We start from the raw sequence: 57,671 nt of genomic DNA, 5'->3' as shown, positions 1-57,671 counted from the left end.
TAGAAATAGGAAAGTTATAATTAAACAACCCAAATAATGTAAAGATGTTCGTTGGGTCAGGAGCTGAAAGATCCTTAATCCATAAAAAAAAGGAGCATGCCTCATCTCTATAGTAACAAATAATACTTTATATAGAGCAAAAAATACCGGTATTTGTATTAGCATGGGAAAAATGCTCGACATTGGGTTTACATTGTTTCTCTTGAACAACGCAATTGTCTCTTTATGCTGCTTTAAGCTGTCATTTTTATACAACTCTTTTATACGAGTTAATTCAGGCTGCAGGCTTTTCACCTTGAACATCGAAATATATGATCTATTAGATAAGGGAAGCATCAAAAGTTTGATTACTAAAGTCAACAATAATATTGCTAAGCCAAAATTTTTTAAAACGAAGTTAAAATATTCAAGCAGTAAAAACACTGGCTTGGTTATAAAATAAAGAACACCAAAATCTACAGCTTTATCAAATAAAGGTATATTGAGAGTATCCTTATAAGAATCCAGTAAATTCAACTTTTTTGCTCCAGCAAAAAAATAATTCACATTAGAAACACTTGCGCCAGGAAGTATGCTCTTGTAAGGTTTGACAAAATCTACTTGGAATTTATCAGTATTATTAACGTTCGTGTGTTTAATGCTTACATTTATTTTATCGGATTTCTCAGGTATGATGGCTGTAAGCCAGTATTTATCAGCAAAACCAAACCAATTTTTTTCACTCGTGCTTGCTTTTATTAAATGTTTTTTGGAAATATCCTTATATGTCCACTCCTCTAGTTTATTATCAAATGCACCCAGTACTCCCTCATGTGATATCCAATAAGATTCGTTAATATTATCACGTTTACGGTTAATTTTGCCATAAGGAACTAAAACTACTTTATCTTTTGTGTTATTTTCAACAATTTGCTCAACCTTAAACATGTAGTTATTGTCAAGGCTAATTTTCATTTTAAACACAATGCCATTTTCATTATCCCAAAATAAATGGACCTCTTTTTGATTGAGTTTATCTGCTTGCCAGACTGTTTTAGAATCTGGAACTTTAATCTTTTCATTCGGATCGAGCCACCCAAATTCTGCGAAATATATATCTTTTGATTCTGCGGGTGACAGTAACACCACTTGTGGAGAAGAAGAACTCGGTTCTAAGTGGTAATTAGTTAAAATTAAGTCATCAAACCTTGCACCTTTCAGAGAAATTGATCCTTTAATCATGTTATTGGTTAAACTAACCCTCTGTTCTCGAGTAGAATTAATAATTTCAGAACGATTTTGGTGTATTATAGGAGCAAGGTCGTTAAAAGATTCGATATGTTCAATCAATGGCTGATTTTGGTTTGCACTAAAAAAATTATCATAAATAATACGCCAAGATACCATGATCAACATGGAAAGGATAGCTGCTAAAATTAAACTTTTTGCTTCTGACATGAAATTAAATCAAACATATCTTCTTAAAGTGTATACTAAATATTGTACTAAAACAATGAAATTTACTTATTTTTAATAATAACTTTTAACGCTGACCTTTAAAATTTATTTTAATAGCTTCGAATTTTAATAATATGAACGCGGTAAAAAATCTAGTTATTTGGTTACTAATAATAGCCGCCACTTCAATGCTTATTGATTCACAAAGGGACAAACTAAGCGACAGATTTCTCAGTACTTTTTTACCATATAAAGGGAGAATTCAAAATAGTGGTCAGAATAGTGGAAGTATCGAATTTACGAAATCATACGATGGACACTTTTATATTCAGGCTCAGGTCAATGATCACAATATAACGTTTTTGCTTGATACCGGAGCAACCGATATTGTTCTATCACAAAAGGACGCATTACATGTTGGTATTAATTTACAAAACGTTCAGGATTTTAAAATATATGAAACTGCGAAAGGTCAAATAAAAGCTGGTGTTGTTCACATCCCTCAGGTTAAAATAGGGAATTTTTTAGTTAATGATGTACAGGCGAGCGTTAACACTCATTCTATGTCTCATTCACTACTTGGAATGAGCTTTTTAAGATATTTTCATTTCACTATAAGAGATAATAAGTTGATATTATACCGCGACTAAATATTCCTATGATCTAGAACTCTGTAGGTCAATATAGGAGCAGAAATAAATATTGCAGAACAAGTGCCAATCAAAATACCAAAAAAAATGATCAAGCTGAAGTCTTTCACTGCATCTGTGCAGATTAATGCCAAAGGAAGAGCAGCAAGAAGGGTTGTACCTGAGGTTAATATAGTGCGAAATAATGTAGAGTTGATACTTGCATCTACTATCTCACTCATCCGCCCACTTTTACCACTTTTGCAATACTCTCGAATCCGATCGTATATAATTACTGAGTTATTGATTGAATAACCAATGACAGTGAGAAGAGCTGCAACTGATGAAATATTAAACTCAATGCCAGTTAGGCTAATAAAACCAACAGTTAAAATCACGTCATGAATTAGTGCTGTTATTCCACTGAATCCACATTGCCAATTAAATCTAAACCAAACGTAAAAAAATATTCCAACAATCGCGATCAACATGGATAACATTCCTTCAAATATTTGTGTTGAGCTTATTTGTGGGCCAACATAGTCTATTTTACGATAGCTTATTGAGCTCCCCAGCTTTTCTTCTAGTATGCTTTTTATCTTTTTGATTTTATCTTCATCTCCTTCATCTTTAAAACGCATGACTAAATTATCACCCGCTTTTGAACTCTGCACTGTAAAACCATTTTCTTTTAATGCATCGAGAATAGAGTGATTCTTATCTGAAGATTTTATCTCTATCAAAATTCCGCCTGCAAAGTCTATGCCTAAGTTCACTCCACGTAACACAACAATGAGCATTGAAAAGATGATAAAAATAATGCTAATTAATGCAGTCAAATCCCTATATTTACTAAACTTGATATTGAGGTTATCTGGAATGAGTCTAAGTGCCATGCTATTTACTAAAAATAATCACTTGAATTTTATATGCTTTTTAAAAAATTCACTAGTTTATTCTGTGGTTGAACTTCTCTGTCATCCGAGTAGCTGACACTGGTTCGTTCTATAATGGTGTCATCCCAGTGCTCGACACTGGGATCCAGAAAAATTGATTGTGCACTGAATTGGTGAGTGTAAAATTCTACGTCATACCGCCGCGGTATCTCAGCCGCTAACAAGAGATCCCGCTAACAAGTAGCGGGATGACGATTGTCGGTGAACCTAAGTTACTTTAGCTATAAACATTAAGAAATTTACCAAACGAAAAAAAAGGCAAAAGAAGCCCCATGGTTAACTAGTTATTTATATGTACTTCAAAATATTGGCGTTTTTTTTATTCTAAACGCTTAATAACCGCGATTCAGCCGCTTTTAAATGCGACTAACCTAAATTATAAACATTAAGAAATTTACTAAGTGAAAAAAAAGGCAAAGAAACCCTAGGGTAGCTAGTATTCAAATTCTCCCTTGTCTATTTGACGTCTTTTGCTGTCTTAAATGCTTTATAAGCGCGTTTCGGCTTGTATAGGTAGAAACCTAAAAGTTTTATAAAGACATGAGGTGCACATAGTGCGAAAAATTAAGCATGATTTACGCCAAATACATTAAGTTTTTTTGTCATTAATCCACTGCAGAGATTGCGAAGATAAATAATTAGCTTCAGTTTTATGATAAGGGGGCTGGTGAAATGTGTCAAGCAGCTTTTTCGTTATAGTATAAAGGAGTCCTATGAAAATCTTCTCAATAAAGGAAAAGCGGCAAGGAGCGAACCAAAAGCGATGAGAAAGGATCCAAGCCAGATTATAGACATTCCAGGTTTATAGTGCACTTTAGCTGCAATTTTGCTCTTACTCTTATCAATCTCTCCAATTACAACATAAATATCAGAAAGCAAATTGTGGTAGATACTGCTTTCAACATTTTTCTGACCTTCCGCAAGGTAAAATCTATATTCAGGAGTTACTTCACCCAATATCTTGTTATTCAGCAAATTCCTGATATCCATTGTACCTCTCACTGCATGGAAATTTTTTTCTTTTATTAGCTCAATATTTTGCAAAGTAACTTTAAATTTATTGACTGTTATGCTATCCCCTATTTTTAAGTAATTTTCTTTTTTCTCCTGCCAACCAACTGAATAAGCTATACCAAGCACTAGAATTGCCACTCCAGCATGAGCAAGCATCATTGCATAGTAGGATTTAGAAACTCTTCTTGCTAATAAAATTGATTCGCTCTTAAATAAACGAATTCTTTTACTGTATGCTTCTAAAACAAAGATTAATAATGCTATGGAGATAGTAATTGATAGCACAATTATTAGCTCCATGTGAAAGATAAACGGCAAAATAGCTGCAGCACTGCAGAATGAAAATCTATATTCGTGGAATATTGGCAATAGACTATTTCCCTGCCAACGGCAGTATTGCCCGATTATGGTGAGCACTAGAATAGTGAGTGCAATAGGATTAAGTAAAGAATTGTAATATGGTGCTCCAACTGAAATTAATTCACCGGTTAAATACTCAAGCACTGTAGGGTATAAAGTGCCAACGAACACGATGAAAAAGGCAGTGATGAATAATAAATTGTTCATCAGCATCATCGTAAGGCGTGAAAAGAATCTTCTACCCTCTGTCACTTGAGTAGCAGATTTCTTTTCAGATTCCAATGTCGAGTACTGGAAAGATGTGTGATTCTTTCTCGTAAACACTACAAATATTACTAAGCTACTGACTGTAATTACACCAAGTAGAGCTAATATATATAGTCCATACCTTGAGTCATCTGCAAACGTGTGCACTGAGGTGAGTATTCCTGAGCGGACTAGAAATGTTCCAGTTACACTCAATATAAAAGTTGTAAGCGTAAGTAAAATAGCGAAATTCCTTAAAGTATTGAAATTTCGTACAACGAGCAACAAATGTGTCAGCGCCACTGCAATTAGCCACGGCATCAAAGAAACGTTTTCCACTGGATCCCAAAACCAAAATCCACCCCACCCAAGTTCGCGATATGCCCACCAGCTACCCAAGCTGATGCCCAAAGTGAGCAGCGACCAAGAAATAAGTACCCAAGGCCTGACAATTTTAGCCCAAACATTTCCTTCAGTATTTGCAATTAATCCAGCTATAGAGAGCGAAAAAGGAACGCTAAATCCAAGGTACCCCAAATATAATATTGGTGGGTGAATAGCAAGACCTATATCTTGCAATATCGGATTAAAACCCAATCCATCTGTTTCAATGCCTGGCATTTTAGTGAAGGGGTTTGATTCAAGTAAAGTGAACAGTAAAAAACAAAAGCAAATCAGCCCATGAGTGATTAGAGAGATTTTTTTTAATTTACTGTCGTTATCAGTAAAAATACCCATCAGAAATAGGTAAAAGGTAAGCACTAAGGTCCAAAGCAACATAGACCCTTCTTTATTTCCCCAAACACCACAAATCTTATAGATCAAAGGTTTTGTTGTGTGTGAGTGGTAATATACGTTTTCGAGTGAGAAATCATTTGTAATGTGGCAGTAGATCAAAATAGCCATTGATGTTGATACACAAAAAAATATGGCAGTGGTAATAAACCGACAAGAACTAAGCGGTAAAAACAAATATGTCAAAGACAATAAGCAGGCTAGCAGTAGCAATATATTCCCAAGTTCAGGCATAAAAAATTATAGTTTTTATATAAACAATATTACTGATGACAAGTTAGAAGTTAAAGTGTTAATTGATGCTTGCTATTGATGCTAGCCTGTAGTTAGCTGTGCTAGTATTAATTAAAAATTAAATATTAAGTCTTTATACTTTTATAGATAGCGTTAATATTGAGGTAACATTGTGGGTACAACTAAGATTAGTATATTTCCATTTAATATAAAAGGTAAAGTGGCAAAACAACATGCCGAACCAATAATCGAAAAAAATCTCTATACTATTTTAGGATTCAAAAGTAGAGAAGATTTTGAAAATAAGACAAGTAAGCTTGTTAATAAAAAAGTTTGGCAATCATTTGTTGACTGCTTTGCAAAAGAAATAGATTGTGCAGCAACTGAAAAAGTTGTAAAAAACATCGTTTGTAACATTGCAAAGAGTGATCAAGGTGATGCTTTTACCAAAACTGAACATCTGATATTAAATGAAAAGCAAGATAATAAAAAGAGAGAAAAAGCGATTAGAAAAACTATTAGTATTTTGAGAAAAATCAATCCAGAAAAAGCCTTCAATGAACTTTCAGTAATAAAAAAACAAGCTGAAGATTTTTTACAAACCGATTTTTATAAAGCTCAGAGTAAACCACTTCAAGGATTTGCTCCCTCTGGTGGACAGCTCTTTGCGGAAACTCTGAAATATATAGAAACACTAAAAAGATTATCCGAAGTAAAAAAAGAAGGGCTAGTTAGAGATTTCTTGTTAAATCATGTTAGTTTATTGAATAAAAAGTATCCTAAATCACAAGGTAAAAGGGAAGATGCTATAACAATACTATCAAGTGATGAGTTGAAGAATTTTTACAATAAAGGTGTAGAAGAAGGAATATTACAACCAATGGCATCTTACAAAGGATGCAGAAACCTGTATGACAAAATGAACCAGATAAAAAATGAATCCAAAAGTATAATTAAAAGAGAAGAACGGGAAGAAAATTTGAAGAAAATAGATAAGTCGATAGTCAGCACAATTAATGACATAAAAAAACATAGAGAAGCAATCCTTAACTGTAAAGATTTTCAAAGTTCTTACATAAAAGAGAAAAAAGAACATCCATTTAGAGGCAACGCATGTCAAAAAATGATTGATATATATCAAGAGAGAATTGCTGGATATCAGGAGAAAATTTGTCAAAACTTAAGCCAAATAAAAGCGATATTAAAAAGTGCGCCGCAAGAAATGGATGATGTGGAAGAATTAGAGGAAATAATCGATGGTATGCATGAAGCGAAGCAGTGTGATGAAAATTTTGACTCAGCTTTGATTTGTTTATCGAACATACGGAATGAGCTAGATATTCAACTGGAAAATCCTTCAACAGAGCTAAGATTTTTTCATATTAACGTTAAAACTGAAGTAACTCGGTTATAAGAGTCAAATTTTTGGGACAATTTTAATTCAAGACAGCTCTCGCAACTTTAGTCTGCGTTTTTATTTGGTTGTGTTTTGTTAAAAAAACTTTAGATTTATTTTATAATCGATACTCAAATATAATGACTCAAACTTGGAATTTGTTGCAAACAGGGCAAAAGGAAGGCTATAAAATTGCGTATACTAATGCTCGTATTATCGACCCGGAAACTAAACTTGATATAAAAGGTTCATTATTGACTGAAGGGGATAAAATTATTGACTTTGGTGAATCATTATTTTCAACAAGTGGGGTCGATGAAACAATAGACTGTAAAGAGCTTGTTCTAATGCCAGGCCTTATTGACATTCACGTACATTTTCGTGAACCAGGCCAAGAACATAAAGAAACTATATATACAGGCAGCAAATCTGCAGCTGCGGGAGGCGTTACAACTGTAGTTTGTCAGCCGAACACTGTTCCAGCAATTGATAGCGTTGTTTTGGCTAAATGTTTGAAATATAGAGCACTTGAAACTTCACATGTAAACGTTGAATTTTACGCTAAAATCACCACTTCGGAAGAAAAGTTGACTGAAATGGCACTTTTAAAGGAAGCAGGTGCGGTTGGGTTCACTGATGATGGCATGCCAGTTATGAACCCAATGATTATGAGACAGGCGCTGCTTTATTCGAGTATGCTGGGTGTTCCTATTGCTCAACATGCAGAAGATTTAAATTTATCAGCAGGTGGTGCAATCAACGAAGGTAAAATTTCTGAAGAATTGGGAGTAAAGGGAATCTTGAGTGCGTCAGAATCGGTTATAGTAAGTCGCGATATACTGCTCATGAAAGATATGGAAAATGTGCACTACCATATTTTACATGTCTCTTCAAAAGATTCACTTGATGCTATTAAACGTGCAAAAGATTTGGGATTAAATGTTACGTGCGAAGTAACCCCTCATCACTTCACTTTGACTGAAAATATAGTAAAACAACATGGAGCAATTGCAAAAATGAACCCGCCGCTTCGCACTGAAGAAGATCGTTTAGCTATGATTGAAGGTTTAAAGATAGGTGTGATTGATTGCATTGCAACCGATCACGCTCCGCATGATCGTAATTCTAAAGATCTTCCACTTGAAAATGCTGCATTTGGTATTGTTGGCCTTGAAACAATGCTGCCCCTTTCACTTGAACTTTACCACAGTGGGCAAATGAGTCTACTTGATGTGCTTGCAAAATTGACATATAAGCCTGCAGATATAATACACGTATCACGTGGTCGTATACAAAAAAACCTTGCTGCAGATTTAATTTTAGTTGACCTCAATCATGAATGGGAAATTAAAACTGACAACTTTGCTAGTAAATCAAAGAATTCCCCTTTCGATGGGCGCAAAGTAAAAGGGCACGTGGTACGTACTGTTGTGTCTGGCAAAACTATATACTCACAGAAAAGTTAGTTATCATACCTTATCTATTCCAATTTATTATCGCCAGAATGGGCTAAGTGCACCTAAATTTAAATTAAGAAATCTTAGTCGATTCCACTAGACTTCTTGCATAACCATATAACAAACTTTTATTGGGAATAGAAACGAAAAAATTACTTTACAAACTCCACCAGCCCCCTTATCATGAAAGTGAAGCTATTTTATTTAACTTCGCAGTCTCTGCAGCAGATTAAAATGACAAGAAAGCTTGTATTTGGCGTACTATTGTTTAATTTTTTGCACTATGTGCACCGTATGTCTTTATAAAATTTCTAGGTTTTTACCTACATAAGCTGAAACGCGCTTATAAAGCGTTCAAGACATCACCCAACGTCAAATTTTAAAATAGAGAGTGTAATAACTAGCTACCACGGGTTTTCTATGCCTTTTTTTTCTGCCTAGTAAATTTCTTAAATATTAAAGCTAAGGTGTATTAAATAAGACTTGATCTGACACTTTAAAAAAGCAGGTTATAAAATAATAAAAGAAAGGAGTGTTAGAAATGAGTACAATACAAACAAAAATACTAAACCAAAGCTAGGGTTATTAGAACTAGCAAAACAACTAGGAAATGTATCTCAAGCATGTAAAGTGATGGGATACTCAAGAGATACATTTTATCGATTTAAGGAGTTATATGAAAATGGAGGAGAGGGAGCATTACATGAAATAAGTAAGAAAAAACCGCTATTAGCGAACAGAGTTTCCGATAATATAGAAAGAACAGTGATTGGTATAGCAACAGAATTTCCAGCATATGGGCAAGAAAGAGCTGCAAATGAACTGAGAAAAAGAGGTATAATAATTTCTCAGGGAGGAGTAAGGTCTGTATGGCTAAGAAATGACCTTGAAACTCTCAAAAAGAGACTTAAAGCACTAGAGACAAAAGTAGCTCAAGACGGAATCATTTTAACTGAAGAACAACTTGCAGCTTTAGAAAAAATGAAAGAACAAAAGGAAGCTCATGGTGAAATTGAGACGCAACATCCAGGTTATTTGGGTTCTCAAGATACCTATTATGTGGGCAATATCAAAGGTATAGGGCGAATTTATCAGCAGACTTTTGTTGACACTTATTCCAGGGTTGCAATGGTTAAACTTTACACGGACAGAACAGCTATTACAGCTGAAGATCTTCTCAATGATAGGGTTATTCCATTTTTTGATGAGCAGAAAATTCCATTATTACGCATTCTAACTGATAGGGGTACGGAATATTGTGGCAAGCCAGAAAATCACGCTTATCAGCTATATTTGGGAATCGAAAATATCGACCATTCTAGAACCAAAGCCAACTCTCCACAAACTAATGGCATATGTGAAAGATTTCATAGAACTATGCAAGATGAGTGTTACAATATTATCTTTAGAAAGAAAATCTACAATTCTTTGGAAGATCTACAGATTGATGTTGATTGTTGGTTGCATTCTTATAATGATACAAGACCTCACTCTGGTAAGTACTGCTATGGAAAAACACCTATGCAGACTTTTCTTGATAGCAAACATATTGCTTTTCAGAAAAATATTAGTAGCATTAAACAAGAGACTGATATTAGTTTTAACTACCTCAATTCTTCTGTCAGTTAATTCTTGTCTGTCAGATTAAGTCTTATCTTTTACACCTCAGGTTATATTTTTTCTGAAAATTGCGATAAACATTCGACATAATCTTAAATATCTTTATCTCTCGGATCTTGTTTTCTACTCTCATTCTAAATGATGCTAATCTTCTATTATGCTCTGGAGTTAATGGCTTTTTACGATACTTTTTATATGGAATTATAACATTGCTTTGCAATTTTTGCCAACCTTGATATCCAGAATCGGCATGTTTTATGCTATCAAGTGGTAAATATTTTTCTTGTTTCCTTATGCGGAAATTACTAATTCTACCACGGTATGACTTTGACACTGATAAAATTCTTCCTCCTTCTTCGATAATAATCTCAGTTTTCATAGTGTTGGTTCTTTTTTTCCTGAATATGATTTCTTCCGTTTTTTACTATCTTCTGGTCTCTGTATTTGCTGTTCTGTAACATCAGCCAAAATCTTCAGTATTTTTTCTGGCGTCATACTTCTATCTTTTGTTATAGTCACTTTTTTGGCGAGTAATGGCTCTATTCTCTTAAGTAACCTACATACATTTGCGTTGTGTACATTGAATAGGCATCCTAAAAATCTATGTGTTATGTAAGTGCGATAGTACAAAATTACGCAAAACAACTTATCTTCCAGAGTTGGTAGTTTTGATCTTCTACCATGACACTTTTTCTGTTTTTCGCATCCAGACCTCACTTTTTCCACTACTTTTTCGAACTCCTCTATAGTTAAACCTGTTATATTACGAAAGTTTCTTGGGTATTTTTTCATATTATAGTAACTAAAGCTCATTTTTTTTCCTTACTTGATCTGCTTATTCTTCTTCTACCTCTCTCACATCATTTTTTCAATCACCTTTTTCAGCAGGTCTATAGAAAAACGTTTTCGGTGAGATTGCAGAAAGGCTGGATTCCAGTGTCTGGGCACTGCCGTCATAAAGGAACCAGTGTCAACTACTCGGATGATACCTTTTTCTACTTAGTTTGGGTTATGCAAGAAGTCTACTGTCTCCGAATAAACGCATCCTCTTATCTTTTCCTAATTTGTAAAGTTATTTTGTCTATCAATCTGATTCCCAAATAGCAAAATTGTTGTATAATGTTACTTTGAAGTTTTATTTTCAATGCACAAGTTTGCAATACTCTTTTCTATACTGCTTGCAATAGGTGCTTACTATTTAAACAGTGAGATTATATTTGAAATAGCAAAGCTGTTTAGTGACATATTTATCAGCTTGCTCAAATTAATAAGTTTACCTCTGGTTTTTCTATCAATAGTTTCCACAATTTCCGGGCTCAAAGACTCAATCGAAATTAAAACCTTAGTTAAGAAAACACTATTTTATACGCTGCTTACAACTATTATAGCTGCGTTTGTTGCATTATTGTTTTACCTGCTAATAGACCCAGTGAAAAAAAATTTCATATGTAACACGATAGGAAGTTTGGATAATAACAATTACAGTTACTTTTCATACTTAAAATCACTCATTCCTTCGAATTTTGTGCAAGTTTTTCTTGAAAATAACGTTATTGGTAGCATATTGATCGCTTTTTTGATGGGTGGAGCTATTGTTTCACTTTCAAAAGAAAAGCAGGACATATTACATCAAATATTCTCTGCACTTTTCGATACGTTACTTAAAATTGCTCAGGGGTTACTAAAGCTTGTTCCACTTACTGTGTGGTCTTTTATTACATGTTTTTTGCACGAATTAAAAGGTGGTAGCGAGTTCTACAGTCTTTTATGGTATTTTGTTTGTATAATGTCTGCAAATTTTGTGCAGGCATTTCTGATTTTACCGCTACTTATGTGGTATAAAGGCATATCACCAATTCAAACGCTGAAAGGGGTTATGCCGGCACTCACACTTGCGTTTTTTTCTAAATCATCCAGTGCAACGCTGCCTACAACCATAGACTGTGTGCAAAACAAGCTAAAGGTGCCAAAGAAATTGTCGTCCTTTATTTTACCAATATGCACAACAATTAACATGAATGCATGTGCTGCATTTATACTAATCACTGTAATGTTTGTTGCAGAGATGAATGGATGCGCATTTTCCTTAAGCGAAATGTTGATATGGATTTTTTTAGCAACTAGTGCAGCAATTGGTAACGCTGGAGTGCCGATGGGGTGCTATTTTATGGCAACCAGTTATCTCATGTCGATGAATGTTCCCCTGCATATTATGGGACTGATTTTGCCTATTTATACAATCATCGATATGTTTGAAACTGCAATAAACGTGTGGTCTGATATTTGTATCACTCAGATAATTAATAAAGAATGTAATAGTGAAACTTAAAAAATGATATTAGACGAAAATAACCTAATAATAAAGGAATTTAAAGAAGCAGAAGCAATTTTGCATGGGCATTTTGTTTTATCATCTAGGCTGCATAGTGACACATACATACAGTGTGCGAAGATTTTTGAAAATCCAAGCAGAGCCATGAAAGTTTGCGCATTATTAGCAGATAAAATAAAAAAAGAATTAAATAGCTCCATAGATTTAATATTATCTCCTGCAATTGGCGGAATAGTTGTAGGTTATGAGATTGGCAGGCAGCTTGGAATAAAGACAATGTTTTGCGAGCGCGTTAATGGCAAGTTTGAATTACGCCGTGGGTTTGAAATTAAAAAAGGTGAAAAAATATTACTTATTGAGGATGTGATAACCACAGGTAAATCTTCGCTTGAAGCAGTGGAATGTGCAGAAGGGGAGGGAGGTAAAGTCATTGCTGAAGCTTCTCTAATAAAGAGGAATAGTGAAACGAAACTGCCTTTTCCTGTCATATCTTTGATTGAACTGAACATCAAAAACTACAGCGAGGAAGAACTTCCAAGTGAATTAAAACAACTACCCATAACAAAACCTGGGAGTAGAGAATATTTAACAAAGTAATCCTATAATATCTTGGAAACACAGCATTTATACACGGCTTTAGTTATTTACTCCAAGTGTATTTTATGTATACTTATTACTAAATTAATTTTGAAATGATAGAAAATGAACGAATTTAAATCGATCCGAAATATAGCAATAATCGCACACGTCGACCACGGGAAAACTACTTTACTCGATAACATGTTAAAACAAAGTGGCACGTTTCGTGAGAATCAAGAAGTTCAAGAACGAGTAATGGATAGTGGTGACCAAGAGCGTGAACGCGGAATTACAATACTTGCAAAATGCACATCAATAATGTGGGGCGATGAAAAGATCAATATTATTGATACGCCAGGGCACGCGGACTTTGGTGGAGAAGTAGAAAGGGTATTGTGCATGGCAGATGGTGTGTTGCTGCTGGTTGACGCTGCAGAAGGGCCAATGCCACAAACAAAATTTGTGCTCTCAAAAGCACTAAAAGCAAATTTGAAGCCAATTGTGATAATCAATAAGGTCGACCGACCAGACAGCAGAATTGATGAAGTATTAAATGAAATATATGAGTTATTTTTTAACCTTGATGCAACCAACGAGCAGCTAGATTTTCCAGTATTGTATGCTTCAGGTAGAAATGGCTGGTGTGCTAAGGAGCTTTCTGATGAAAGAAAAGATTTAAGCCCATTATTTTCAACGGTTATAGATTATATAAAACCTTCTGTTTATGATCAAAATGCCCCTTTTGCTATGTTGGTCACTCTACTTGAGTCTGATAAGTTTCTTGGCAGAATATTGACAGGAAAGGTTTATCAGGGCGTTGCAAAAGTCAATTCAGATCTTAAGGTACTTGATCTGGACGGTAAAGTAATTGAACGAGGGAGATTAACTAAGTTGCTCTCATTTTCTGGCTTGAAACGTATTCCAGTAGAACAAGCTGTGGCGGGAGACATAATTGCAATTGCAGGACTTGAGAAAGCTTCAGTTTCTGACACTATAGCAGCATCAGAGGTTACAACTGCAGTCAGCTCAACTCCAGTTGATCCACCAACAATGGCAATTACTATAAGTGTTAATGACTCACCTTTTGCTGGGCAAGAGGGAACAAAGCTTACCTCAACTGTTATAAAAGATCGTTTATATGCAGAAGCAGAAACAAATGTTGCAATTACCGTAACTTTGGCATCAAGTGGTGAAGCGTTTGAAGTAGGTGGACGTGGTGAGCTACAGCTTGGAGTGTTAATTGAAAATATGAGGAGAGAAGGTTTTGAACTTTCAGTATCACGCCCTCGCGTGCTATTTAAGGAAGAAGATGGCAAAAAACTTGAACCTATAGAGGAAGTAGTAATTGATGTAGATGATGAATATAGTGGAATCATCATGGAAAAACTCAGCTTCCGAAAAGGTGAAGTGACTGACATGAGACCTTCTGGTAATGGTAGGACAAGATTAACGTTTTTAGTGCCATCAAGAGGATTAATTGGTTATCAAGGAGAGTTTTTAACTGATTCTCGGGGCACAGGCATAATTAACCGTTTATTTCATAGTTATGCTCCACATAAAGGTCCAATTTCTGGAAGGCGCAATGGAGTTTTAATTTCTACAGATAAGGGTGAGGCTGTGGCGTATGCAATTTTCAATTTGCAAGACAGGGGAATTATGTTTATCAAGCCACAGGATAAGGTATATTGTGGCGTGGTTGTCGGCCAGCATAGCCGTGACAATGATTTGGAGGTAAACGTGCTAAAAGGTAAGCAATTAACAAACGTAAGAGCTTCAGGTAGTGATGAAGCCATAAAACTCACTCCTCCAAAGATAATGACACTGGAGGATATGATAGCGTATATAGATGATGATGAATTGGTGGAAGTAACTCCAAAATCTATACGTTTACGCAAGAAATTCCTTGATCCAAATGAACGTAAGCGTGCAGGAAGGGCAAAGAATAAGGAGTAGAGGTTTCTTTTTGCAGGTAATTTTCGTAGCAGCGTACTATCTCGCTTGTCAAGCGTTTAAAACATAAAAAACGCCAATATTTTAAAGCGGATAATAACCACGGGGCTTCTTTTGCCTTTTTTTTCATTTGGTAAATTTCTTAATGTTTGTAGCTAAAGTAACTTAGGTTCACCGACAACCGTCATCCCACTACGTGTTAGCGGGATCTATGCTAAGGAGATACTGCGGCGGTATGACGTAGATACCGTCTTGTCAGTCAAAAAAAAATTATAAAAATTGAACCTTAAGCTGTATTGTAAAATCACAAAATACTGCCAACAGTTTAGTGGTATAAAGATTATTATAGTTAATGTATATGTTGATAAGTAAATTCCTGCTGTCTTATATATAAAACTAATTTACTTATCAACATATCCACTAACCAACTACATTCAATAAATTCGTGTAAGATGCCATTTTATATGAGATGGCTTAGAAGCATTTTTTGATTTTAAACTCCAGTCAACCTCTTAGCCCTATAGTTTTTCTGGATCAAAAGCCTTCTTTGAGCTTAGAACACCAAAAACAATATGGAGTAACTTACGCATCGCAGCTCCCACAATGGCCATATTATGCTTGCCTTTTTCTTTTAATCTCTTGCAAAAAGTTATAATAATAGGATTGTGATTTTTAGCTACTATAGCAGGAAAATACATTGCCTTACGTAGTGTTCGTGAACCTGATTTACTTAATCTGGGCTTGGCATATACAGATGAACCTGATGTTATATTTCGTGCCAGCGTATGCTGCCAATTGCCTGGCATGTATAAAAGCCTTTATGTCAGGAATTTCCGCTAAAATAGCTATTCTCTCCTATACCTGAATAGGAGTTGAAAATCTTCCAACAATTCTTTGTGTTGTTTTAATAGTTCACGTATGGAGTTTTTTATTGTTTCTATTTTTTGCTCTATAGACCTGCTGCGAATCAAGCGATAAAAAAAAGGAAAGGAGGGTGACTAAAATCAAGGTTAACTAAAAGGCGTGCTTAAGATTTACAATACCAGCAATAATATTGAACCTCAGGTTATATTTTTTCTGAAAATTGCGATAAACATTCGACATAATCTTAAATATCTTTATCTCTCGGATCTTGTTTTCTACTCTCATTCTAAATGATGCTAATCTTCTATTATGCTCTGGAGTTAATGGCTTTTTACGATACTTTTTATATGGAATTATAACATTGCTTTGCAATTTTTGCCAACCTTGATATCCAGAATCGGCATGTTTTATGCTATCAAGTGGTAAATATTTTTCTTGTTTCCTTATGCGGAAATCACTAATTCTACCACGGTATGACTTTGACACTGATAAAATTCTTCCTCCTTCTTCGATAATAATCTCAGTTTTCATAGTGTTGGTTCTTTTTTTTCCTGAATATGATTTCTTCCGTTTTTTACTATCTTCTGGTCTCTGTATTTGCTGTTCTGTAACATCAGCCAAAATCTTCAGTATTTTTTCTGGCGTCATACTTCTATCTTTTGTTATAGTCACTTTTTTGGCGAGTAATGGCTCTATTCTCTTAAGTAACCTACATACATTTGCGTTGTGTACATTGAATAGGCATCCTAAAAATCTATGTGTTATGTAAGTGCGATAGTACAAAATTACGCAAAACAACTTATCTTCCAGAGTTGGTAGTTTTGATCTTCTACCATGACACTTTTTCTGTTTTTCGCATCCAGACCTCACTTTTTCCACTACTTTTTCGAACTTCTCTATAGTTAAACCTGTTATATTACGAAAGTTTCTTGGGTATTTTTTCATATTATAGTAACTAAAGCTCATTTTTTTTCCTTACTTGATCTGCTTATTCTTCTTCTACCTCTCTCACATCATTTTTTCAATCACCTTTTTCAGCAGGTCTATAGGGGCGCTGGGACGACACCGTCATAAAGTGAAACTAGATTGTATCTTATCGGTAAAAAAGAAGAGCTATTTTAGGAAGTTTTTATAGGGCTAAAACTAAAGAAAACTTGCATATAAGTTTATCAAGTGTAAAATTAGAGTTGTTTTAAAAGAATAGGTCAATTATGAATCTTGTAACAAAATCTGCTATCGATTTTACTGCTTCAGCTGTTCTCTCTGACGGAGAAATTGTTGATGATTTCTGTCTGAGTAAGCACATAAAAAATAAGTATGCTATCCTTTTTTTCTATCCACATGATTTTACTTTTGTTTGCCCAACTGAATTGATATCGCTCAATAATAGAATAAATGAGTTTGCAAAGCGTGGTATTGAAGTGATAGGAATAAGTGTAGATTCAAAATTTTCACATTATAAATGGCGAAACACTCCAGTTAATGATGGTGGTATTGGAGAGGTTAGCTACGCTTTAGTGTCTGATATCAAAAAGTCTATATCAAGAGACTATGGAGTATTGCATGATGATTCAGTTGCACTGAGGGCAACTTTCGTTATTGATGATAAATTTATTGTGCGCCATCAATCGATAAATGATTTGCCTTTAGGGCGTAATATTGATGAGTTTATTAGAATTGTAGATGCAATAAACCATAACAAAGAGCATGGTGAGGTATGTCCAGCTGGATGGAAGAGGGGCAAGCCGGCAATGCAGGCGAGTAATGAAGGAGTAGCTGATTATCTAAACTCATACAGTGAAGAATTATAGATTTAGTACAAAAGTTCTTATTATTGGATCTGGAGCAGCGGGTTATGCTGCTGCTATATATGCAGCACGTGCAAACTTAGAGCCAATTGTAGTAACAGGAATGCAGCCTGGTGGTCAGCTTACGATTACTACGGATGTTGAAAATTATCCCGGGTTTATTTCAATACAAGGGCCAGAGCTCATGGCCCAAAAGAAGTTGCATGCAGAGAAGGTTGGAGCAAAAATAATAGATGATGAGATAAAAAGCGTTGAACAACTTGAGGATTCTAATGAGTATAGGTTTAGATCTTCTGGTAATACTAATGACTACTATTCAGATGCAATTATAATTGCATCTGGTGCGCAAGCGAAGTGGCTTGGTCTCAAGAGTGAAAAGGAATTTCAAGGTTACGGAGTTTCAGCTTGTGCAACTTGTGATGGTGCATTTTTTAGGAATAAAGTTGTAGCTGTGGTTGGTGGTGGAAACACTGCTGTTGAAGAAGCAATATTTTTAACTCGATTTGCCAAAAAAGTGATATTAATACACAGGCGTGATAAATTGAAAGCGGAAAAAGTAATGCAAGATAGGCTCTTTAAAAATGATAAAATAAAAGTAATGTGGAACCATACTGTAGAGCAGATTCTTGGAGAAGAAAATCCAAGAAAAGTTACTGGTATTATAGTTAAATCAACGGAAACTCAAGAGTTAGAAGTGGATGGAGTGTTCATTGCAATTGGGCATGCACCAAATACAGGTGTTTTTAAAGGCTTTGTTGAAATGGATCAGCAGGGTTATATAATTACAAAACCTGGAACAACTTTAACTAGTAAAGCAGGAGTATTTGCTGCAGGTGATGTTCAAGATAAGGTATATCGTCAGGCAGTAGTTGCAGCAGGAACAGGGTGCATGGCTGCACTTGATGCAGAAAAGTTTTTAGAGTCGTAGTTAATTCTAGGATTTTATAGCTAACCAAAGTAAGATTTCCCCGAGCGCTGAAAGACAAAATCAATAGCCGAATTAATATTGGGCCAAAAGCTTGGCAGCACTTTTCTTATGATATGCTTAATAGCAAACCAGAACTTCTCAATCGGATTTAAATCCGGTGAGTATGCCGGCAAGAACAAAATTTTATACCCAACATTTTCTATCAAATTTTTCGTTCTTGCAGATTTATGAAAGCTTGCATTATCGAGAACAATAGTCTGCCCAGGTTTTAATATAGGAACAAGTATATTTTCTACATAAGCATCAAAAATCTCGCTGTTGCAGTAGCCCTCAATTACCCAGGGTGCTTTCTTTTCCTTCATTTAGGGCTCCTATTATGCTTACCCTCTTTCTTTTAAACCCTGGTTTATCGGCAAATAACCTCTTGCCTTTTTGAGACCACCCATATTCATAAAATCTGTTGTCTTCTACTCCAGACTCATCTATGAATATCAAGTTTTCTTTTTCTATTCCTTCTATTTTTTTTATGAACTCCTTGCGTTTTTCCTCATTCCTTTCCTGATAAAGAAAAGTTTTTTTTATATGTATAGTTTACTTTTTTAAGATAATTGTAGACTGTGTCTTTACACATTTTGGTAGCCTGAAGACGGTTTTATACTTCCTGTTTCTTCTCTTCTTTTCCTTCACCAGTATATAGTTTTTCTATCAATTTTGAACATCTTGCCTACTTCTTCCATAGTCATTTTTTTCTCCTCAACCACTTTTAAAACTCGTTCCCTCAGATCCTCACTTTGGCATCATTTTACCTTAATTAAAGCAGTATTATACCTTTTTACACTCCTTTGAGGAAACCTTATTTTGGTTAGCTATAAAACTCCTTTTTCTAGTTTCACGTCTTCCTTTTTTGCTTATAAATGAGAGAAAAACATCAAAGCGATCTTTCGATACGTCTATGCCTAAAAAGTTGTTGATCATATATACGTTACCATTAAAAATGAAAAGTAAGGCTAGTCTTGTGAATACAGAATTAGAACCATTTAGGTTTTTCTACGATACCGTCCAGCCTGTACTCTTGAGAAGGGAACTCTTATCTACCTCACAGATTCTATATCTAAGACCGCTGACAGAGTTCTTCCCTTCTCCATCTAATGCTTAAGCTTAAAACATTAAGACCTGCTGAAAAAGGTGATTGAAAAAATGATGTGAGAGAGGTAGAAGAAGAATAAGCAGATCAAGTAAGGAAAAAAAATGAGCTTTAGTTACTATAATATGAAAAAATACCCAAGAAACTTTCGTAATATAACAGGTTTAACTATAGAGGAGTTCGAAAAAGTAGTGGAAAAAGTGAGGTCTGGATGCGAAAAACAGAAAAAGTGTCATGGTAGAAGATCAAAACTACCAACTCTGGAAGATAAGTTGTTTTGCGTAATTTTGTACTATCGCACTTACATAACACATAGATTTTTAGGATGCCTATTCAATGTACACAACGCAAATGTATGTAGGTTACTTAAGAGAATAGAGCCATTACTCGCCAAAAAAGTGACTATAACAAAAGATAGAAGTATGACGCCAGAAAAAATACTGAAGATTTTGGCTGATGTTACAGAACAGCAAATACAGAGACCAGAAGATAGTAAAAAACGGAAGAAATCATATTCAGGAAAAAAAAGAACCAACACTATGAAAACTGAGATTATTATCGAAGAAGGAGGAAGAATTTTATCAGTGTCAAAGTCATACCGTGGTAGAATTAGTAATTTCCGCATAAGGAAACAAGAAAAATATTTACCACTTGATAGCATAAAACATGCCGATTCTGGATATCAAGGTTGGCAAAAATTGCAAAGCAATGTTATAATTCCATATAAAAAGTATCGTAAAAAGCCATTAACTCCAGAGCATAATAGAAGATTAGCATCATTTAGAATGAGAGTAGAAAACAAGATCCGAGAGATAAAGATATTTAAGATTATGTCGAATGTTTATCGCAATTTTCAGAAAAAATATAACCTGAGGTTCAATATTATTGCTGGTATTGTAAATCTTAAGCACGCCTTTTAGTTAACCTTGATTTTAGTCACCCTCCTTTCCTTTTTTTTATCGCTTGATTCGCAGCAGGTCTTATGTTAAGAGATACCGCGGCGGTATGACGTAGGGCTATAGGTGTCATCCCAGTGCTCCTTTTTTTGTCATCCGAGCCCCTATGATGTCATTCCAGCGCGTGACGCTGGAATCTAGTTCTTATTGTACATTTACTTGGTGTAGAGTTAAGTTTCCTGGATCCAAGTAGTCAGGGCACTGGGATGACAAAGAAATAGGCACTGGGATGACAGGAGAATGGGCGACTTGGATCCTAGAGGGAAGCGTTCGTGCAATTATTGTGCATGAATTTAAATAGCACAACTTATGACAATTATCTTCGCACCAAAATGTTTGTGAGACTCAGTGTTTAGATTTACTTCGCCTATTCAGCTAATTTTTATTACAATTATAACAAAATAATTTTGGCTTTGATGAAAACTGTATATGTATGTCAATCATGTGGTTACAGCACTGGTAGGTGGGTAGGAAAGTGCATTGCATGTGACAATTGGGATACAGTTGTTGAAGAAATAGCAGTAAAAACGAGCAAAAGAAGTATATCTGCGCCAATTTTAATAAAGACGTTATCGGGTAGCGAAATTATCACTCCAAGTCGTTTTCTAATAGGAGTAGAAGAATTAGATAGAGTTTTTGGTGGGGGTATTGTTCAAGGTGCCAGCATTTTAATTGGTGGCGAACCTGGTATTGGGAAATCTACCCTTTTGCTTAGAATTGCAGCTAATGTTGTGCAACTTTCCTCTTTTGAATGTCTTTATGTATCTGGCGAGGAATCTTTAGAGCAAGTGAGTCTCAGAGCAAAGCGTCTTAAGATAAATGAACCTAAAATTAAGCTTTTATCTACAGTGTCTTTAACTGATGTAGTAGCAACAATAAAGGAAAATAAAAGTATTAAATTTTTAGTAATTGACTCTATACAAACAATGTATGATAGCAGAATTACATCGGCACCAGGCACTGTAACCCAGGTTCGTACTTGCGCTCATGAATTAACCATTCTTGCGAAACAATATGGTATTTCTCTTTTAATAGTTGGTCATATAACTAAGGATGGACAAATAGCTGGACCTAAAACTTTGGAGCATATGGTAGATACGGTATTATATTTTGAAGGTGAAAATAGTAATCAATATCGCATTTTACGCACTATTAAAAATAGATTTGGTCCTGCAAATGAAATTGGTGTTTTTGAGATGTCTGAAGCAGGACTTGTGCCTGTTGATAATCCATCATCATTGTTTCTGATGGCCCATGACAGAGAAGTAGTTGGCAGCGCCGTATTTGCAGGAATTGAAGGTTCAAGACCAATTTTAATGGAAGTGCAAGCATTAATAGCAGGGACTAATATGGCAACCCCAAGAAGGGCAGTAGTTGGGTGGGATATTAATCGATTGGCTATGATCATTGCGGTGCTAAATGCTTGTTGTAAAATGTTTTTGCATGATAAAGAAGTGTACCTAAACATTGCAGGGGGACTCAAAATACAGGAACCATCGGCTGATCTTGCTGTTGCTGCTTCCCTTATTTCAAGTGTAGTAAATTTACCGCTGCCAACTTCTTCAATAATCTGCGGTGAAGTTGCACTTTCAGGAGAAATTAGGAATGTTTCGCATGCTGATCTTAGACTAAAAGAAGCACAAAAGTTAGGATTCAAAAAAGCAATTATGCCTAAAAATGGTAATTACTCTTTTCATGATATTGAGATAATCAAGCTTAGTCACGTAAGGGAATTAAGAGAAGTCTTTAATTACAATTAAATAACGCTTCAGCAAACTCTTTACTAGTAAACTCCTTTAAGTCCTCTATACTTTCACCAATTCCTATAGCATGTAACTTTACCTTATAAGCTTCTGCAAGGCCAATTACCACTCCGCCCTTAGCAGTGCCATCTAGCTTTGTTATGATTAACCCTGTAACACTAACCATCTTACTAAATGCCTCTAATTGGCTATAAGCATTTTGGCCGGTAGTTGCATCAAGAACTAAAATAACGTCATGAGGGGCAGTGTCATCCAATTTCTTTATCGTTCTATATATTTTTGATAACTCCTCCATAAGGTTCACATTATTTTGCAGCCTTCCTGCTGTGTCAATTAGAACAACATCAACGTTATCTTTCATAGCTTGACTTACAGCTCTATATGCCACACTTGCAGAGTCGCTACCGTACTCTCCAGTAACGATAGAACAACCAGAGCGTTCTGCCCAAATGTTTAATTGTTCAGTAGCAGCAGCTCTAAATGTATCGCATGCAACAAGCATAACGGACTTTCCCATCTCCTTATATTTATATGCGAGCTTGCCTATAGTCGTGGTTTTACCATTACCGTTTACTCCGCATACCATTATTATATGTGGTTTTTTGTTCAAAATTAACGGTTGCACAACTGGGCTCAATATAGCTTCTATTTCGTTCATTAACTGCTGCGAGATAATATTATACTCAACTTCCTTGTCAAATTTGATGCTTGCGAGCCTATCGATAATCAACTTAGAAGTTTTATGACCAATATCCATGCTAATTAGCAATTCTTCTAGCTCATCTAAAAGCGACTGATCTAATTTTTTTTTGCCAGAAAAAATACTTTTCACCCCGTCGCTAAAGCGAGAAGAAGTTTTTAACAAGCCTTTATAAAGGTTACTAAACAAACTCAAGGGAATACTCCTTTTTAAATTATAAACTTAATGACAACATAGAGACGCTGGTTGTAAAGAAATACACGTATTATGTGTATTTGTAAAGTTAAACAGTCGTTTTACGGGAATTTTGAAAGTAAAAATCACGTAAAACGATTGTTTTCCTTTAGTTTTTAACCTAAACATGTTATAATGTAGAATAGCGGTTCACAGGTAATTTTATGAGTTATAATGAGAAAATTTTAGATCATTACGAAAATCCAAGGAATGTTGGCTCTCTGGATAAAAATGATCCAAATGTTGGTACTGGTTTAGTTGGTGCACCATCGTGCGGTGATGTAATGAAATTGCAGATAAAGGTCAATGACAAAGGTGTTATTGAAGATGCAAAATTTAAAACTTTTGGTTGTGGTTCTGCCATCGCTTCGAGCTCTTTGCTCACAGAGATGATCAAAGGAAAAACTATTGAGGATGTAACAAAGATAAAAAACACGCAAATAGTGGAAGAGTTATCTTTACCTCCAGTGAAGATACACTGCTCGGTGCTTGCCGAAGATGCTATAAAAGCTGCTATTCACGATTACCAAAGTAAACAAAAATAGCTATGAGTAAATATCAAGAAGTAAATGCCGCAAAGAAAGATAAAAAACCTATCACTATCACTGCAAATGCAGTGGAAAGAATAAGGCATTTATTGAATCGAAAACAGCATGCTAACCTTGAGAAATTAGAAGAAGCAATAGGAATAAGAGTGCTAATTAAACAAAAGGGATGTTCCGGTTTAAAATATGATATTGAATATGCATATGATATTCGTCCTTTAGAGTCGATAATTGAAGAAAGTTGCAGTGATGACCAAAAAGTTAAAGTGTTGATCGATCCAAAATCCGTCATGTTTATTCTTGGCTCTGAAATGGATTATGTAGAAGAAAAATTTTCATCGGGTTTTGTTTTCAAAAATCCCAATGAAAAAGGAAAGTGTGGTTGTGGAGAGAGTTTTCATGTCTAGCAGCTATTTTACATTGTTTGAAATTGAACCAACTTTCAATATCAGCTTTGATGAGTTAGAGAAAAAATATATTGAGCTAAGCAGGACTGATATAAACGAAGGACAATCTAAAAATATAATTAATATTAACAAAGCTTATCAAGTGCTAAAGTCACCACTAGAACGTGCCAAGCATTTGTTGAATCTTTTTGGTGTGGAAAGCCCAAAGGATCATCCAAATTCTGAAATATTAAATGAATCAATGGAAATAAGAGAATATTTGCTGGACTGCGATGATCTACAATTTGCAAGTAGGATGGTTGATGAAAAAATAAAAGATTGCGTTAAAAACCTAATTAACACTTTTGCTGTAAAGAATTTTGATGGAGCTGCTACACAAGTCTTAAGATTGAAATATTTATATAAGTCATTTGAGGAGGTGAAAAAGAATGCAACTAATTCAAATTTCTGAACCAAATTCAAGTGAAGTAGTTTTTGGTATAGATCTTGGTACTACCAATTCTTTAATTGCCATGGTAAATAAAGCTGGCAACGTGGAGATATTTAAAGATGAGCAAGGAAGAGAGCTACTGCCTTCTGCTCTTTCGTATGAAAATAACGTGTTGAAAATCGGCTATGGTGTTGACCAAAACGCCATCTGCTCTATAAAACGTTTAATGGGTAAAAGCATTAAAGATTTGAACAAAGAAGGCCTCAATTTTGAAATAGATCATGAAAGCGAAAAAGTTATTAGAGTAAAATGCTCAGAGGAGAAGTATCTTACTCCTGTTGAGATTTCTGCTGAGATATTAAAAGCTTTATGCGAGAGGGTAAAAAAATCCACAGGGATAAAAGTGAAAAAAGCAGTAATTACTGTACCAGCTTACTTTGACGATTCAGCACGAAATGCAACTAAATATGCAGCAAAATTAGCTGGCATAGAAGTTCTTCGCCTCGTTAACGAGCCAACCGCTGCAGCGCTTTCTTACTCCATTGAAAAGAACAATAACAGTGGAATATATGCAGTTTATGACCTTGGTGGAGGAACATTTGATATTTCAATATTGAAATTACATCAAGGAGTGTTTCAAGTCCTTGCGGTTGGTGGTGATACCAAACTCGGCGGTGATGATTTTGATCATCTACTAAGTTCAATTGTACTTGATAAGTATAGAGAAAAAGTAGGTTTAAACAAGGAGTCGACAACACACCTTAATGTCATTCCAACACATAACGCTGGAACCTGCAATATCCGTACCGCGAAAGAATACTTAAGTGAAAATGCATCAGGCACTTTTGGCTTTAACATTAACGGCAAGCCATTTGAATGTGAAATAACTAGAGAGAAGTTCGAACAGGCAATAAGTCCTTTAGTTAATAAGACTATCAATATAGTCACTCATACTATAAGCGACATAGATCTTAAAATTGATGATATAAAAGGAGTAATTTTAGTTGGTGGTGCAACTAGAACACCATTGGTTCAAAATTCACTAGTCAAGCTCTTTGGAAATAAAGTACTAAGTGACGCAGATCCAGATAAAGCAGTGGTCATTGGAGCAGCTTTGCAGGCTCATTCTGTTCTCCTTGATGTTCTATCCTTATCACTTGGTATAGAAACTATGGGAGGCATAGTTGAAAAAATCATACCAAGAAATACGCCACTACCAGTTTCAGAGATAAAAGAGTTTACAACTTATGTTGATGGGCAACCAGCAATGAAAATTCACGTTTGTCAGGGAGAACGTGAAATGATAGAGGATAACAAATCTCTAGCGCAGTTTGAACTAAAAGGTATACCACCACTACCTGCAGGTTCTGCAAGAGTTGAAATAGAATTTACAGTTAATGTTGACGGAATCTTGACTGTTACTGCAAGAGAAAAAGCTACTGGAATTGAGCAGACAGTTGAAGTAAATTCAAATTTTGGCTTGAGTGAAGCTGATGTTCAAAATATGGTTAACCAGTCAATAAACAGCTTTGATGAAGATATGAAGGCTCGTTCCCTTGCAGAGGCTAAAATTAACGGTAACAAGCTCATACATCTAGTTGAAAATGTTTCCACTGATCAAAAGTTAAAAAACCTATTACAAAACGCAAAAAACGCTTTACAAGGCAATGACTTGAATGAAATTAACAACGCTATCGCTGAGTTAGAAAGTTCTGCTTTAGAATTATGTGAATTAACAGATAGGTAGAGTTTACACAACTTTATGCAATATCCTGTCAAATCTCAGAGCAACAGGTAACCTGAAATTAAATGGTAACCAATCGACCTTCCCCAATTTAAACGATAAACCAACTATACTTACACGCCCAATGATATTTTCCATTGGTACAAAACCAACTTCAGGAAACCTGCTATCCAAAGAATTATTTCTATTGTCTCCCATAACAAAAAATTGATCGTTAGGCACATAATAAACTGGAGTATTATATGATAGCTTATTAGAGACGTTATCTATCAAAATCTCATGTTCCTTGCCACTTAAAAGCGTTTCTATATATCTTGGTATGTTACGATTTGACTCATAATCAACAAAACTTTCAATTTGCCTTCGCTCTACTTTCTGATCATTTAGGTATAATTCTCCCTCTATCATTTGCACTTTGTCACCTGGTGTTCCTATTACTCGCTTAACAAACCTGATGCTGTCATTTCTTGTGGGTTTGAAAACTACTATGTCGCCACGCTTTGGAGGGGTATAAGAAATCCTGCCGCTAAAAATGTTTGGAGAAAATGGAAATGAGTGTTTACTGTAACCGTATGAATATTTACTAGTAAAAATGTAATCCCCTTCAAGTAGGGTGCTTTTCATTGAACCAGAAGGTATATGAAATGGCTCGAATAAAAAACTACGTATTGATAGCGCAATCAACAGTAAAAAAAACAACGAAGATAAAAATCTTCCCGTTCTTATCACCCAGTTTTTGCTTAGTTCTTCCAACTTTTCCAACTTTGTTTTTCTTATAGATTAAGCTGATTATAATACATAAATTAAAAAATGGTAATATGAAATTTTACTTGTGAATGTTATTCCTCTATTCAAAACAATTTTGAAAAGGCAGTTCATTTCTTTCAACGGTGTCATCCAAGTAGCGTGACACGTAACTGTACGAACATTGCAATTTGCAGGTGGCAGATGAAAGTAGCTGACACTGAGATCCAGAAAAAAGAATGGTGTCATCCGAGTAGCTGACACTGGTTCCTGCAATCTCATCGAAAATGTTGTAACCACTTTCTATGCTAATTTGCTTGTAAGCAACCTGGATCCCAGTGTCGGCTACTTGGATGACACCATTATAGAGTGAACCAGTGTCAGCTACTTTCGTGACACCATCTGGATGCAAATTTCCTTAAACGTTCGTAAACTTAAAACTTTACTTTAGGTCAAACCGCTGTATAGTGGCTTTATAGCTTTAGTTTTACAATGAATATACCTAGTATAGAAAATTGTGATCTTCACAATAAAACCGTTTTACTCAGAGTTGACTTCAATGTTCCTATAAAAGATGGAGAAATTCGTGACGTCACTCGTATTTTGAGAGCATTGCCTACTATTGAGTATTTAGTGAATGCAAGTGCAAAGATTATTATTATATCGCATTTCGGACGCCCAAAGGCCAGAGACAATAATCTGTCGCTAAAAAATGTAATTGACACTTTATCGCGGTTACTAAATAAAAAAGTGAAATTCATTGATGATTGCGTTGGTGAAAAAGTGCAAAAAGCAGTGAGTGCTATGGATGCAAGAGATATAATATTACTAGAGAATCTAAGATTTTATAAAGAGGAAGAGCAGAGTGACTCAAATTTTGCCAAACAACTAGCATCTCTAGCGGATATATATGTAAATGATGCATTTTCTTGCTCTCACAGAGCTCACGCTTCTATTTCACGCATTACAGAGTTTTTACCTTCCTACGCGGGATTTTGCTTACAAGATGAGCTAAAGTATCTTGAAAAAGCTGTATCGTTTAAAGCTAAACCTATTACTGCGATAGTTGGGGGAGCCAAAATGTCAACTAAGATAAAAATGCTTATAAAGCTAACAGAAAAGGTTGATTACCTAGTTCTCGGAGGTGCAATTGCTAATAATTTTTTGTTATTTAGCAAAGTAAATATAGGAAAATCTTTCTTTCAAAATGGTGTTGACGACCTTCTACATAATATTGTTGAAACAGCAAATAAAAACAATTGCAAAATAGTTGTGCCAGAAGATGTTCTGGTTGCAGTAAACCCTGATTACAGCACTAGTATTTCAAGAAGAACTGAGTCCATTTTGGACGGTGATATAATTTTGGATATCGGACCACAAACTTTGAGTACAATAAGCCGTATAATAGCAAGCAGTAAGACTCTGCTGTGGAATGGACCTATTGGTGTTTTTGAACATTCAGCTTTTGCAAGTGGTACAATAGGGGTAATGAAAGTCGTAAGTGACTTAACGCACAAAGGAAAGTTAACCAGCATAATAGGGGGAGGCGATAGTCTATCTGCAATAAGCGCTGCAGGCCTTACCGATAAGGATTTTACATGTGTTTCCACTGGTGGAGGAGCGTTTTTAAGTTGGCTGGGTGGTAACGAAATGCCGGGAGTTGCTGCTCTGCAAAAATGATTAGATTAAAACTTTTTTAAATTGTTTCTTATAGGCTAGCTTTTTTGTGAACGTGATTATGTCGAAGACAGTTAAACTAATTTTGTGTTTAATAATACCAATAATAGGATTTATTTTTTATGTTAGGGATCATTATTTTCACACTGACTATGTAGAAGAAAATAATTTTGAACCATTTTTCAGTTCACAACCAGGTTATATACCACCGTTTCCAGAATTAACTGACTTCGATAGAGGAGTGTTGAAAGTTTGTGGAGATTGGGGAGCACATCCAGATAAAGAAGATTTCAAAATTTTACTTAGTTGTCCGCAGCATCAAGAAGTAGTGAAAGGAATATATGATAAGCTTGATCATCAAGTGATTACGCCAGATGCGGATTTGGAGTTATTTAAAGATGAACTGGCTAACATTTGGTTTACAAATAGTGGAAGTGAAAAAGAAACTATAGGGTTTGGACATATTTTTTGTGGTGAGCCAAACGATAAATTAGGTGGTATGCATTTTGTAGGTAGATATGTTGAAGCTCAAGAAGATAAATGGGCAGGTGCAATTTGGAATGATAAGTCCCTATGCAATAAATCAGATATTAAGCCACCAGTTTATACATTTGGAATGAAATATTTGGGTAAGGATGGGGAAGTGAAAGTTAAATGCCCAAATGGATACGCATATAACCTTCATGCCGATGATATTTTAATTTCTGCAACTAAGGCGTTCAAGGAATTAGGAAAAGATGGAATGTGCCTATATAAAATGGAAGATGACAATTATCAATCAGTGTTTGTAAGAAAGAATGATGCTATACTCACGTTCTATCCCGACTTAACACCAAAATGCGATAACAAGAGTACTTATTGTAGCTGCAGTAAATCTTAATTTATTTCAGCCAAAGATATATATAGCTAAAGTGGCTTAGGTTTACCTACAATTTGAAAAACAAAAATTCGTCATCCCGCTGCTCGTTAGCGGGATCTAGAGATACCGCGAATGAATCGCGGTATGACGTAGGGAAACCTTTCTTGGGTTAGCTATACCAGCAATGATGCCGTTACTTCAAAAATCAGGTAAACCTTTCTTAGGTATATTTTCAAACTCACCAATTAAAGTTTTTATATCTTGCGGTAAATCAGAGACAAATTCCATGTATTCCTTACTTTTTGGGTGGTATAAGCCAAGTGTATAAGCATGCAGTGCTTGCCTATTGAAATTACGAATAAAACTAGAGTTTTTAGCATATTTTGTGCTTTTACTACTATTTTTTCCGTAAACTTGATCACCAACTATAGAATGTCCTATGTGGCTCATGTGGACTCGAATTTGGTGTGTTCTGCCTGTCTCTAAAGTGCATTTAACCAGGCTTGCTTGTCCTATAATTTTCTGCACTAAATAGTGAGTGATTGCTAATTTGCCTGTGATTTTTGTTACACACATCATTTCTTTATTACCACGCTTTGGAGCAATGTTAGTTTTTATCGTTCCTTGTTGAGTAGACAATGTTCCCCAAACTACTGCTAAGTATTCCCGCTTTACTTTACGATTTGATAACAATTCAGACAAAAAACTATGAGCTTCCTCATTTTTTGCAATTACCATCAGCCCACTAGTATCTTTATCGAGTCTATGAACAATTCCTGGTCTTACATCAAGGTGAGCGATAACTGCGTTCAAGAGCGTATCATTGTTTGTCCCAGCACCAGGGTGCACTGTTAATCCACTTTGTTTACTCAGAACTATAATGGCCTCATCTTCGTATATGATATCAAGTTTTATATCGTGATTAGGTTCAATTGATGTGGATTCATTTTCACAAGTAAGATGTACCATATACTTCTTGCCTGTTTTTACTATGTGATTGTTGTCGGTTATAGGAATGCCAAGCAGTGTTACCTGCTCATCTTGTATCAATCTTTGTGCTTTACTGCGTGATATGTTGCATTTTTCAGCTATATAGGTGTCTAACCTTAATTTCTCTTTATCATTATTAACACTTAAGGTTATTACTGAGTGATCTATAGTGATTTACCCCGCGCCATTTCCCATGCTGCTTGAATATTTTGATTTACGAAATCAACTTTTGTACTAGGAAGATCACCTTGTTTTTTAATATGGCAAGTTGTTTGAGAGCCATTTTTCCAGTGAATTATTATCTTGTTATCAAAATTCCGTAATGTTGCCTCAACCTTTTTTTCTTTATTATCTTTTTCTTCCAGCTTAATAGATTCTAATAAATAATATAAAAATTCACTTGGGTTGCCATTGATTTTTTCTTTCCATTCGTCTGTTCTTTTTCGTTCAAATAAATCTTTTTTCTGCTGCCTTATTCTGTCTTGTTTTTCTAAGACTGCCAGTTCTTGTAGCTCCTTCTCTTCATCTACTAATTGATCAGTATTATCTTCATTATCAGGATCATTTGGTTGGTTGTGTTCTTCTAATAACTGTGCTTGTATCTCTTTATCTGCAGATTCATTAGTACTAGTTTGCATATCTTTATTTGCAGATCGATCAGTACTAGATTGACTACTGCTCCCTTGCCCATTTTGTTGAGGGTCTGGGTTATTATGTGCATTAGGCAGTCTTTCATTGTGGAAAGTAGCTCCCGCTAGTCCCGTATATTGTCCTGGCTTTAACCTAGCTACTCTATCATCAATAGTCTCTACTGCATTCTTAATAGCATTTATTGTGTCCATTACCTTCTTTACATCCACTTCACTCAGTTTACCTTTTACGTCTACGCTAACTTCTTTACACAGAACATCCACACTTTTACTAATATCTTTCAGGCAGTCAGTTATTTCTTTACTAGCAGTTGTTTTCACCTCATCCACATTTTTCTTTATATCTTTTTCTAATTTATCAAGTAAAGCTTTGAGATTCTTCCCTATACTGCCAAGCGTTTCTTTAATGCTAATATTTGCAGGCTTTAAAAGACTATTATCAAGTAAATCGCAAGCTTTTTTAAGGTTACTGCCAAATAAGTCGCAAAATGGACTAAGCAGTTCTTTCATTAGAGATATTAGTTCATTTTCCTTTTTACCAAGCTTATTTTCTATTACTGATACAACCATGCCCTTTCCAGACCAGTATGGAAGTAGAAGACCTAAAGTACTGTGGTTTCTAATAGTATGATTTTCATGATCTACGCTATTACTTATTAGATTGCTAAGTGTTGATATGATGCATACAAGAATAATGACTAATAAAGATATTAATGTTATTAAAACATTAATGGATTGTGATATTGCTGAAACTACTATAATAGCACCAAATACATATGATCCAGTAAACAAGAAAATCCTATTTCTATTTTCTGCTTTTATATCTTCTAGTATTTCTCTCTGCGTCTTAGAAATTGGTAAAACTATTGAAAGCTTTTTCCTCTTACGATCTAAATTTGTTACAATTTCAATTTTTTCGGCTTCTTGAACAATCTGGCTGTACTGTTCATAAACTTGATAGTTTCCTACTTTTTTATCTATCTCATTCTCTTTTATTTTTTGTGTATTTATAAAGTTTATAACAGCAGTAAATAAGAGAACTGCAAGAGGAATAAAGGCAAGAGGTGCTGGCGTGAACGTAAACCCAGCAATACTTACTGTAACAGGCTGAATAGAAAAGGCAGTAAATGCTATAAGAGTAGCAATGGTACTTGCTATTGATATAGTACCAGAATACTTTCTTATAGAGCTCAAAATTCTACTGGGCTGGTCAGAAAGTTTTCTAAATCCTAAAAAATCAAAATAGTCTTTGAAAGGATCTTTAGTGTCTGTAACCATAACATTTTTCTAGTTTTAATTTATTTAGGTATACATTAACCAAACCTTAAAATCAAGTTTCTTAATTTTTCAACATGTGCCAAGGCCTATTAGAGCGCACTTTATTAATCTTTACGTAACGATTTGTTAACCAAACAGAATGTGTGCCATACGTTCCTAAATCGGCATATTTGATAGTTTTAGTATTACAAACTGAATAGTTGAATTCACTTAGTTGGATTATTAAATCAACTTTACCACAATTTTCTAGAATATCTTCTTTTTTGTAAGCTAGCAACACTGACTTACTATTTCCTTTATTATATATACAGCCATAATCGTTGCACTTTAGTCTTTTATCTGGATTGCTATATTTTGTATGATTCAAAATTTGGTTCTTCCCATTTTGTTTCGCCCATGTTTTGACAACAAAGTTCCTATTTTTTCTAGTGAGAGAATATAGTAAGTTATCACTCTCCTTTGCAGCAACATTATCAGCATTTATTAGGATGTCGGGGGTTTTATATGCAGTGCTAAAGCAAATACCTAGTACAATAAAGAAAATTCCCAAAAAACGCCAATTTCTTTCCCACAAGCACAGCCACAACAAACCAAGTGTTATGATAATAATTGATGAGGCAGGAAAAGTACGAATGGGAATAACCAAATACTGAAGACTAGCGATAGCGTTTGTTATATACAAAACGCTGTCAATTGGGCGCTCTATAAATGGCGCTATAATCCATTCAATACCTAAAGGAATCAATAAGACATAAATTATTCCAAGTGGAATAATAATTAATGTAACTACTGGTATAGCAACTAAATTTGTGATAATGCCACTAATTGAAAAATAATTAAAATTGTATATCGTGTACGGAACAGTTGCTAAACTTGCTATTACTGAGCTGATCATTATCGACACAAAATATTTCATTATTTTTATTTTGAACAATTTATTAGCATTAATTTGATAACTGGCAACCAGTGCCAAAACCGCAGAAAATGACATCTGAAAGCCTGGCTTTAAAATTGCTTCTGGTTCTACTGAGAGTATCACTGCAGCAGCAAACGCAATTGCTATTAACCCTCGATATTTTCTCTCTATCATTATTGCAACGAGTACTAAAATCACCATGATGTAGGCACGCTGAGCAGAAATTTGCATACCGGTAATCAACAAATAAAACGTGGTTGGCAAGATAGTAAGGAATGCAGATATTTTCTTGGTGTTATACTTAAGAGTCAAAGTTTCAGATATTGCGAATAAATTACGAAACACTATAAAAAACAGGCCAGCAACAAATGATAAATGCAAACCAGATATGGCAAACAAATGTGCTATACCTGAATCTCTTATCGCATCCATAGTTTTTTGGTCTATTCCGTCCTTTTTGCCGATTAGTAATGCAGAAATTATGTCTGCATGTGGTTTTTTAATATTTTGCTGCAGATTTTCATAAATGTATTGACGGAAAGATTCTATATATTCTTGAAATTTCCTTGCTTCAGCCTTTTTGTGCAAAGCTATTTTGCTTGTTGCAAAACCTGTTGCACTTATTTTCTGATAATATGCTATTCTTGCAAAATCATATGCATGCTCCGAGGGCGCAATCTTTAGAGGGAAGAGTTTTGCTGATAATTTTACTTGATCGCCTATTTTAATGCCTTTTTCCACTTTGGTTCTAACCGATATTCTGATGTTATCTAGAGCTCTATACGGTGTCATTCCAGCGCGTAATGCTGGAATCCATATCTTTTTTTTCTGGATCCCAGTATCAAGTACTGGGATGACAAAAGGGGGTGCTGGGATGACAGGAGAGGATTTTGAAATAGTAGAGACAGAAAGCAGAAATTGTTTGTATGAGCCCCTGTCATTAATGTCCTTCACTGTGGCAATTATATCTTTTACGTATCTCTCTTTATCAAGAATTTGAGTATCAACTAAAGCTGTTCTTAATTTACTAGCTGTAAATCCTATGAGCACTGCAATTAAAGCAATGCATAGTATTGTGTACCTTTTGTGCAGTATCGCAATCAGAGTTAGTGCAGGTGGAAGCAAAAGAAAAATAGATATGCAGCTTGGTTCAAAACTTAGGGAAAAATAGGTTAAAATCCCTACACACTGACACACAGGAAACCATAAGACCTGCTGCGAATCAAGCGATAAAAAAAAGGAAAGGAGGGTGACTAAAATCAAGGTTAACTAAAAGGCGTGCTTAAGATTTACAATACCAGCAATAATATTGAACCTCAGGTTATATTTTTTCTGAAAATTGCGATAAACATTCGACATAATCTTAAATATCTTTATCTCTCGGATCTTGTTTTCTACTCTCATTCTAAATGATGCTAATCTTCTATTATGCTCTGGAGTTAATGGCTTTTTACGATACTTTTTATATGGAATTATAACATTGCTTTGCAATTTTTGCCAACCTTGATATCCAGAATCGGCATGTTTTATGCTATCAAGTGGTAAATATTTTTCTTGTTTCCTTATGCGGAAATCACTAATTCTACCACGGTATGACTTTGACACTGATAAAATTCTTCCTCCTTCTTCGATAATAATCTCAGTTTTCATAGTGTTGGTTCTTTTTTTCCTGAATATGATTTCTTCCGTTTTTTACTATCTTCTGGTCTCTGTATTTGCTGTTCTGTAACATCAGCCAAAATCTTCAGTATTTTTTCTGGCGTCATACTTCTATCTTTTGTTATAGTCACTTTTTTGGCGAGTAATGGCTCTATTCTCTTAAGTAACCTACATACATTTGCGTTGTGTACATTGAATAGGCATCCTAAAAATCTATGTGTTATGTAAGTGCGATAGTACAAAATTACGCAAAACAACTTATCTTCCAGAGTTGGTAGTTTTGATCTTCTACCATGACACTTTTTCTGTTTTTCGCATCCAGACCTCACTTTTTCCACTACTTTTTCGAACTTCTCTATAGTTAAACCTGTTATATTACGAAAGTTTCTTGGGTATTTTTTCATATTATAGTAACTAAAGCTCATTTTTTTTCCTTACTTGATCTGCTTATTCTTCTTCTACCTCTCTCACATCATTTTTTCAATCACCTTTTTCAGCAGGTCTACAGTATCAAGTTATATTTTTCATTACGTAGGTTATGACGTATATAGCTAACTACTATGTCAAAAAAAGTTAATAAATATACTAATATACGACCCATAGCGGATTTTATCCTTGTATATCCTATAATTGCAAGTATAATAGCTAAATAAACAACGACGCGGGATGGAGCAGCTCGGTAGCTCGTCAGGCTCATAACCTGAAGGCCGTAGGTTCAAATCCTACTCCCGCAACCATTTTCCAACTGTGCGAATATTGTGGTTTCAGGTAGAAACTACTTGACACCCTTCGCCAACCCCCTTATCATGAAACTGAAGCTATTTATTTATCTTCGCAATCTGTGCAGGTTAATGACAAAAAACTTAGGGTATTTGGCGTCTCATGTTTAATTTTTCGCACTACGTGCATCGCATGTCTTTAAAAATTTCTAGGTTTTTACCTATATAAGCCGAAACGCGCTTACAAAGCGTTTAAGACAGCAAAAAACGTCAAATTGACAAGGGAGAATTTGAATACTAGCTACCCTAGGGTTTCTTTGCCTTTTTTCCTGCTTAGTAAATTTCTTAAACACTTGCGGTGTAGGTTAGTTGCAAGTTAAAAGCAGCTAAATCGCTCTTAATCAAGCGTTTTAGAATAAAAAAACGCCGATATTTTAGTACATAGTAAATAGCCAACCACCACAGGGCTTCTTTTGCCTTTTTTTTCATTTGGTAAATTTCTTAATATTTATAGCAACATGAACTGGGCAGGAAGGTGTCATTCCAGTGCTCCTTTTTTTGTCATCCCGGCGTCACGCGCTGGTTTCAACATTATATCACGGACAAAATAAACTTTTTAAAATTCATAATGAGTTATGCTTTCAAACGGTAGTGCCCGGGTGTGAGTATAATAATTATCGGTACATAAAAGTCATAGCAGATAGGCTGGAAGCAGCGAGCGCTGGTGAAGTGAAACGAATAATATTCAATATGCCTCCGCGTTCAATGAAGTCCCTGTGCGCTAGTGTTGCGTGGCCCGCATGGATACTGGGAAATCAGCCAACTGCAAGAATAATAGTTGCAAGTTACTCTCGGCTACTTAGCGAAAAACACTCGCTCGATACAAGGTGTATAATGCAGTCTAGTTGGTATAGAAAGCTATTTCCAGAAGTAGAACTATCCAAAGACCAGAATACTAAATATAAATTTCAAACAGTGCAGAGAGGATACAGAATTGCAACATCAGTTGGAGGAACATTAACCGGTGAAGGTGGAGATTTCATCATCGTGGACGATCCGCTCAGTTCTGCTCAAGCTTTGAGTGAAACGCTTAGAAAACGTGCCACGAACTGGTTTGATCAGACTTTAGTAACCAGGCTCAACGACAGAAAAAAAGGAATCATCGTTCTTGTGATGCACAGGCTACACCAGGAGGACTTAACCGGATACCTTCTCTCCAAACCGAAAAACATATGGCATCATATTTGTTTACCAATAATAGCTGAAAATAAGGAAATTACTTATTCAATCAAAAAGCCAGCGCTTCCTGTTCCTGTCACCCGAACAGCTTGGTCAACTCTAAATGAGTACACCAGAAATAAAACAGCATTACCTGCAAAAATACTATACTTAAGAGGAGAAGGTCAGTTGCTATACCACCTAGATGAAGGAAAAGAAGAAGTTGAGATGATAAATGCTGAGCTTGGTAGTTACGCTTTTGCTGCCCAATATCAACAAAACCCTCTGCCGCTTTCAAGTGGTATAGTCAAACGAGAGTGGCTAAAGCGCTATAAAAATGTTCCTGATAATCTCTCGCATGTAACACAAAGTTGGGACACTGCGGTTTCAATAAGCGATTCTAGCGGCTTTAGCGTTTGTACCACCTGGGCAAAAGCGGATAATAAATTCTATTTACTTGATGTATATCGTGCAAAGCTTGAGTATCCAAAACTTAAAGAACAAGTTCTGTCACTAGCTGCAAGGTGGAAGCCACATGCAATTTTAATCGAAGCAAAAACGAGTGGTCAGCAATTGATTCAAGAGCTAAAGACAAATAGTGACCTACCTGTTATCGAGATAGTACCACATAGCGGTAAACTTGCTCGATTCTACCAAATTGTTCCAATAATAGAGTCTGGTAAGGTTTTTCTGCCGCACCAAGCAGTATGGCTCAGCGATTTTGAGTATGAGATTTTAATGTTTCCGGAAGCTCGCCACGACGACCAAGTGGATAGTACCGTGCAATATCTGCAGTGGGTGAGAGATAGTAGCTCTAGGGTCGCAGCTTTACGGGCATTGTGATTTGAGCCTAAATTCTCAATGGTAAATCAAGAAGCAACTGCAATAACGTTAGGGATATAATTGTTCCACTTTCCAATTGCTTTCCCCAATAAGGGTGTACCTAAATCTGGTGTGTCTCCTATATTCACCTTCTTGCCAAAATTCAATTACTTTTGGGATTACACAAAATCCCACCCAAAAGTCAGGACGAGAAACTTGTGTATTGTAAAATTCTTTCTCCTTCAATTTTATAGCTTGCTCAAAATCTTGCCAATTTTTCAGAACGCTCGATTGTTTTGAGCACCATGCGCTAATTTGACTACCCAGCGCTCGAGAAGAGAAGTATTTGTCAGTTCTTTCATCGTTTAGAAGTTTAACATCTCCTTCAATTCGTACTTGCCTAGCAAATTCTATCCAATGAAACACTAACGCAGCTTTGGGGTTCTCAGTCAATTCTTTCCCTTTTTTACTGTTTACGTTAGTGAAAAACACAAAACCTTCTTTACTATATTCCTTTAGTAATACTACTCTTGCAGATGGAATACAGTCTTTGCTACAAGTTGCTAGCGTCATTGCAGTTGATGAAGAATTAAGTACTGCTTTATACCACTTTGAAAACAAATCAAACGGATCTTTTTCAGGTGAGAATGTCATATTCAAAAATAAAATCTTAATTCTGGCACGCATTGCAAAAATAAGTGCTACGGCCATTTTGTCGTATAAGTGTTATGATATTGTTGCAGATTCTGCAAGGTTTTTGAACTTTACCATATACGTAAAAGTTATTTTGAAAGTATCCAGCAGATCCAGATGGCTGTGCATAATCTTTCAGTGTTGAACCACCTGCAGCAATTGCATCACTCAGAGTATTTTTTATTTCAGCAGCAAGTTTTTTGCATTCTATAGAAGTTAAATCTTTTGCCAACCTAAGTGGTGATATGCGGGCTCTAAACAAACTTTCAGAAGCGTATATGTTGCCTATGCCAACTATCAATTTGTTATCCATTAATGCTGATTTGATATTCACTTTTTTGTTTTTCAGCAACTCCTGTAAATAGTCTCCACTGAATTCATCCGTGAGGGGCTCTATTCCGAAATCATCAAAAAAATTTATTTCTTGTTCTTTGCTTAAAATAATAACTAATCCAAATCTTCTTGGATCATTAAAGATTATTGAAGTATTATCGGAAAATAAAAATACCACGTGATCGTGCTTATTCCGCACTTGATCGTGGTCAGCATATATAAGCTTTCCGCTCATGCCAAGATGTATGATTACAGCCATACTACCATCTGTATTCCAGATCGTATACTTACCTCTACGCTTGATGTTGCGTATGACTTTGCCCTTTAGCATATCATCAATATTTCTTGTTATTGGTACACGTAAATTCCAATTATTCACTATAACATTACTGATTTGCTTGTTTTTAATTTTATCAAGCAAGAAGTTAGAGATTACTTCCACTTCCGGTAGTTCTGGCATGATACCTCCTTCAAAACTTAAGTTTCTGATGGTAATTTTGTCGTTAAAGCTTCCTCAAATACATTCGAGTATTCTGCGGCGCTTTCTTCTAAAAATTCCTCACCACAAACAAATTTTGAAAGGGGTCTGCTTTGTCTACTCTGTTGCTGCTTTTTTCTTTTCAAAATATTTTGCTTTAAAGCTTTTGCTAATCTTTTTTTCTCCTCTTCTTTTTCCTTATTCCTTTTTGTATTATTCATTATCATAATATATAAGCCTGCCGTTGTAGCTCAGGTGGTAGAGTACGTCATTGGTAATGACGAGGTCCCAAGTTCGAATCTTGGTAACGGCACACTGATTATACTTATAATATTGCATAACTTGCAAGCAAGGCTTAAAAGAAAGTTACAGAGGTAGGTTATCATGCTTTTTCCATATTCTTTCTACTTTCTTGTTTTTGAGTAGCTCTAATGCTTTGTGAAAGTGATGCCTTGTTTTACTTGGCACTATAATGTCATCAATGTATCCATGTGATGCAGCAAAAAATGGATTAGCAAATTTCTCTTTATATTCTTTGATTAACGTTTGCTGGTCTTTTTCATGCCTAAATATAATTTCAACTGCACTTTCAGGGCCCATTACAGCTATTTCAGCAGTTGGCCAAGCATAATTTATGTCACCTTTTAAATGTTTCGAGTTCATAACGATATATGCACCACCATACGCTTTTCTAGTGATAAGGCTAATTTTCGGCACAGTCGCTTCAGCGTAAGCGTAAAGCAGTTTCGCTCCGTGTTGTATTATATTATTGTATTCTTGGTTTGTACCAGGTAAAAACCCCGGAACATCAATAAGTGTGATGATCGGAATGTTAAATGCGTCACAAAACCTTACAAATCTTGCAGCTTTTCTTGAAGAATCAATATCCAAACATCCTGCAAGGTGCATAGGTTGATTTGCAACAATACCAACAGTATTTCCTCCAATCCTACTAAAACCAATTATAATATTACGAGCAAAATCAGGTTTTAGTTCAAAGAATTTCTTCTCATCGCACACCTTTTCAATAAGTTCATACATACCATAAGGAGTATTAGGATTGCTAGGAATCAGAGTATTTAAAGATTCATCAATATCATCAACTGAATCACAGGTTGATTTAGGTTTAGGTGATTCTTGATTATTTGCTGGTAAGAAAGTAAAGAATTCACGCATTTTTAGCAGCATTTCAACATCATTATTGAATGCAAAATCCGCTACTCCTGTTTTGCTTGTATGAATTTTTGCTCCACCAAGGTCTTCGAAACTTACATCTTCGTAGGTAACCTTTTTTACTACATCTGGTCCGGTTATAAACATGTATGAACTATTCTTTACCATGAAAGTAAAGTCAGTTAATGCTGGAGAGTAAACCGCACCCCCTGCACATGGCCCCATGATTAAAGAGATTTGTGGTATAACACCCGATGCATTTACGTTTCTTTGAAAGATTTCTCCATAACCAGCAAGGGAATTTACTCCCTCCTGAATTCTGGCTCCACCAGAGTCATTTAGTCCGATAATTGGAACCCTGGCATTGATCGCCATATCCATAATTTTACATATTTTTTTTGCATGTGATGCACCAAGTGATCCACCAAAAACAGTAAAATCCTGAGAATAAACAAAAACTTTCCTGCCATAAATAGTACCATGGCCAATTACAACTCCATCACCTAGAAAATTAGCATTTTGCATGCCAAAATCAGCTGTGTGATGCTTCACGAATTTATCGTATTCCTCAAACGAATTTTCATCGAGCAGTATACTGAGTCTTTCTCTGGCAGTTAATTTCCCTTTTTCGTGTTGTTTATTGATTCTGTTAGAACCACCTCCTTTTTCAGCTTCTAGTGCTTTGGTTTTTAGATTTTCTAGTATTTTAAAGTCTTGCATGTAATTTCCAAATTGGTTGTTAGAACTACATTAACTATACACATACACCATTGCTACATGCAATAGTGTATGTATTATGATTGTTAGAACTTTAGCCTAAGAGGGGTGATGACCGCAGTTAGCGCACTTGAATGCACTGACTTCTTCCAGAACACTAAATGGCTCACTTTGCTTTCCGTTTTTTTCTTCAACAAAACTTTTAGCTCGAGCAACAATCCTTTCTGTGCGCCCTTGCGTTTTTAGCTTTTCATAGTGCTTTAGAAAAAGCTCGCAATTTTTATCATCCATATGCACCATTATTGTGCCAAAATTTAACGCATTGTTTTCAGGCTCATGAGCTTTTTTAGAAAGTAAAGTCATCTCAAGCTTTTCATCACCCACATTAAAAGTCATTTTTACTCTACCTTTCATATCGTGATACTGTCCATTATGTAGCCGAATTATATTATCTCCTTCTCCCATTCGTAATGCACCATATTCTAAGTCCTTAAATTCCGGAGAATTCATAAACTTTGCCGGGGTTATAACACTTTCTTCTGGACATTTTATACAATAAAATGCATTATCTCTTTCTACTATAATATCTCCTTCTTTACTATTTTCAACACTGCTGCGTACAACTTGTTCTAGCTTTGATAAGTAAATATCACGCTTTTCCAGTTGATCTGTCAACATATCTTTGCTATATACACTTAGAATCTCTTTACTCACATAAGTACCTGTTGAAATTAGATTAGATATTTTCGATGCAAGAGAATCTAGTTTACCTTTTTCATTTTCTTCAAGATTCAAATTTTGCTTCTTAATAAAATCTAAATTTTTTATCAAATAACCTATTAGCGATATTTCTTTTGCTGCTCGTTTTTTTCCTTCATCATCAGATAGCACACCAGACACCAACCCATACGGCATACCGAACATGATTTTATCCTTATGTGCAAGATTTACAATTTTTAATAACTCATCCAGCATTTTTCCTGCAGTCTGGCTGTCAGAAAGCACTCCATACTTTTTTTCTATACCTTCTATTTGCTTTAAGATCTTTTTCCGTTTTTCTCTCTCAATTTGTTTATATATTGTCATACTTAATAGAAAATCCTTTGCTTCTTCTGGACATTCTATACTTCTATATGAACGCTTTCGCTGTTCTTGTTGCTCTAGATTTTTGTTACCTACACTCTCTACTTGCTCTAATATTGGCATAATCACCTCCAACTCTACATAATAAAATAAGGTAAAATACCTTGAAATAGGGTATTGATATAACCTATAAAGTCAATAGTTAAATTGAAAAATTTTAGTTATAATCTACTTTACATAGAAGATGCTCTTAAATTATGCTAAAAATCGCCATAGTAGGCCTACCAAATGCTGGAAAATCGACCCTTTTTAATAGATTGGTAGGAAGAAAAGCAGCGGTGGTAAGTAATATTCCAGGAGTGACAAGGGATAGACGTGAGGGAATAGGGAGAATTAGCGATTTGGAGTTTAAAGTTATAGATACAGGAGGATGGAACGACCAAACTAATTTTTCACTACAAGTTATTGAACAAATAGAATTTTCTCTATCCAATTCAAACATCATTTTCTTTCTTATTGATGCAAAAGTGCAAAATGAGCGAAACAAAGAATTTGCAAAGTGGCTAAAGAGAAAAATGAATAAACCTGTAATCCTCATAGCAAATAAATGCGAGAGTCATAAATCCGAAAGTGTTGATTATTTGCAGTTTTTTGATTTTCTTGGCCCGGTGTATATCTCTGCCGAACATAATCTTGGTATGGTTGATCTTTATGATGTATTAGCTGGTGTTATTGAAAATTCGAACGAAAACACTGATCTATTGGGTAGTGAGTCCAGTAAACTTAGAATTGCAATCATCGGTCGCCCAAATGTCGGAAAATCAACTTTTTTAAACAGCCTACTTACAGAAAACAGACTAATAACAAGTTCAGAGCCAGGCACCACACGTGATTCTGTAGATATTGTATATGATCATAATGGGGAGCTAATTACTCTCATTGATACTGCAGGAATCCGCAGAAAGGCGAATGTTATAGATAACTTAGAATCAAGATTTGTTGAAAAAAGCTTAGAATCAATCAAGCGCTCTCATGTGGTAGTTTTAATGCTAGACTCCCTAGTTGGTATTGAGCAGCAGGATTTATCAATTGGTGAAGCTGCAATTAAGGGAGGGAAAGGGATTATTGTTGTTTTAAATAAGTGGGATTTAATAGGTAAGGATGACAGAAGTAAGTTAATAAAATTTGTCAAACAACAGGAAGTAACTCGGTTATTCTTGGAAGTGCCAATTGTAACAATTTCTGCATTGAAAGGCATGCGCTGCGGCGATGTGATAGATAAGTGTCTTGAAGTGAGTGAATCTTTGAACAAGAAAGTCAGCACTGCAAAACTGAATAAGTGGCTAATTGATGCTTTAGATAGGCACTCTCACCCGCTTGTAAAAGGCAAAGCAGTTAAAATGAAGTATATCGCTCAAATTGGTACTAAACCTCCAGCTTTTTCTTTGATATGTAACATACCTGAAAGTGTTGATGAAAGTTACAAACGCTATTTAATTAATGACCTTAGAAAAAATTTCTTTGCTGAAGGCGTGCCAGTCAGATTACTTTTGAAAAAAAATAAAAATCCCTATGCAAAATGAATACTCTGCTTTATACTCTCAGGGATAATTTACTTAAAGTCGTGTGTAATAACTCCAGAATTCCTACAATCTTTCTGCTATCAAGTGCTTTTGCTCTAATTTTTGCATATGTGCTAGAATATTTTTTCAACATGCTGCCATGCAAGTTATGTACATACGAGCAGGTAGTTTACTATGTTGCAGGGTTACTTGCAGTAGTATGCATGCTTAAAGACAACAAAATTCTAATCTATGCAATGTTTTGCAGCTACCTCATAGGTGCAGTAATATCTTTTTATCATGTAGGCCTTGAACTCCACTTATTTCATGACATTTTAGGATGCACAGAGCAAGCAAGTGGTAACGTTAGTATAGAAGAGCTCAGAAATAATCTACTAAACCCTAATTACTCTCCATCTTGTGACAGACCTCATTATGTTCTAGGTGTTTCTTTAGCAACATGGAATTTAATTTATCTCATAGTAGCTCTGTTCGTATCAGGTAAGGTGTATTGTGGAGAAAGAAAGAAATCTAAATAATTTAAGGTACAGCAACAATCGGTTCTTGCAACAAGCAATTAGAGTAAATCATGCTGGAGAATATGGAGCTATTTGCATTTATTCTGGTCAAAAATTTATTCTTAAAAAATCTTCTATAATCAATGAAATAATTGAAATGGAAGAGCAGGAAAAAAAGCATTTTCACTATTTTAATGAGAAAATCAAAAAGCAAAAAGTTCGTCCTACTGTTTTGTTGCCAGTTTGGCGTGTTTTAGGAGTGTCACTTGGCGTTGCAACTGCCATTATGGGCAAAAAAGCTGCTATGGCTTGCACTGCTGCAGTTGAAGAAGTTATAGGAGAGCACTACAAAGAGCAAGTTTCACATTTAGAAGATGGGGAATTAAGAGAAACTATAAGTAAATTTCGCGATGAGGAGCTAGAACACAGAGATATTGCAATTCAGCACAATGCTGAAAGCGCATTTGGCTACAACATTCTATCTTCATTCATAAAAACAGGCTGCAAAGCTGCTATTTGCTTATCCAAGTTAATTTAACTAAGCAGCTTTCTTAAAGTGTTTTAAATGTTCTGATGACAACAGAAATCAGGAAGAAATTCAAGTGTAACAATTATTTTATAACTATATTTTCATATCACCATTATTAATCAATAATTAGTGTTTGTAAACTAACCACATTTAAAGTATAGACCGCAAAGGAGGCAAAAGTGCGTTTCAATTTAGAACCAGGAGATACTGCTTGTGATGGTAGAAGTAAGCTCGTAGCTGTCAAAATAAATAACGAAGAAAGAATTAACTTACCTTTCACATCTTACGCTTTCGATAAGGATCATTTTATCATACCATCACACTCTGGGACTATACATCTTAGTGCGATCCGAATAGTCGTGGTTTTGTGATGGTTAAATTCCATCTTCCCTAGACATCGGGGATAATGTATGTCTCACATCTTGGAGAATGGCAACCTCTGGGATGCAAGCATGAGACAAAAGCAGGTAATACCTAACCTTTATGGTAAATCCCTGCAAACAGAGTTAGATATGGTTACGAGAGGAACTTATGTTTGAATTGTCGTCAATATCAATATGCGAAATAAGGTTGATACGCATGGACCAAAATGGTATGAAGCACAAGAAGAATCAAGGTTTTGATGCTTGATTATGGATGTTTTCAGCTTCCGGCAAATAGTAAGAACCTAAGTTTAACGTGAAACGAAACCATGGAACGGAGTAACCACATGGAAGCTCTTATTATTCTTTATTTAAAGGATAATCAAGAAGGTAGCCAACCGAATGCTTCTATGTGGAAGGATTGTTTAAGAAGCTAATGCCCGAAGTAATATTTGGGATATGCAGACGTAAACACTGTAGTTTGGAAGGTAAAGTTGTGAATAGTAATAAATATGTTATAGACCAACAAAATGTTAGGTATAAATGGCGTACAATTCCTTGGCGTAAGTTAGAGAAATTTGTATTCAAGTTACAAAAGCGAATTTACCAAGCTGCAAAGTGTGATGATATCAAGAAGGTACATAAACTTCAAAGATTATTACTTAACTCAATGAGTGCAAAATTGCTAGCTGTTAGAAAGGTAACTCAGGATAACAGAGGAAAGAAGACAGCAGGTATTGATGGAAAGGCTAATCTTAATCAAGAAGAAAGATTGCAATTAGCATATTCTTTGGATATAAGAGAGAAAGCTAAACCATCAAGACGTATTTGGATTCCAAAACCTGGGAAAACTGAGAAAAGGCCGTTAGGCATACCTACTATTTCAGAGAGAGCAAAAGAAACACTTATGAAAATGGCGATAGAACCAGAGTGGGAGGCAAAATTTGAGCCAAACACATATGGTTTTAGACCTGGTAGATCATGTCATGATGCAATAGAGGCTATATTCATAGCTCTTGGAGGTAAGACAGCATTTATATTAGATGCTGATATTTCCGGATGCTTTGACCAAATTGACCAAAACGCCTTGCTAAAGAAACTCAATACCACACCAACTTTTAGAAAGATAATAAGAGGATGGTTGAAGGCAGGTGTTATGGAAGATGGAAAGTTTAAACCCACAAAACGTGGCACTATACAAGGAGGAACGATATCACCGTTACTTGCATGTGTTGCATTATATGGATTAGAACAATATGTCAAACAAGCATTAACAAATGAACTTTTTCAATTTATGAAAAAGAAGCGTGGTCAGGGATCGTATGAAGAGGTAAAACAATCAATAAGCGTAATCTTTTACGCAGATGATTGTGCGCCGTAGAGACACGGGAAGTGTTGAAGCTTGCAGTAGATGAGGGAGGGCCCCTCGGAGCCGGTTTGCAAGAGCAGGCTTCAAACAGCCATAAGCTGCTTTAGTAAAGAGCTAAGGTAGTGAGCGTTATGGAAAAGGCACAATTATGTGTCATGTATGAAATAGAGAGACGAACGTAAGTGAACCACTGATGAGGTGTCGAAAGCGTAGGGACGACGTCAAAACCAGGGGGTAGTCGTTAACCTGGGATAAATCTACCAGGAGCTTGTTTACTGGGTAGGTGGCGTCCGGCATAAAAGTGGCGTGAATCTATTTTAGGCTACTGCATGGAACTACGGGAACCTGTCGTTTTGATGATAAGGGAGAAGTCCAAAGAGCCGATCTCTGAGGATGAGAGTACCGATGCGAAAAACAGGGGCGGATCAGCTCGTAGTAGTGAAGAAGTTTCTGTAATGGAAATGGAGCGAAGGAGCTGAGTTATTTAGTTTTAATTATTTATCAACCGAAAGGGAGGAGTTAATGAATAAAACAAAGTCTTTTGATATGCCGAAGCAACTTGTTTGGAGAGCTTATAAACAAGTATCGAAGAATAAAGGAGCGGCTGGTGTAGACGAGGTTACGATAACAAAGTTTGAAGAAAATCTAAAAGATAATCTATACAAACTATGGAATCGGATGTCATCCGGAAGTTATTTTCCAGAGCCAGTAAAAGCTGTTGCAATACCGAAAGGTACAGGAGGAGGACAAAGAACTTTATGTGTTCCTTCAGTATCAGATAGGATAGCGCAAACAGCAGCTACAATGTATCTTGAACCGTTAGTAGAGCCGATATTTCATAAGGATTCATATGGTTATAGACCAAATAAGTCTGCATTGGATGCGGTATATACAGCACGGAAGAGATGTTGGAAAAATGATTGGACAATAGATCTTGATATATCTGGATTTTTTGACAATCTGGACCACGATTTAGCACTGCAGGCTATCAAGAAACACACAGACTGCAAATGGGTCATATTGTATGTTGAAAGGTGGATGAAAGTCCCGATTCAGCAAGCAGATGGCAACAAGGTAGCTAGGGATAAAGGAGTTCCGCAAGGAGGTTCAATAAGTCCAATCATCTCAAACATATTTATGCACCATGCAAAGGACGACGACAGAAAAGAAGAATATCCCATACAAAGCTTTGATTTTCTAGGCTATACTTTCAGACCTAGAATAGCAAAGAATAAGATGAGGAATTATTTTGTCTCATTTCTACCAGCAATTTGTAACAAAGCCAAAAAGAAGATCAAGAAAACCATAAAGTCATGGAGAATACATCGGGTCACGTGGACCACATTAGAGGAAATATCGAAGAGAATAGATCCAATAGTCAGAGGCTGGTTTCAGTACTATGGCAGGTTTTATAAATCAGAGATGTATCCATCTCTCAGAAATATAGAGAGATACCTCATAAGATGGGTCAGAACCAAGTATAAGAAACTTCGAGATCACGGAAGGCTAGCAAAGCAATTTCTAGGAAAAGTGAGAAAGAGGTCTCCAAATATTTTCTATCACTGGACACTTGGGTTAGGATCAAAAGACTAAATAATGGGAGCTGTATAAACCGAGAGGTTTCCGTACAGTTCTGCGAGAGACTGGTGGGGAAGCTCCGCCGGTCTACTCTCCTTGTCATCATACATGAGAGTGAAGAAATTATTCTTAAGGCGAAAGTTCTGGTTGAAGAATGGTTAAAAACCATAGGTCTAGAGCTAAAGCCATCAAAAACAAGATAACTCATACTCTAAAGGGAGAAAAGCCAGGTTTTGACTTTCTGGGGTTTACGGTAAGACAATATCCAGTAAATCGTGGTAAGAGAAGCTATAAAACAATAATTATGCCAAGTCGCGAATCCGTGAAACAGCATACATGGGTCATCAAACACAAACTGAAGAAATTGCGTGGTGAATCGCAGGGAGCAGTAATAAAACACATTAACCCAATTATTAAAGGATGGTGTCAATATTACACTTCAGTAGTATCATGTAAGATATTTAGTTTGTTAGATCACATTATGTTTGGAAAACTTTGGAAATGGGCAGTATATAAACACCATAACAAAGGAAACCGCTGGATCAAGGAAAAATACTTTAAAAAGTATGGTAACGATAATTGGCGATTTATGACAAGTAATGGAGTAAATCTTACCAGACATGGAGATTACGTTATTAAACGGCATACCAAGGTGAAAGGAACCAAGACACCATATGATGGTGATTGGGTATACTGGAGTAATCGTCTGAAGAGAGTACCAGATAAGCCAACAAGAGTAACAAATTTATTGAAGTTACAACAAGGTAAGTGTGATTATTGTCAACTTTGGTTTAAAAATGATGATATTTTGGAAGTACATCACAAAGACCAAAATAAGAAAAACAATATAACCAAAAACTTATCTTTGTTACATGGACATTGCCATGATAATTTACACAGAAAGTGTGCATGACAAGCACCAAATTGCAGAGGAGCCGTATGACGGTAACCTGTCACGTACGGTTCTGCAGTCGAGTGGGGAGAGGTGACTTTCTCCACTTAGATAACACTTACTGTTTGATCATTCTCAGTACTAAATAAATGCTGGAACATCTTTACACTAGAAAATAATAATGTAATGTTTTTATTTACATTTATTTGATGTATAGAATAGTAATAATCAATTACTTTATTATATAAGTCAGGATCTTTTATATTACTTGTCTCAAGTACATCCTTAACATCTTTAATTATTTGATCCTCAAAATCTTTTTCTGTTTTCAATACCTTTTCTCCTCTAGGGTTGATCAAGGTATTAAATGTATCTAACTTTTTATCATCTGCCATTTCACCCAAGTCTTTTTTTAACTCAGATTTTTTAATAACTTTATAAATTTCGTCTATAACTTCTTTAACGCTGAGTTCCCTGTCTTTGCTAAGAAGTACATAAGCTTTGTTATAAATTAAAAGCAAACCTTGTAGACTAAATTTGAGATTGAGATAGTGATCTAGATGTTCTTCCCTGCTTTTTTTTGCAAATATAGATATTCCAAGGTGATTTCTACGATCTATACTACAATCATCACGTGCACCATCATGTTGAAAGCTGCCCATACATATGAACAATGCTTCAAGCAAATTACCCTTACCAACAATTTTTATCAGCTCTTCAATTTCTTTTACCATTGCAAAACCTATAATATCCTACTTTATAGTGTAAAAGCTTTTAGTTAAGAACATATCCACCCTCCACCGATAACTTGTTCACCTTTATATGCCACACAAGCTTGACCAGGACTGATGCCAAAGTAATCGTCGTTTAAAATAACACAGGCTTTATTTTTTTCGTCAATTGAATGTATTGTTGCTAAACTTCCCGCATGTGATGATCTCAGCTTCACAGTGACTTCCATGCCTTCTTTTGGTTGTTCTAACCAATTTAACTCTTTGATCAATATTTTTTTTTGCATTAATGCGTTGATCGGACCTACTACAACCTCATTATTTTCTGTATTGATTCTTACTACATAGAGAGGTTCATTGTGTGCGATACCCAAGCCCTTTCTCTGCCCTACTGTAAAATTTACTATGCCACTGTGTTCACCTAACACTTTTCCATTAATATCTACTATTTTACCTTTCCGTACAGACTGTGGAGCTAATTTCGCTATTGTCTTACTATAGCTTTGAGAAACGAAGCATATATCTTGACTGTCTGGCTTTTCAGAGATTTGTAAGCTGAAATACTTTGCTAATTTTCTTATATCACTTTTATGGAACCCACCTAGTGGAAATCGCAAAAGCTTCAACTGCTCCTTTGTTGTAGCAAATAGAAAATAGCTTTGATCTTTACTTTTATCAATGCTTCTGCACAACTTTACCTCACCATTTTTTTCTAATCTTCTCACGTAATGTCCTGTTACGAGCACATCTGCACCAAGATTTTTTGTAACTTGCAATAGATCACGAAATTTTACCGTTTGGTTACATCTTACGCATGGTATGGGAGTTTCCCCACGCATATAGGTACTTGCAAAATCCTCTATTACTTCCTTTTTGAATATTTCTTCGTAGTTTAAAATATAGTGAGGAAAGCCAACACTTTCAGCCACGCGCTTAGCGTCGTAAATATCCTGTCCAGCACAACATGCACCTTTTCTTGCGTTAGCATTACCGTCGGTGCCATAGAGTTGAAGAGTTACACCTATCACCTGGTACCCAAAGTTATATAGCAGTGCTGCAGCAACGGAGCTATCAACTCCCCCGGACATTGCAACAATAGCCTTGGTCTGGTGCGGAGCTTTATCTTTTAGCAGAGGTTCAATTTTAAATTCTTTTAGCATAATTGCCTTAATTGATAAACGCAAATCTTGTGTCATTCCAACATACAACTGTGCAAACGTTTTGATTTGGGGGCAATTTACATAGTAGATGATGTCATGAAAGTAGCTGACACTAGAATCTAGTTTCTATTACACAAATTCATTAAAACAACATATTTATTTGTAATCAAGTTCCAGTGTCAGCTACTTGGATGATACCCTTTCCTGCTGGAAGTTGCCTTCAAATTACTTGGTGCGTGATACTGGGATCTCATTTATATTACATAATTCCATCAAAACAATTCGATAAACTACCTTCAAAAACAATTTAATCTTGCTTGAATAAAACATGGCCAAAATAATCCATGTTTTCAAGCACTTTTCCACTACCCAAGGCAACACAACAAAGTGGGTCATCTGCAACACGAACTGGTAGTTTTGTTGTTTCACTGATAACTTTGCCCAAGTTACGCAATAATCCACCACCACCGGATAAAATTATTCCTCTATCGACTATATCAGAAGAAAGTTCAGGTGGAGTGCTCTCCAGTGCAGTCCTAATAGCAGAAATTATCTGATGTACAGGCTCTATTAAACTCTCTGCAACTTGATATTCTGACAAAAGCATTTCTTTTGGCATGCCACTCACTAAATCCCTGCCTTTAATTATCATTCCCTCTTTGTTATTTTCACCTGGCAGACTGGCTGAACCTACGTTTTTCTTAATTTTTTCAGCAGTTGTTTCACCGATTAATAACTTATGATTTTCACGGATGTACGATTTTATTGCTTCATCCATAATATCGCCACCTACTCTGGCAGAACGTGAATAAACAATTCCGCCTAAAGAAATAATTGCAACTTCAGTTGTACCGCCTCCTATATCAACGATCATAGAACCCTCAGGTTCAGTAACCGGGAGCCCAGCTCCGATTGCTGCAGCCATTGGTTCTTCAATCAAAAATACTTCATTTGCACCAGCACTTTCTGCTGCATCTTGTATAGCACGCCTTTCAACTGGCGTGGATCCAGATGGAACGCATATGATAATATTAGGTTTATTAACAGTGAATTTTGTGTTTGCACTGCGTATGAAATATTTTAGCATTTCTTCCGCACTTTTAAAATCAGCAATAACTCCATCCTTTAAGGGCCTTATTGCCTCTATTTCTCCAGGCGTTTTTCCAAGCATCATTTTAGCTTTTTTACCAAAAGCATAAGGAACGTAGCTTCCTTTTTCTTTTACTCTTGCTACAACTGAAGGCTCATCAAGCACTATTCCCTGATTTTTCTGATAAACTAAAGTGTTTGCAGTACCAAGGTCTATAGCAATATCGCTAGCAAACAAACCTTTGAAAGTAAAAAGGCTATAAAACTTTCCGGTTAATTTTCGAACAAAATTCATACATAACTCAAGAAAACCATTTATTAAGACAAATTATACTTTTCAGATAAGTAGTAAGTAACGCACTCAACGTCTAAACCCTTACCTGTTACTTTTTTTAGCAGTTCCAGGCCACACTTTGCACTGTATACATTTTGAGATAACCAACTGATAAGTAAACTAAAATCTCCTTTTATTATAGCACTTAATGATTCGTAATGATTCTTTTTAACGAAAGAGAAAATCTGCACAGCAGCAATTAAAGCAATAATTTTTATAGGAAAGTAGCCCATAACACCGCTTGCCCAATATTCATCTTGAAAATAAGTGTTTAGCTCATTTTTAGCTTTTACTGGAATTTTATAGTGCTTCATACCTTCCAACCACGCATCATGCAGATCCTTAACTTCCAATGTACCATTTATTATATCCTGTTCTAACCTAGTTCTCAACATAATATGAGCTAACAGACTAAATTCATCTGCGTTCTTTAAAGAAGAAGAGGAAAGGTTTATTTCATTGAAAACCAAGTGCAAATTTTTAACACTGCTATTAGTTTTGCCTTTTATAGCAAATTTCTCTTTTATGTGTGGTTGAATGAACTCAATAAATTCTCTGGATGTTCCAATCATCCTTTCCATGAATAACCCTTGAGTTTCATACATAACATGTCTCGTAATTGGACTACTTATAGAATTTTGCGCTAAACATTTTTGATAAATCGCATAACCACTATGCCGTAAAAGTGAAAATAAACCATAACAAAAATCAGATTCATCATAATCTATAGGGTAGTAATAAGAAGTACGAATCTCATTTAGTGCAATACCCATTTGCTGTAAACATAACGAGCCAAGTTCAATCTGCTTCTGAGTAGCAACTCTTTGTATATTAGTAACCTTATCCTTTTTCTGCTTTTCAATTATTTCACCCACATTTTCGCTAAAAAATTTGCCTACCTTGGGGAATACTTCCTTTATATTCTTTTCTGTGATATCAGAGTCATAGTCAGCAAGCAGTGAGTCGTATTTCGAGCATTTTAATTGCTGCGATTTTATAGAAGCTACTTCGCGAATGAGTGTGATTAAATCAGTAAAACGTTCTTTTAGTTTTTCTAAGTTACTGGTTTCAGAATGAGATAGTTTCCATAAATTTTGACATTCAACCTTAGCTTTGGATAAAGACTTTACTAAATCAATAGGAACAGCACTGTTGCTTTTATGTATTCTCTCTATTAACTTTAGCTGCTGAGTATTTGCACTTTTTTTGTTGCCAAGAGCATCTGCTAATGATTCCTTTATTGCGTCATGAGAGATAATTTCATGTCTGATTTCTTCTAGAAGACTCATTTGTTCAACTTTGTCCTCAATATTTAATTGGCTTTGGTTGAGTACTTTTAGCGTATTTTCGATATTCTTTACCCTATATAATACTTCCTCTAAAAACTTATAAGATTTCATAATTTGTTCATTGTTTTAGAAAACATCTGTTTAATATCGTAATAGATTAATAATAAAGTTAAAAGTATATTTGCTTAAAGTACAATAAAAAATTGTACTTTTTATTCCTTTATTGGATTTTTCTACTCAGAGTCCAGCATATTATAAGAAAATTAATTGTAAGGTTGTAGAAAAAGTATTTAGTATTTTATTTCTCTTGACTATATTACAATATGGGGAGATATTAGGTGCTGAAATTAAAGTTACGCACTATTTTAAAATTTATGGAGGTTTAGTAATGTGGAGTAGACTGGTTATAATGTGCTGTTTTTGTTTACTACTTACTGGTGTAAGTTCTTGCCAAAAAAAGGAGCAAATACAACAAATAAAATGAATTCTGTTGTTAAGCAGATAGGTGATAAAAGAGTTTTCTTTGGTTATGATGAATCTAGTATTACTGAAGTAAGTGCAGATGCATTACTTGACGTAATGGAGGTGTTACAAGATAACCCTGACGCGAAGGTTACTTTAACTGGTCATACTGACAACCGTGGTTCTCATGAATATAATCTTGCGCTAGGCGCTAGAAGGGCAGATGCAGCTAAAAAATTTATGGTTAGTTGTACACCCTACATAGAAAACAGAATAAAAACTGCTTCTAAGGGTGAAACTGAGCCTTTGGTTAATGTAAAAGATGATTCTAGAAATTCTAAATATGAAAAAGAGCATGCTAAAAATCGTAGAGTGGAATTTTCATTTTCTGGAATAAAGAAGTAGTTTCTTGCATTAAAGCCTGGATCCCAGTGTCAAGCACTGGGATGACAAAAGAGAGCAATTCCGCTGCTTGTTAGCGGGATCTATATATACCACAAATAAGTCGCTGTATGACGTAGAGACTATCTGGCCATCAAGAAACATAATGAAATTAGAGTTATTATTTCAAAATATAGCTAATAGCTTTGCTTTCCATAACCAAATCGCAGTTGCAGTATCAGGTGGTGTAGATAGTATAGTCTTACTGCACTTAATGACTAACTGGGCAAAAAAAACAAGCTTTCACTTCCTATAGCATTAACAGTAAATCATGGGTTACGTTCAGAGTCTCAAAAAGAAGCTGATTTTGTTATAAGTTATGCAAAAGAACTTGGAGCAAAGGAATCGTTCATATTAAATTGGGAGAAGCAAAATATTGAAGGTAATATTCAGTTACAGGCACGAAAAGCACGATATAAGTTACTAGCAGAGTGGTGTAAAAACAATAATGTTAAATGTTTGCTCGTTGCTCATCACAAAGATGATCAAGCAGAAACGTTCTTATTAAGATTGGAGCGAGGTAGTGGCGTAGATGGATTATCATCAATGGATTACAAATCTTTCTTAAATGGTATTTATATATTTAGGCCGTTGTTAAATTTTAGTCGTAGTGAAATAGAAAAGTACGCTAAGCTTCACCGGTTAAAATGGATCGAAGATAGAAGCAACTATAACTTAAAATACAGGCGAACTTTATACCGTAGCTTACTTAAAGCAAGTGACAATCAAGAGATTTTAACAGAGCGAATATGCCTCACAGCCCTTCATATGAAAAGAGCTGCAAAAGCGTTGATGCACTACACACGCCTTGCATTTAATGACTGTGTTAATGTTCATGATCTTGGTTATATTGAAATTAAACTAAGTGAATTTTATCAATTGCCAGAGGAAATAGCCTTGAGGCTTCTTCTTTACTCTATAATGGCAATTGCCAGCAAACATTATAAACCAAGGTACAACAGCCTTATCGTAATATTTAATAAAATATTGCAAAAGGATAGTAATGTTAACTGTACACTTTCTGGGTGCAAAATAAGAAAATATGGAGAAAATATCTTAATAATTAGAGAATCGTCAAAGATACAAGAAATTACCGTAAACCTACCTTTAAATGAACTTACTCAATGGGATAACAGATTTGGCTGCACAATACTCGGAAATCAAGAGTGTTCAGTTATCATCGCTCCATTAAAAAAAACACAAAAAGTTCCTGAATTTCTGAAGGATTACAACTGCTGCCCTGAAGTTTTCTACTCTTTGCCTACAGTACAAAAAGATGGAAAGGTGCTTGCTTATCCTGATGTAAATTATAACGGAAAAAATACCAATGACGATAAGGTTCAATGCATTATTAATAGCACAATAAAACAAAATTTGGTAAGCTTGATTAGTGTTTAGTTAGAAATAAAAATGAAAAAATTTTTAGAAGGCTTATTGATCTGGTTAGTAATTATTGTTCTTATTTCAGTTGCTTATATTCAGTTCAGCGGAAATGTAGGTAAAAGTAAAACAACTATACCTTTTTCGGAATTTTTAACTAAACTAGAAGACAATGATGTAGAAAATATTGTCATAAAAAACCAGAGCATTGAGGGCAAGTTTAGGGATGGTTCAAGTTTCAACTCAAGCGGTGTTATATATAGCGATCTAATAAAAAATTTACATGATAGAAAAGTGAGATTCTCCTTTTCAACTGGAGATTCTGCCATGAACATAATTGGTGGATTACTTATCTCATGGGTCCCAACATTTATCTTTATTGGCTTTTTGCTATTCTTTTTTAAACAAACACAAGCGGGAGGCAACAGAACTATAAGCTTTGGCAAGTCAAGGGCTAGACTCATGACTAGTGGAAAAAAAGTAACATTTGATGATGTTGCCGGAATTGATGAAGCAAAAGAAGAGCTAGTAGAAATCGTTGATTTCCTTAAACAAAGGCAAAAATTTCAAATATTAGGTGGAAAAATACCAAAAGGGTGCCTTTTAATTGGCTCTCCTGGAACTGGTAAAACTTTACTTGCTCGTGCAATTGCAGGAGAAGCTAATGTACCATTCTTTAGCATTTCTGGATCTGATTTTGTTGAGATGTTTGTTGGTGTTGGTGCGAGCCGTGTTCGTGATATGTTTGATCAAGGCAAGAAAAATGCTCCTTGTATAATTTTTATAGATGAGATAGATGCGGTGGGTAGACATCGTGGCATTGGTCTTGGTGGTGGTAATGACGAAAGAGAACAAACATTAAATCAGTTATTAGTTGAGATGGATGGCTTTGAGTCTAATGAGGGCGTAATAATAATTGCTGCGACTAACCGTCCGGATGTCTTAGATCCAGCACTGCTTAGGCCTGGTCGTTTTGACCGGCAGATTACTATTTCTTTACCCGATATAAATGGGCGCGAGAAAATATTAAATACGCATATAAAGAAAATATCAATGGCCCCTGATGTAAATGTGAAAACAGTTGCAAGAGGAACACCTGGTTTTTCAGGGGCTGATTTAGCAAATTTAGTGAACGAATCTGCGCTTATTGCTGCAAGAAGAAACAAGAAGATTGTTACCATGGATGATTTCGAATATGCACGTGATAAAGTGATGATGGGTGTGGAAAGGCGATCTCTCATTATGACAGAAGAAGAAAAGAGACTGACTGCATACCATGAAGCTGGTCATGCGGTGATTGCTGTTAATATGCCTGCTTCTGATCCTATACACAAGGCAACAATTATTCCACGCGGTAGGGCACTCGGTTTAGTTATGAGACTACCAGAAACAGATAGAGTGTCCCTCACAAGAGAAAAGATGCTAGCAGATATAACTG

General features: G+C 35.4%; 47 protein-coding genes, 2 tRNA genes and 6 pseudogenes (2 of these 55 cut by a window edge). 30 read left to right on the top strand and 25 right to left on the bottom strand.

Annotated elements, in window-relative coordinates; translation table 11 throughout:
• A pseudogene (gene yidC / locus MWH06_00785) lies at nt 1–1,437 on the bottom strand (membrane protein insertase YidC) (it extends 254 nt beyond the left edge of the window).
• A gap of 134 nt (nt 1,438–1,571) precedes the next feature.
• Between yidC and MWH06_00780 the strand changes: the two are divergent.
• Complete coding sequence (locus MWH06_00780) at nt 1,572–2,087, top strand: TIGR02281 family clan AA aspartic protease (protein ID UPA55236.1); 516 nt, start codon at nt 1,572–1,574, stop codon at nt 2,085–2,087.
• Here MWH06_00780 and secF read toward each other — a convergent pair.
• Together secF and MWH06_00770 are read right to left on the bottom strand one after the other, a co-directional pair.
• Nucleotides 2,084–2,962 (bottom strand): protein translocase subunit SecF, encoded by an 879-nt coding sequence (gene secF, locus MWH06_00775; protein ID UPA55235.1) that lies wholly within the window; start codon nt 2,960–2,962, stop codon nt 2,084–2,086. The two genes, MWH06_00780 and secF, sit on opposite strands and share 4 nt — an antisense overlap.
• A 771-nt stretch (nt 2,963–3,733) precedes the next feature.
• Nucleotides 3,734–5,671 carry a heme lyase CcmF/NrfE family subunit gene (locus MWH06_00770; GenBank protein UPA55234.1) on the bottom strand — a complete coding sequence of 646 codons (1,938 nt, stop codon included), beginning with the start codon at nt 5,669–5,671 and terminating at the stop codon, nt 3,734–3,736.
• A gap of 172 nt (nt 5,672–5,843) precedes the next feature.
• On the opposite strand from MWH06_00770, the gene MWH06_00765 reads away from it, so the two are divergent.
• The 3 genes from MWH06_00765 (at nt 5,844) to MWH06_00755 (ending at nt 10,153) form a co-directional block, all read left to right on the top strand.
• Complete coding sequence (locus tag MWH06_00765; protein ID UPA55233.1) at nt 5,844–7,085, top strand: hypothetical protein; 1,242 nt, start codon at nt 5,844–5,846, stop codon at nt 7,083–7,085.
• Nucleotides 7,086–7,207: 122 nt separating this feature from the next.
• Nucleotides 7,208–8,533: a dihydroorotase gene (locus tag MWH06_00760; GenBank protein ID UPA55232.1), complete on the top strand. Its 1,326-nt coding sequence runs from the start codon at nt 7,208–7,210 to the stop codon at nt 8,531–8,533.
• A gap of 624 nt (nt 8,534–9,157) precedes the next feature.
• On the top strand, nt 9,158–10,153 hold the full coding sequence (locus tag MWH06_00755) for an IS481 family transposase (GenBank protein ID UPA55231.1): 996 nt from the start codon (nt 9,158–9,160) through the stop codon (nt 10,151–10,153).
• 22 nt (nt 10,154–10,175) lie between these two features.
• On the opposite strand, the pseudogene MWH06_00750 reads toward MWH06_00755, so the two are convergent.
• A pseudogene (locus MWH06_00750) lies at nt 10,176–10,957 on the bottom strand (transposase).
• A 331-nt stretch (nt 10,958–11,288) separates the two neighbouring features.
• Here MWH06_00750 and MWH06_00745 point away from each other — a divergent pair.
• From MWH06_00745 to typA, 3 genes are all read left to right on the top strand, one after another.
• On the top strand, nt 11,289–12,473 hold the full coding sequence (locus MWH06_00745; protein ID UPA55230.1) for a dicarboxylate/amino acid:cation symporter: 1,185 nt from the start codon (nt 11,289–11,291) through the stop codon (nt 12,471–12,473).
• Between the two features lie 3 nt (nt 12,474–12,476).
• Nucleotides 12,477–13,073 carry an orotate phosphoribosyltransferase gene (gene pyrE / locus MWH06_00740; protein ID UPA55229.1) on the top strand — a complete coding sequence of 199 codons (597 nt, stop codon included), beginning with the start codon at nt 12,477–12,479 and terminating at the stop codon, nt 13,071–13,073.
• A 105-nt stretch (nt 13,074–13,178) separates the two neighbouring features.
• The gene (gene typA / locus MWH06_00735) at nt 13,179–15,008 is read left to right on the top strand and encodes a translational GTPase TypA (protein ID UPA55228.1); all 1,830 of its coding nucleotides are present in this window, start codon (nt 13,179–13,181) and stop codon (nt 15,006–15,008) included.
• Nucleotides 15,009–15,498: 490 nt separating this feature from the next.
• Here the strand turns inward: typA and MWH06_00730 are convergent.
• Both MWH06_00730 and MWH06_00725 read right to left on the bottom strand, forming a co-directional pair.
• Nucleotides 15,499–15,967: pseudogene (locus tag MWH06_00730) on the bottom strand (transposase).
• A 52-nt stretch (nt 15,968–16,019) separates the two neighbouring features.
• The gene (locus MWH06_00725; protein UPA55227.1) at nt 16,020–16,835 is read right to left on the bottom strand and encodes a transposase; all 816 of its coding nucleotides are present in this window, start codon (nt 16,833–16,835) and stop codon (nt 16,020–16,022) included.
• A gap of 245 nt (nt 16,836–17,080) precedes the next feature.
• Between MWH06_00725 and MWH06_00720 the strand changes: the two genes are divergently transcribed.
• Nucleotides 17,081–17,680 (top strand): peroxiredoxin, encoded by a 600-nt coding sequence (locus MWH06_00720; GenBank protein ID UPA55226.1) that lies wholly within the window; start codon nt 17,081–17,083, stop codon nt 17,678–17,680.
• Nucleotides 17,667–18,605 (top strand): thioredoxin-disulfide reductase, encoded by a 939-nt coding sequence (gene trxB / locus MWH06_00715; protein ID UPA55225.1) that lies wholly within the window; start codon nt 17,667–17,669, stop codon nt 18,603–18,605. Before MWH06_00720 ends, trxB begins: the two co-directional genes overlap by 14 nt.
• A gap of 20 nt (nt 18,606–18,625) precedes the next feature.
• Here trxB and MWH06_00710 read toward each other — a convergent pair whose 3' ends face one another.
• The 3 genes and pseudogenes from MWH06_00710 to MWH06_00700 all read right to left on the bottom strand — a co-directional run bounded on the left by MWH06_00710 (nt 18,626) and on the right by MWH06_00700 (nt 19,580).
• Nucleotides 18,626–18,967, bottom strand: a complete 342-nt coding sequence (locus MWH06_00710) for a transposase (GenBank protein UPA55224.1) — start codon at nt 18,965–18,967, stop codon at nt 18,626–18,628.
• On the bottom strand, nt 18,936–19,100 hold the full coding sequence (locus MWH06_00705) for a transposase (protein UPA55223.1): 165 nt from the start codon (nt 19,098–19,100) through the stop codon (nt 18,936–18,938). Before MWH06_00705 ends, MWH06_00710 begins: the two co-directional genes overlap by 32 nt.
• Nucleotides 19,101–19,481: 381 nt before the next feature.
• A pseudogene (locus MWH06_00700) lies at nt 19,482–19,580 on the bottom strand (IS110 family transposase).
• 273 nt (nt 19,581–19,853) lie between these two features.
• On the opposite strand from MWH06_00700, the gene MWH06_00695 reads away from it, so the two are divergent.
• Both MWH06_00695 and radA read left to right on the top strand, forming a co-directional pair.
• Nucleotides 19,854–20,669 carry a transposase gene (locus MWH06_00695; GenBank protein ID UPA55222.1) on the top strand — a complete coding sequence of 272 codons (816 nt, stop codon included), beginning with the start codon at nt 19,854–19,856 and terminating at the stop codon, nt 20,667–20,669.
• Nucleotides 20,670–21,121: 452 nt separating this feature from the next.
• On the top strand, nt 21,122–22,465 hold the full coding sequence (gene radA / locus MWH06_00690; protein ID UPA55221.1) for a DNA repair protein RadA: 1,344 nt from the start codon (nt 21,122–21,124) through the stop codon (nt 22,463–22,465).
• Here the strand turns inward: radA and ftsY are convergent.
• Nucleotides 22,452–23,363, bottom strand: a complete 912-nt coding sequence (gene ftsY, locus MWH06_00685; GenBank protein UPA55220.1) for a signal recognition particle-docking protein FtsY — start codon at nt 23,361–23,363, stop codon at nt 22,452–22,454. The two genes, radA and ftsY, sit on opposite strands and share 14 nt — an antisense overlap.
• A gap of 203 nt (nt 23,364–23,566) precedes the next feature.
• Here ftsY and iscU point away from each other — a divergent pair, with 203 nt between their 5' ends.
• Genes iscU through hscA form a run of 4 tightly spaced genes read left to right on the top strand, consistent with a single transcriptional unit; the run spans nt 23,567 to nt 26,531 of the window.
• The gene (gene iscU / locus MWH06_00680; protein UPA55219.1) at nt 23,567–23,947 is read left to right on the top strand and encodes a Fe-S cluster assembly scaffold IscU; all 381 of its coding nucleotides are present in this window, start codon (nt 23,567–23,569) and stop codon (nt 23,945–23,947) included.
• 2 nt (nt 23,948–23,949) lie between these two features.
• Nucleotides 23,950–24,354, top strand: coding sequence for an iron-sulfur cluster assembly accessory protein (locus tag MWH06_00675; GenBank protein UPA55218.1), 405 nt, complete (start codon nt 23,950–23,952; stop codon nt 24,352–24,354).
• A 13-nt stretch (nt 24,355–24,367) separates the two neighbouring features.
• Entirely contained in the window at nt 24,368–24,805 is a 438-nt protein-coding gene (locus MWH06_00670) for a molecular chaperone Hsc20 (GenBank protein UPA55217.1), read from the top strand.
• Nucleotides 24,783–26,531, top strand: coding sequence for a Fe-S protein assembly chaperone HscA (gene hscA / locus MWH06_00665; protein UPA55216.1), 1,749 nt, complete (start codon nt 24,783–24,785; stop codon nt 26,529–26,531). Before MWH06_00670 ends, hscA begins: the two co-directional genes overlap by 23 nt.
• A gap of 3 nt (nt 26,532–26,534) precedes the next feature.
• On the opposite strand, the gene lepB is transcribed toward hscA, so the two are convergent.
• Nucleotides 26,535–27,281, bottom strand: coding sequence for a signal peptidase I (gene lepB / locus MWH06_00660; protein ID UPA55710.1), 747 nt, complete (start codon nt 27,279–27,281; stop codon nt 26,535–26,537).
• 483 nt (nt 27,282–27,764) lie between these two features.
• On the opposite strand from lepB, the gene MWH06_00655 reads away from it, so the two are divergent.
• Together MWH06_00655 and MWH06_00650 are read left to right on the top strand one after the other, a co-directional pair.
• Nucleotides 27,765–28,952, top strand: coding sequence for a phosphoglycerate kinase (locus tag MWH06_00655; GenBank protein UPA55215.1), 1,188 nt, complete (start codon nt 27,765–27,767; stop codon nt 28,950–28,952).
• 82 nt (nt 28,953–29,034) lie between these two features.
• On the top strand, nt 29,035–29,829 hold the full coding sequence (locus MWH06_00650) for an EndoU domain-containing protein (GenBank protein ID UPA55214.1): 795 nt from the start codon (nt 29,035–29,037) through the stop codon (nt 29,827–29,829).
• Nucleotides 29,830–30,006: 177 nt separating this feature from the next.
• On the opposite strand, the gene MWH06_00645 is transcribed toward MWH06_00650, so the two are convergent.
• From MWH06_00645 to MWH06_00630, 4 genes and pseudogenes are all read right to left on the bottom strand, one after another.
• Entirely contained in the window at nt 30,007–30,972 is a 966-nt protein-coding gene (locus MWH06_00645; GenBank protein ID UPA55709.1) for an RluA family pseudouridine synthase, read from the bottom strand.
• Nucleotides 30,963–32,726 (bottom strand): hypothetical protein, encoded by a 1,764-nt coding sequence (locus tag MWH06_00640; GenBank protein ID UPA55213.1) that lies wholly within the window; start codon nt 32,724–32,726, stop codon nt 30,963–30,965. Before MWH06_00640 ends, MWH06_00645 begins: the two co-directional genes overlap by 10 nt.
• Before the next feature lie 61 nt (nt 32,727–32,787).
• Nucleotides 32,788–34,905, bottom strand: a complete 2,118-nt coding sequence (locus MWH06_00635; GenBank protein ID UPA55212.1) for a ComEC family competence protein — start codon at nt 34,903–34,905, stop codon at nt 32,788–32,790.
• A gap of 6 nt (nt 34,906–34,911) precedes the next feature.
• Nucleotides 34,912–35,726: pseudogene (locus tag MWH06_00630) on the bottom strand (transposase).
• A gap of 235 nt (nt 35,727–35,961) precedes the next feature.
• Between MWH06_00630 and MWH06_00625 the strand changes: the two are divergent.
• Nucleotides 35,962–36,038 (top strand) — tRNA-Met (locus MWH06_00625).
• 327 nt (nt 36,039–36,365) lie between these two features.
• Here the strand turns inward: MWH06_00625 and MWH06_00620 are convergent.
• Entirely contained in the window at nt 36,366–36,509 is a 144-nt protein-coding gene (locus MWH06_00620) for a hypothetical protein (protein ID UPA55211.1), read from the bottom strand.
• Between the two features lie 276 nt (nt 36,510–36,785).
• Between MWH06_00620 and terL the strand changes: the two genes are divergently transcribed.
• Entirely contained in the window at nt 36,786–38,081 is a 1,296-nt protein-coding gene (terL, locus tag MWH06_00615) for a phage terminase large subunit (protein UPA55210.1), read from the top strand.
• Nucleotides 38,082–38,129: 48 nt separating this feature from the next.
• Here terL and pdxH read toward each other — a convergent pair whose 3' ends face one another.
• From pdxH to MWH06_00600, 3 genes are read right to left on the bottom strand one after another with little or no spacing between them, the layout of a single operon-like run.
• On the bottom strand, nt 38,130–38,714 hold the full coding sequence (gene pdxH, locus MWH06_00610) for a pyridoxamine 5'-phosphate oxidase (protein ID UPA55708.1): 585 nt from the start codon (nt 38,712–38,714) through the stop codon (nt 38,130–38,132).
• 16 nt (nt 38,715–38,730) lie between these two features.
• The gene (gene mutM / locus MWH06_00605; protein UPA55209.1) at nt 38,731–39,546 is read right to left on the bottom strand and encodes a bifunctional DNA-formamidopyrimidine glycosylase/DNA-(apurinic or apyrimidinic site) lyase; all 816 of its coding nucleotides are present in this window, start codon (nt 39,544–39,546) and stop codon (nt 38,731–38,733) included.
• A 17-nt stretch (nt 39,547–39,563) separates the two neighbouring features.
• Nucleotides 39,564–39,785, bottom strand: coding sequence for a hypothetical protein (locus MWH06_00600; protein ID UPA55208.1), 222 nt, complete (start codon nt 39,783–39,785; stop codon nt 39,564–39,566).
• Nucleotides 39,786–39,804: 19 nt separating this feature from the next.
• Between MWH06_00600 and MWH06_00595 the strand changes: the two genes are divergently transcribed.
• Nucleotides 39,805–39,877, top strand: a tRNA-Thr gene (locus tag MWH06_00595).
• Between the two features lie 53 nt (nt 39,878–39,930).
• On the opposite strand, the gene MWH06_00590 is transcribed toward MWH06_00595, so the two are convergent.
• On the bottom strand, nt 39,931–41,457 hold the full coding sequence (locus tag MWH06_00590; GenBank protein ID UPA55207.1) for an acyl-CoA carboxylase subunit beta: 1,527 nt from the start codon (nt 41,455–41,457) through the stop codon (nt 39,931–39,933).
• Between the two features lie 96 nt (nt 41,458–41,553).
• Entirely contained in the window at nt 41,554–42,660 is a 1,107-nt protein-coding gene (locus MWH06_00585; GenBank protein ID UPA55206.1) for a hypothetical protein, read from the bottom strand.
• 134 nt (nt 42,661–42,794) lie between these two features.
• On the opposite strand from MWH06_00585, the gene der reads away from it, so the two are divergent.
• The 7 genes from der (at nt 42,795) to MWH06_00550 (ending at nt 49,368) form a co-directional block, all read left to right on the top strand.
• On the top strand, nt 42,795–44,120 hold the full coding sequence (der, locus tag MWH06_00580) for a ribosome biogenesis GTPase Der (protein UPA55205.1): 1,326 nt from the start codon (nt 42,795–42,797) through the stop codon (nt 44,118–44,120).
• Between the two features lie 74 nt (nt 44,121–44,194).
• Nucleotides 44,195–44,638 carry a disulfide bond formation protein B gene (locus tag MWH06_00575; protein UPA55707.1) on the top strand — a complete coding sequence of 148 codons (444 nt, stop codon included), beginning with the start codon at nt 44,195–44,197 and terminating at the stop codon, nt 44,636–44,638.
• Entirely contained in the window at nt 44,613–45,155 is a 543-nt protein-coding gene (locus MWH06_00570) for a demethoxyubiquinone hydroxylase family protein (protein ID UPA55204.1), read from the top strand. The genes MWH06_00575 and MWH06_00570 overlap by 26 nt, the downstream gene beginning before the upstream one ends.
• A 170-nt stretch (nt 45,156–45,325) precedes the next feature.
• Nucleotides 45,326–45,517 (top strand): hypothetical protein, encoded by a 192-nt coding sequence (locus MWH06_00565; GenBank protein UPA55203.1) that lies wholly within the window; start codon nt 45,326–45,328, stop codon nt 45,515–45,517.
• A gap of 403 nt (nt 45,518–45,920) precedes the next feature.
• The gene (locus tag MWH06_00560; GenBank protein ID UPA55202.1) at nt 45,921–46,889 is read left to right on the top strand and encodes a reverse transcriptase N-terminal domain-containing protein; all 969 of its coding nucleotides are present in this window, start codon (nt 45,921–45,923) and stop codon (nt 46,887–46,889) included.
• 510 nt (nt 46,890–47,399) lie between these two features.
• The gene (locus tag MWH06_00555; GenBank protein ID UPA55201.1) at nt 47,400–48,470 is read left to right on the top strand and encodes a reverse transcriptase domain-containing protein; all 1,071 of its coding nucleotides are present in this window, start codon (nt 47,400–47,402) and stop codon (nt 48,468–48,470) included.
• 139 nt (nt 48,471–48,609) lie between these two features.
• On the top strand, nt 48,610–49,368 hold the full coding sequence (locus MWH06_00550) for a hypothetical protein (protein UPA55200.1): 759 nt from the start codon (nt 48,610–48,612) through the stop codon (nt 49,366–49,368).
• Between the two features lie 86 nt (nt 49,369–49,454).
• Here MWH06_00550 and MWH06_00545 read toward each other — a convergent pair whose 3' ends face one another.
• The 4 genes from MWH06_00545 to MWH06_00530 form a co-directional block, all read right to left on the bottom strand.
• Nucleotides 49,455–50,081: a hypothetical protein gene (locus tag MWH06_00545; protein ID UPA55199.1), complete on the bottom strand. Its 627-nt coding sequence runs from the start codon at nt 50,079–50,081 to the stop codon at nt 49,455–49,457.
• Between the two features lie 44 nt (nt 50,082–50,125).
• Entirely contained in the window at nt 50,126–51,238 is a 1,113-nt protein-coding gene (gene mnmA / locus MWH06_00540) for a tRNA 2-thiouridine(34) synthase MnmA (protein UPA55198.1), read from the bottom strand.
• Between the two features lie 307 nt (nt 51,239–51,545).
• On the bottom strand, nt 51,546–52,622 hold the full coding sequence (locus MWH06_00535; GenBank protein UPA55197.1) for a rod shape-determining protein: 1,077 nt from the start codon (nt 52,620–52,622) through the stop codon (nt 51,546–51,548).
• 23 nt (nt 52,623–52,645) lie between these two features.
• Nucleotides 52,646–54,061: a carboxypeptidase gene (locus MWH06_00530; protein UPA55196.1), complete on the bottom strand. Its 1,416-nt coding sequence runs from the start codon at nt 54,059–54,061 to the stop codon at nt 52,646–52,648.
• Nucleotides 54,062–54,370: 309 nt separating this feature from the next.
• Between MWH06_00530 and MWH06_00525 the strand changes: the two genes are divergently transcribed.
• The 3 genes and pseudogenes from MWH06_00525 to ftsH form a co-directional block, all read left to right on the top strand.
• Nucleotides 54,371–54,817, top strand: a complete 447-nt coding sequence (locus tag MWH06_00525; GenBank protein ID UPA55195.1) for an OmpA family protein — start codon at nt 54,371–54,373, stop codon at nt 54,815–54,817.
• Between the two features lie 142 nt (nt 54,818–54,959).
• Nucleotides 54,960–56,251 (top strand): annotated as a pseudogene (gene tilS / locus MWH06_00520) (tRNA lysidine(34) synthetase TilS).
• Nucleotides 56,252–56,263: 12 nt separating this feature from the next.
• A protein-coding gene (ftsH, locus tag MWH06_00515) for an ATP-dependent zinc metalloprotease FtsH (protein UPA55194.1) crosses the window boundary here: on the top strand, nt 56,264–57,671 show its 5' portion. It continues 425 nt past the right edge of the window; only the first 1,408 of its 1,833 coding nucleotides appear in the window; the start codon lies at nt 56,264–56,266; its stop codon lies off the right edge, out of view.

Source organism: Wolbachia pipientis (assembly GCA_023052945.1).
Taxonomy (GTDB): domain Bacteria; phylum Pseudomonadota; class Alphaproteobacteria; order Rickettsiales; family Anaplasmataceae; genus Wolbachia.
The sequence above is the reverse complement of the archived record's forward strand: the minus strand, read 5'-3'. Positions and strand labels throughout refer to the sequence as shown.

Excerpts from the sequence above, each read along its gene's own strand:
- MWH06_00780 (UPA55236.1), top strand. The coding sequence starts at position 1,572 with ATGAACGCGGTAAAAAATCTAGTTATTTGGTTACTAATAATAGCCGCC.
- secF (UPA55235.1), bottom strand. The coding sequence starts at position 2,962 with ATGGCACTTAGACTCATTCCAGATAACCTCAATATCAAGTTTAGTAAA.
- MWH06_00770 (UPA55234.1), bottom strand. The coding sequence starts at position 5,671 with ATGCCTGAACTTGGGAATATATTGCTACTGCTAGCCTGCTTATTGTCT.
- MWH06_00760 (UPA55232.1), top strand. The coding sequence starts at position 7,208 with ATGACTCAAACTTGGAATTTGTTGCAAACAGGGCAAAAGGAAGGCTAT.
- MWH06_00755 (UPA55231.1), top strand. The coding sequence starts at position 9,158 with ATGGGATACTCAAGAGATACATTTTATCGATTTAAGGAGTTATATGAA.
- MWH06_00745 (UPA55230.1), top strand. The coding sequence starts at position 11,289 with ATGCACAAGTTTGCAATACTCTTTTCTATACTGCTTGCAATAGGTGCT.
- pyrE (UPA55229.1), top strand. The coding sequence starts at position 12,477 with ATGATATTAGACGAAAATAACCTAATAATAAAGGAATTTAAAGAAGCA.
- typA (UPA55228.1), top strand. The coding sequence starts at position 13,179 with ATGAACGAATTTAAATCGATCCGAAATATAGCAATAATCGCACACGTC.
- MWH06_00725 (UPA55227.1), bottom strand. The coding sequence starts at position 16,835 with ATGAGCTTTAGTTACTATAATATGAAAAAATACCCAAGAAACTTTCGT.
- MWH06_00720 (UPA55226.1), top strand. The coding sequence starts at position 17,081 with ATGAATCTTGTAACAAAATCTGCTATCGATTTTACTGCTTCAGCTGTT.
- MWH06_00710 (UPA55224.1), bottom strand. The coding sequence starts at position 18,967 with ATGAAGGAAAAGAAAGCACCCTGGGTAATTGAGGGCTACTGCAACAGC.
- MWH06_00695 (UPA55222.1), top strand. The coding sequence starts at position 19,854 with ATGAGCTTTAGTTACTATAATATGAAAAAATACCCAAGAAACTTTCGT.
- radA (UPA55221.1), top strand. The coding sequence starts at position 21,122 with ATGAAAACTGTATATGTATGTCAATCATGTGGTTACAGCACTGGTAGG.
- iscU (UPA55219.1), top strand. The coding sequence starts at position 23,567 with ATGAGTTATAATGAGAAAATTTTAGATCATTACGAAAATCCAAGGAAT.
- MWH06_00675 (UPA55218.1), top strand. The coding sequence starts at position 23,950 with ATGAGTAAATATCAAGAAGTAAATGCCGCAAAGAAAGATAAAAAACCT.
- hscA (UPA55216.1), top strand. The coding sequence starts at position 24,783 with ATGCAACTAATTCAAATTTCTGAACCAAATTCAAGTGAAGTAGTTTTT.
- MWH06_00655 (UPA55215.1), top strand. The coding sequence starts at position 27,765 with ATGAATATACCTAGTATAGAAAATTGTGATCTTCACAATAAAACCGTT.
- MWH06_00640 (UPA55213.1), bottom strand. The coding sequence starts at position 32,726 with ATGGTTACAGACACTAAAGATCCTTTCAAAGACTATTTTGATTTTTTA.
- MWH06_00620 (UPA55211.1), bottom strand. The coding sequence starts at position 36,509 with ATGAAAAAAAAGGCAAAAGAAGCCCTGTGGTGGTTGGCTATTTACTAT.
- terL (UPA55210.1), top strand. The coding sequence starts at position 36,786 with ATGAAGTCCCTGTGCGCTAGTGTTGCGTGGCCCGCATGGATACTGGGA.
- pdxH (UPA55708.1), bottom strand. The coding sequence starts at position 38,714 with ATGACATTCTCACCTGAAAAAGATCCGTTTGATTTGTTTTCAAAGTGG.
- mutM (UPA55209.1), bottom strand. The coding sequence starts at position 39,546 with ATGCCAGAACTACCGGAAGTGGAAGTAATCTCTAACTTCTTGCTTGAT.
- MWH06_00600 (UPA55208.1), bottom strand. The coding sequence starts at position 39,785 with ATGAATAATACAAAAAGGAATAAGGAAAAAGAAGAGGAGAAAAAAAGA.
- MWH06_00590 (UPA55207.1), bottom strand. The coding sequence starts at position 41,457 with ATGCAAGACTTTAAAATACTAGAAAATCTAAAAACCAAAGCACTAGAA.
- MWH06_00585 (UPA55206.1), bottom strand. The coding sequence starts at position 42,660 with ATGCCAATATTAGAGCAAGTAGAGAGTGTAGGTAACAAAAATCTAGAG.
- der (UPA55205.1), top strand. The coding sequence starts at position 42,795 with ATGCTAAAAATCGCCATAGTAGGCCTACCAAATGCTGGAAAATCGACC.
- MWH06_00555 (UPA55201.1), top strand. The coding sequence starts at position 47,400 with ATGAATAAAACAAAGTCTTTTGATATGCCGAAGCAACTTGTTTGGAGA.
- MWH06_00550 (UPA55200.1), top strand. The coding sequence starts at position 48,610 with ATGGTTAAAAACCATAGGTCTAGAGCTAAAGCCATCAAAAACAAGATA.
- MWH06_00545 (UPA55199.1), bottom strand. The coding sequence starts at position 50,081 with ATGGTAAAAGAAATTGAAGAGCTGATAAAAATTGTTGGTAAGGGTAAT.
- mnmA (UPA55198.1), bottom strand. The coding sequence starts at position 51,238 with ATGCTAAAAGAATTTAAAATTGAACCTCTGCTAAAAGATAAAGCTCCG.
- MWH06_00535 (UPA55197.1), bottom strand. The coding sequence starts at position 52,622 with ATGAATTTTGTTCGAAAATTAACCGGAAAGTTTTATAGCCTTTTTACT.
- MWH06_00530 (UPA55196.1), bottom strand. The coding sequence starts at position 54,061 with ATGAAATCTTATAAGTTTTTAGAGGAAGTATTATATAGGGTAAAGAAT.